Source organism: Stappia sp. ABD4_338, assembly GCF_056312175.1.
In genome coordinates this window covers 1300120-1355792 of sequence record NZ_CM149982.1, presented here as the reverse complement: position 1 = coordinate 1355792, position 55673 = coordinate 1300120, and the positions used below count along the sequence as shown (strand labels likewise).

Genomic DNA, 55673 nt, shown 5'->3' with positions numbered 1-55673 from the left:
CGCCCAACGGTGGACGGCCCGACCCGCTCCATGGCGTCCGCTCTTGAGGATGCCGGGCTCACGCCTGCCGACATCGGCTACGTGAACGCCCACGGCACGGGAACCGTTCTCAACGACATCTCCGAAAGCGAGGCCCTGCGCGCGGTTTTCGCAGACCGTCTCGACACGCTGCCCGTCTCCTCCACCAAGCCGATCCACGGTCATGCGCTCGGCGCGGCCGGAGCGATCGAACTGGTCATCACCGTGAAGGCCCTGCAGGAGCAGATCGCGCCGCCGACCATCAACTGGCTGGCGCCCGATCCCAAATGCGGGCTCGATCCGGTCGCGAACGAGGCACGCCCGCACCCGATCAGGGCGGCGCTGAGCAACTCCTTCGCCTTCGGCGGCATCAATGCCACCCTCGCGATCAAGGCACTCGACTGAGCGGGGGCAACGACGTGAGCGTGACGAAACCCGGAACGGACTGGACACCGCTCGGCGAAACGCGACTGGACACCGGTTTCGCCCGCGTCTCGCAGTTCGCGCGCGCCCTGGGCCAGGAGGAGCGGGACGCCGTGCCGGCGACATTCGCCGCAACGATCCTGTCCGATCCCGCGCTTACCGGCCCCGTGCTGGCCCTGGCACAGGCGCGCGGCGCGGCGGTCGTGCATCAGGCGCAGGAGTTCCGCTATCACCGCGACCTGAAACCGGACATGCGCTACGAGGTCAAACTCGAGTGGCTGCAGGAACCGGGGCGCGAGGACAGGGTGGCCGTGCGCGGCCTTGTCCGTGACGAGACGGGCGACCTGCTTCAGGAGTTTCGGGCCGATATCGTCTTTTTCGAGAACCGCGGCACGCACGACGGCACGGGAGCGCAAGGATGACCGGCCCTTCGTCCTCCGGTGTGCCGGCCGTCGGCACCACCTTCGAGCCCACTCGGCTCACGATCATCGACGCCGAAGCCGTCGCCGCCTATGCGCAGGCGTCCGGCGACAACAATCCGATCCATCTGGACGAGGCGGCCGCGAAAAAGGCCGGCCTGGACGGCCCGATCGCGCACGGAATGCTCATGATGGGCAGGCTCGAGGCGCCGGTTCGCGAATGGCTGCCCGGCTGGCGCATCACGCGGCTTCAGGTGCGTTTCATGCGGCCGCTTGCGGTGGGCGGTAGCCTGTCGATTGCCGGCCGGGTCGCGAAGGCCGACACAAGCAGCACGGCGGCACACCTGATACTGCGCCTCATGCTGCGCGATGGTGACGGAAACCCGCTGGCCGTCGGCGAAGCGGATCTGACCGACCTCCGGGAAACCTGATCTCCGAGAGGCTTTCCAGGCCGCCCCGCCTGACCTCGTCCGAAGGTCGCGCGGCGCGGCGTCACGGATCAGGCGACGGCACCGGACAGGTTGGCATCCGCATTGCGGGCCTCCAGAACCCAGTCGAGAAGTGCGGTCACATCGGCCTCGACCGGCTCCGCGAACTCGCCGCAGAACTCCATCAGCCGGTCGCGATTGAGCCCGTTGACGCCGACGATGACGGGAACGCCGGAGGCGAGAGCCTCGCCGATCACTTCGCGAAAGCCGCGCCCGTCCGCCTCCTGCTTGCCGAACTTGTTGACGATGAGAACGTCCGCGCCCTGCGCCAGCCGCGAGGCGACGTGTCCGACAGCAGATTCAAGTCCTTCGGGATCGAGCCGGCAGCCCCGCGATTCCGGGCCAAGGGACTGCGAGATACGGATCATCGGCCCTTCGGGCAGGACCTTGACGTCCATGTCGCAATGGCGCCCCTCGCCGATCTCGGTGTTGATCTGGACGACACCACAGGTCCTCAGCCCCGCCTCCGCGAGGTGCTCCGAAAGCCTGGCGAGAACGAGGTCCATGTCGCCGCGTCCCGGCGACATCGTATAGGCAATCTTCATCTGCGCTCCCCTGCCCGCGACGCGGAGACGCGGGTGGCATTTCATACGGGCCGGCACACCCGAAGGGCCGACCGAACCCCAAGCATAAGGGCAACGAAGCGCGTCGGGAAGGCCCGCGCCGGTCGCTCCGGCACGGGCCTTGCCGTTTCGTCAGCCGACGGCGGCGGTGATGATGATCTCGACCTTGAAGTCGGGGGTCGCCAGCCGCGATTCGCCGGTGGCGCGCGCGGGCGTGTTCGCCGGATCGACCCAGGCGTCCCACACCGCGTTCATCTCGGCGAAGTCATCCATGGAGGCGAGCCAGATCACCGCCTGCAGGACGCGGGACTTGCTGGAGCCGGCCTCGGCGAGCAGACGGTCGACATTGGCGAGAATGTCGCGGGTCTGGGTGGCCACATCCGCGCCGGGGCTGGCAATCTGCCCTGCGAGATAGACGGTGCCGCCGTGCACGACCGCCTGGGTCATGCGGGGGCCGGGTTCGATGCGCTTGATGTCGCTCATGATCTTCAATTTCCCTTGGTAATGGATGCACGGTCCGGAGACAGGGCCGCGACCACATCCGGTGACAGGTCAGGGTCATGGCCGAGACAGAGTGCGCTTGCAAGCGCGGCGAGCGCGGGAGCCGCCTGGATACCGTAGCCGCCCTGCCCTGCGAGCCAGAAGAATCCGTCCGCTCCGGGCGCAAAACCCACGACCGGATTGCGGTCCGCCACGAAACTGCGCAGCCCCGCCCAGCTGTGCTCGACCCGGGTCACCTCCATCGTCACCGACTGCTCGAAACGATGCAGCCCTTCGGCCAGCACCATGTCGTCGGGCCAAGCGTCATGCGGCTCAACCTCGTCCTCGTCGGCCGGCGAGACCAGGATCTTGCCCGCCTCGGGCTTGGCGTACCACCGCTCGGACGCGCTGACGCACAGCGGCCATCCGGCCGGCTCAAGCCCGGCGGGTGCGGGAAGGATCGCCGCCGTACGGCGCAAGGGGCGCAGGCCGATCGTGGAAACCCCGGCAAGTGCCGCCGTCCGGTCCGCCCAGGCACCGGCCGCGTTGATCACCAGCGGTGCGGCGAACCGGCCCGCCGGCGTCGTCACGTGCCAGAGACCGTCCTTTCGCGTGATCTCCAGCGCCTCGGCGCCGGTGACGAGCTCTCCGCCACGCGCGCGCAACAGCCGCAGAAGCCCCTGAAGCATCCGGTCGACGTCGATGTCCTGTGCATCGGGCTCATAGACGGCGGCCGCGATGCGCTCCTCGCGCAGGATCGGAAACCGCTCGACCGCGTCGCGGGCGGTGATGCGCTCGAGACCGGAACTTCCGGCCAGATACGCCTCCAGATGGCCGATCTCGTCTTCCTCGGCGATGATCATCTCGCCGCGCTGGGTGAGAAGGGTAGTGTCGGAGACATCCGTCGGCTCGGCGAAGAAGCCCGCCGAGGCGGCATTCAGCGCGCGCAGGACATTGCTGCCGTAGTTGCGGATGAAGATCGCGGCCGAGCGCCCGGTGGAATGCTGACCCGGCATGGTCTCGCGCTCCAGCACGACGACGCGCTGCTCCCCGGCAAGGCGCGCACCGACGCTGACGCCCGCCATTCCACCGCCAATCACAAGCACGTCGCACAGTCGGCATTCGTCTGCCAAGGCGCCCTCCAAAGGTTCGTTTGATACGTCCGTCAGCCCGGGTTGTGCCCCAGATCTCATCCGGCTGTCACCCCTGCACGACACGCGAAGGCCCGTTCCACGGAAGGGGCTGAGGCAGGTTGTCGGCAGCGTGAGGTAAAATCACGAAGCGAGGCCCGTGAAGCTTGCACGCCACCTTTCCGACATGATCGGCACCAGCTAACCTACTGTCATGTCAGAGAAGTCTCCCCCGATTCCGCGCCTGAACGTGCCGCTCAACGCCCTCAGGGCCTTTGAGGCAGCAGGTCGCCACGTATCGATCAAGAAGGCCGCCGGGGAACTCGGCGTGACCCCTTCCGCGGTCTCCCACCAGGTTCGCCAGCTCGAGGACAGCCTGGGCGTGGACCTGCTGCGCCGAATCGGCTCGCGCCTCGAACTCACGGAAGCCGGCGGCAAGCTGCTGCCCGGCCTCAGTTCCGGATTTCGCGAAATCGCGAGTTCGGTCGCCGAGACAACGGGAGAACGCAAGAGCGGCCCCCTGCGCCTGTCCATGCTGGCGACCTTCGCCGTGCACTGGCTCTCGCCCCGCCTGGCCGAATACCCGTTCGATCGCGCCGGCTTCGAACTGCTGATCTCCACCAGCCAGACGGCGGTGGACCTGTCGGCCGGCGCGGCGGACGCCGGCATCCGCCACGGAAGCGGCTCCTGGCCGGGGCTGAAGGCCGATCTTCTTTTCGAGGAAAGCGTGACGCTCTTCGCCGCCCCCTCCCTGATCGGCGGCAGGGATCCGCGCGCCGTCGTCGCCCGCGCCAATCTCTTTCTGTCTCAGCACAGGGTGCGCAACTGGGACGAATGGAACGGCTCACTACCCGACGGCCCCGTTTCCCCGGCGAACGTCACGATGGTCGATTCGGCCGGCCTCGGCCTGCGCGCGGCAATCGATGGAGTCGGCATCACGCTCGCCGGACGCGAGATCGCCCGCACCGACGTGAGCGCCGGGCGACTGGCGCCGCTTTTCGAACACGCGACGCCGGGCAGCGGCGGTTACTGGCTCGTCTATCCGGACCCGCTCGCCAGAGACCGTCGCATCCAGAACCTGCGCGACTGGATCCTGCGCGAGGTCGCCTCACGGCCGTGAGGCGTGGTCCTGTCCGTCCTCGCGATCCCAGTAGTCAACCGCATCGTCCTTCCGGTAGCTTGCCGCGAAACGCCGGGAAGCCTTGTCACCGCCCGGCGCGCTGCCGGCAAAGACAGTGACCTTGCCGCTGTCGGGATATTCCATCACGTCCGGCTCGTTCATCGTGCTCACCGCGATGTAGCGCAAGGGCCCCTCCTCTCCGGCCCGAAGCTGGTGCGCCATCTCGGGACCGCCGGAGGGGCACACCACGACATCGCCGGCGGCAACCCTGAAGGTGTCGGACCCGAAGCGCACGGTCCCCGTCCCTTCAAGGATCACGAACATCTCGTCGTTTCCGTGGTGACAGTGAAACGGCCAGGCGCGCTTTCCCGCCGGCACCACGACAAGGCGGGCACCGAGCCGGGTCGCGCCCGCGGGAGCGGCAATCGCCGCCATGGCGCAGGAGAACGCCTCGCCATGCGATTGTTCCTGCAGAGAAAGTCCGGAAAGCCGCACCACCGGCCCCATTCCGTGTCCGTCCGTCACCGCGATTTCTCCTTCTGTCTGTCCATATCGGCGAATGCCCACCGGCAGCTTCCCCCGCGGGCCTGTTTTCCGCCACGGAGGATAGCTCACCATCGCCTGAGAAATGCACAGTGCCGGCGGCTGACAAGCCATGACCGGCATTCTATGGTGCGGCGCGTGTTTCCCCTCCCGAGGCTCCGACCAGCCATGCCGTTTCCCTTCGAGTTTTCCGGGTTCGCCCGCAAGGCGACCCGCGTCGCCGGGCTTTGCCTCTCGCTCCTGTCGGTGCCGGCGGCCCATGCCGCACCGCTTGACGAGACCATCAGGGAAAGCTTCGCCGCCGGCGAACTTCCGGGCCTACACGCGGCGCTGGTCGATCTCGGCGACACGCGACTCGCGGAAGTCTATTTCTCCGGAAAGGACGAGATCTGGGGCGTGCCGGTCGGCGAGAAAGAGTTCGGTCCCGACACGCTTCACGACCTGCGGTCGGTGACCAAGTCGGTGGTCGGGCTGCTTTACGGCATCGCGCTCGAGGAAGGAAAGGTCCCGGACCCGGAAAGCCCGCTCTATGCCGCCTTTCCCGAGTATCCGGACCTTGCCTCCGATCCCGAACGGAAACCCGTTCTGATCGCACATGCCCTGTCCATGCAGATGGGCCTCGAGTGGAACGAGGATCTGCCCTACTCCGATCCTCGCAACAGCGAGATCGCCATGGAGAACGCCGCCGACCGCTACCGCTTCGCGCTCGACCGGCCGGTTGTCGAGGCCCCCGGCGGGCGCTGGATCTACAGCGGCGGCGCGGTGGCGCTTGTTGCCCGGCTCATCGAGAAGGGCACGGGCATGGCGCTTGACGACTACGCCCGCGAGAAGCTGTTCGCACCGCTCGGCATCACCCGGTACGAATGGGTAAAGGGGGCCGACGGCGTGCCCTCGGCCGCCTCCGGCCTGCGCCTGACCCTGCCCGACCTTGCCCGCATCGGCCACATGGTCGCGGGCCTGGGACTCTACGAGGGGCAAAGGATCGTCCCCGAAGCCTGGCTTGCGCGCTCCATGCGCCCGCGCGCGGAAGTCGCCACGGATTTTCGCTACGGCTATCTCTGGTACCTCACGGGCCCGGCCGACTCGCCGGTCGCCGTCGCGGTTGGCAACGGCGGACAGCGGCTGACGGTGCAGCCGAAGGCGGGACTGGTCGTCGCCTCCTTCGCCGGTCGCTACAATGATCCCGAAAGCTGGCGGACGTCGCTCAGGATCCTGCTCGATTTCGCCGTACCCGAGGCGCGACGCCGCCTTTCGAAGTAACCCCGCCAGCCGAGCCTTTCGCAATGCCCGCCAGATCAACCGCCCTGTCCGATCGCCTCGCCGGTCTCGTCGAACTGCACGGGCCGGGCGGTTCGCTCGGCAAGGCGCGCGGGCGCGCCGCGCTGACCCGCGCGATCTACGAGAATTTCGAGGCGCTGCGTCCAATACTCATTGCCGGCGGAAGCGGGAAACCCATCGGCTCTCCCTCAGGCGCGGTTCGCAGGTGGTGTGAGGACGCAGTCGACCACGACGTGCTGCGCCGCAGGGGACGGGGCTACAGGGCCGCGGGAAACGGCGCGCGAACCTATCTTGCCGGTGCCTGGCTGGAAGAACTCATGGCGCTTGCGCTGCTCGCCTGCGGATGCCGCGACGTGCGCTTCGCGCAGCAGGTGCGCTGGCGCGCGCCGGGCCAGGAGGAAGAGCATTTCAATGAGGTCGACGCCATCGCCCTGCATGACGAGCGGCTGGTGATCGTCTCGTGCAAGGCGACCGCAACGGACCTTCTCGAGCGCTCGCACGGCGAGGAGCGCCTCTTTCATGCGATGCTGGAGCTGTCCTACTGGAACGCGCATTTCGCGGCACGCGAGGCCCTGCCCGTCTTCGTCACCACGACGGATTTCTTCGACGAGGAGGCAGGCGTCTTCCGCAGCCCCAAACTGATGGAGCGCGCGCGGGTTCTGGGGCTCACCGTGCTGACGGCGGATTTCTCGCTCTCCGAGCGCCTGTTCGCCCGCTTGCGCCGGGCACTCGGGAACGCCGCGCCGCCCGACTGACGCCGGGCGGCCTCTCCCGTTCCAACCGGGTATTCAGGCGGCCTGCGACAGGCGGGCGCCGCTTTCACTCTCGAAGTAGTGCAGGTCCGCCAGATCGTAGTCGAGATGGATCTCGGTGTTCGGCGTGAGCGGAACGGCGGGATCGAGCCGCGCGGTCAGCTCCTGACCGCCGAAACGGCACACGGCCATCGTGTCGGAACCAAGCGGCTCGAACACCTCCACAATCGGCGCGATCTTGCCGGCGTCCGGCTTGCACCACGCAAGGTGCTCGGGGCGGATGCCGACGTCGAGGCGGGTCCCGTCGGCAGCCGGAACCTCACCGAGCGCCAGTCCGGCATTGCCGACGCGCAGCATCGGCGTGTCGCCCGACCGGTCCAGTTCGCCGGAGAAGACGTTCATCTGCGGGGACCCGATGAACTCGCCCACGAATCGGCAGTTGGGAGCCTTGTAGAGCTCGATGGGGTGACCTTCCTGGATGATGTGGCCGCCCTTGAGCACCACCACCCGGTCGGCGAGCGTCATGGCCTCGGTCTGGTCGTGCGTCACGTAGACGGTCGTCGTGCCGAGCATGGCGTGCAGACGCTTGATCTGGGTGCGCATCTCCACGCGAAGCTTCGCGTCGAGGTTGGACAGCGGCTCGTCGAACAGGAACACCGAGGGGTGACGCACAATGGCGCGGCCCATGGCGACACGCTGGCGCTGGCCGCCCGAGAGCTGGCCCGGCTTGCGGTCCAGATAGGCCTCGATCTGCAGGATGCGGGCGGCCTCCTGCACCTTCGGCGCGATGTCGGCCGCCTTGAGACCGCGCATCTTGAGCCCGAAGCCGATGTTTTCCGCCACGCTCATGTGCGGATACAGCGCGTAGTCCTGGAACACCATGGCCACATCGCGCTCGCGCGGCTCCATGTCGTTCACCACCTTGTCGCCGATCATCATCCGCCCGCCGGAGATCTCCTCCAGCCCCGCGATCATCCGCAGCATGGTGGACTTGCCGCAGCCCGAAGGGCCGACGAATGCCACGAACTCGCCGTCGCGCACGTTGAGGCTGACACCGTGAATTGCCCGTACGGACCCGTAGTCCTTGACGATTCCGTCGAGACGGATCTCCGCCATGGCTTCCTCCCTTGAGCACCCCTTCCGAGAGGGGCTTGCATTATCGATAATCCGGATGTTATCGATAACGATAATGACACGCAACCCCGCCAACGGGGGAGAACCTTCGCAGATGTGACAGGGCTGCCGGGCCATCCGGGACAGCCGACATTGCGAAGCAGGGAGGAAAGGCCAGATGGCCGTGGAGAGCTTTACGAGCCCGTCCGTGCTCGACCTGGTGCCGCGCCAGTCCAGTCGGCGCAGCCATGCCGTCTTCGTGACGCTGCAGAAGGAAATCGTGCTCGGCGCGCTCGAGCCGGGGCAGGCCCTCACCGAGATGGAGCTCGCCCAGCGCTTCCAGTGCTCCCAAAGCACGGTGCGCGAGGCCCTGATGCAGCTTTCCGAGGAAGGCCTGGTCCGGCGCATGCCGCATCGCGGCACGCTGGTCGCTCCCTGCGGCGCGGACGATGCCCGCGCGCTGATCGCCATCCGTCGCGACGTGGAATGCTCCTACCTGGAACGTGTCCTCGCAAACGTCGACGGCGACGTCATCGACCGGCTCGGCGATGAACTCAACGCCATGCGAAACGCTGCGCGCGACACGGACGAATATCGTCTGTCCGTGCATGACCGGGCGTTCCACACCACCCTTTTCGCCACCGCCGACCTGCCCCTCGTGGTGCCGATCCTGACCCGCTGCCTCATCCACAACCACCGCTTCAAGATCCTCAACTCCCAGCCCAACCGGGCGCTTGAGGAAACCGCCGAGCGTCACGTCCCGATCATCGAGGCGCTGAGGGAGCGCGATCTGGAACGCCTGCATGCGGTGCTTGGCCATCACATCTCGACCATCGTCGACTTCGGTCCCGACCTCACCGACGACGCGGCCGCGGCTTCCCCGCAAACGGATACCGACCGATGAGCACGCCCACTCCCAGCCCGTCCATGCGCGCCGTTCTGGAACGCCTTGCCGCCGAGGACCGTGGCCTGCTCGATCCCACGACCCTTGCGCCCCAGGCCGGCCGGCATCTCGCCGACCTGACCAACATGCGCTGGAACGAGGATCTGCCGCCCGTCGCACAGGCCCGCACGCTCATGCACGCGGACCTTCCCGCCAGGCTCGTGGTGCCGGAAAACGACGCCGGCCGCGAGGCGATCCTGCATGTGCACGGCGGCGGCTGGGCGTTTTGCTCCGCCGCCACCCATGAGGGTGCCGCGCGCCGGCTTGCGAACGCCACCGGCGCCCGGGTGCTCACGGTGGAGTACCGGCTCGCCCCCGAGCATCCCTATCCGCAGGGGCTCGAGGACGTGCTCGCCGCCTGGGCCGCCCGCGACCGGTCGCTCACCTGGTCCGTGGCTGGCGACAGCGCGGGCGCGAACCTGGCGCTCGCCGCGATGATCCGCCTGATCGAGGGCGGGGCCGCCCCGCAGGACCTTCCCAGGACCGCGCTGCTTTTCTACGGCGTCTACGGCGCGGACTTCACCACGCCGTCCTACGAACAGCTTGCCGAGGGACCGGGGCTTACACGCGCCAAGATGCAGCGCTACTGGAACTGGTATGCGCCACGGGAGGCGCGCGAGGCGGCGGACGTCGCTCCGCTTGCCGCCAGCGACACGACGCTGACCGCCCTGCCCCCGCTTTATCTCAACGCGGCCGAACTCGACCCGCTGCGCTCCGACACGGAGCTTCTCGCCGCGCGTCTTTCGTCACTCGGCCGCAAGGATGTCTTCGATCTCGTGCCCGGCGTCGTGCACGGGTTCATGCAGATGGGTTCGGCGCTCGAGGAGGCCCGCACGGCCTTCGAGCGCGCCGGCACTGTTTTCAAGCAGGGAACCGCATGAGGAGCGGCCCGACACCAGGGAGGAAAGCATGAAACTCTTCAGGACGATGACGCTTGCCGCAAGCGCGCTGGCGCTGACCGTGGGCATGGCCCAGGCCGACAGCACCGTGCGCTTCTGGTACCACTTCGACAACGCCGACAATCCGATGGACGCGCTTGTCGCGAAGTTCGAGAAGGCCAATCCGGGGATCAAGGTCGAGGCCGAGAACGTTCCCTGGAACAGCTACTACGACAATCTCTACACCGCGATCATCGGCGGAAACGCGCCGGACGCGGCCATGGTCAAGATGTTCGCCCAGCCGCGCCTGGTGGAAATGGGCGCGCTGGAGCCCATCGGCGAACGCATTGACGCCTGGGAGGGCAAGGCCGACCTGCAGGACAACCTGCTCGACCTTACCAAGGCTCCGGACGGCAACGCCTACTACCTGCCGGTCCAGTACGTTGTGCTCTATCTCTACTACCGTCAGGACATGTTCCAGGAGCTCGGCCTCGAAGTGCCGAAGACCTGCGACGAGTTCCGCGACGTGGCGAAGAAGCTCACCCGCGACACCGACGGCGACGGCACGCCGGACGTCTACGGCTTCGGCTTCCGTGGTGCCAAGGGCGGCCATGACCACTGGGCGAGCTTCACCCTGTCGCGCGAGGGCGTGAGCCTTCAGGACGGGCTGACGTCGGACGCCGGCATCGCCGGCAGCCAGTTCGTGGTCGACCTCTTCCAAAAGGACGGCGTCTTCCCGCCGTCGGCGCCCAATGACGGCTTCCAGGAGATCATCGGCGGCTTCAAGGCCGGCAAGACGGCAATGACGATCCACCACATCGGCTCGGCCAACGGCATGGTCGAGGCGCTCGGCGACAAGGTCTCCGCGGCACCCGTTCCCGAGTGCGGCGGCGGTCACTGGACGGCCTTCGGCGACGAGAGCACTGCGGTTCTCTCCTCGGCCGAGGACAAGGACGCCGCGTGGAAGTGGATTTCCTTCCTGTCCACCGCCGGCAACAACACCACCTTCAACGAGGCCACCGGCCAGCTTCCGGTGACGAAGACGGACAGCGAGAAATGGTCGCTTCACCCCAAGCGCTTCGTGAAGGCCACGGTGGACTCGCTCCCCTTCGCCCACATGCTGCCGAACGTCTCCCAGACCTCCGACTTCGTGAACACGGTCTGGCCTGTGAACATGCAGCGTGCCCTGACCGGCGAGATCTCCGCCAAGGAGATGAACGAGAAGATCGCCGAACTCTACGCCGAATAAGCCTCCTCCCGAAGGCTTGAGCGGACGGGGCGCGCGCCTGTCACGAGCGCGCCCCGTCACACCCGATCCATGTATCAAAACGGCCCGACCATGACCGACAGTTCCGCTCCAGACGCTCCGGCGCCCGGACGAAGCCTCGCCCGACGCGTGCTCCCCTACGCGATGCTCTCGCCGGCCGTGCTCGTCACGCTCGCCATCGTCTTCCTGCCCATGCTGCAGACCGCATGGATGAGCCTGCACGAATACGTCCTGTTCCGGCCGAGGAATTTCGATTTCATCGGGCTCGACAACTTCCGCAAGGCGCTCAACGACGAGGTCTTCTGGATCTCGCTGCGCCACACGGTGATCTGGATCGGCATCACGATCCCGGCCCAGCTTCTGCTCGGTCTCGTCACCGCGCTGATCCTCAACCAGGACTTCCCCTGGCGGTCGCTGGCGCGCGCGCTCATCATCATTCCCTGGGCGCTGCCCTCGGTGGTGATCGCGCTGATGTGGGTGTGGATCTATGACAGCAACTACGGTCTTGCGAACGACTTCCTGCTGCGCCTTGGCCTGATCGAGCAGGCCGTGCCGTGGCTCGCAAGCCCGGACACCGCGCTCGGCGCCATCATCCTGACGCTGACCTGGCAGGGCTTCCCCTTCTTCGCGGTCATGATCCTCGCCGGCCTGCAGTCGATCCCCAGGAGCTACTACGAAGCCGCGGCCATCGACGGCGCAAGCGCCTGGCGTCAGTTCTGGCACATCACGCTGCCGGGCATCTCCGGCGTGCTGGTGACGGCCGTCCTGCTGCGCATGATCTGGGTCGCCAATTCCTTCGACGTGATCTTCGTCATGACCGGCGGCGGCCCCGGCTACAGCACCTACACGCTGCCGCTCTACGCCTTCGTCAAGTCGCGCACCAATCTCGACTTCGGCTACGGCTCCGCGCTGGCGGTCCTGTTCACGATGCTGCTGATGGTCTTCGTGATCCTCTACCTCAAGCGGACCGGAAAGGCGGTGAGCCGATGAGCCTGCACAAGCGTCCCGTCTGGCGGCGGATCCTGGTTGTCGACCTGCCCATGGTCGCCATCCTGGCCTTCACGCTCGGTCCCTACCTCTGGATGTTCCTGACCTCCGTGACACAGGAATCCAGGCTCTTCACGCAAGGGCCCTCGATCATCGGGGCCACGGTCGAGAACTACACCCGGCTGTTCGCCACCGTCGGGTTCGGCCGCAACCTGCTGGACAGTCTCATCGTGTCGTCCGGCACCGTGCTCGTCGGCCTGTCGCTGTCGATCACGGCCGCCTATTCGTTCTCGCGGTTCGAGTTCAGGGCCAAGCGGATCCTGATGCTGCAGTTCCTGCTCATCAACATGTTCCCGCTGGTGCTGCTCATCCTGCCGCTCTTCGTGCTGATGCGGGTGCTCGGCCTGCTCGACACCCACCTGGCGCTGATCATCGCCAACTCCACCATCGCGATCCCCTTCTCGATCTGGATGATGGTGAGCTACATGAACGGCATCCCGCGCTCGCTCGACGAGGCGGCGATGACGGACGGCTGCACCCGCTTCGGCGCCCTGTTCAGGGTCGTGCTGCCGCTCTGCGTTCCCGGCATCATCGCCACCGGCATCTACATCTTCATCACCTCCTGGAACGAGTATCTCTACGCCCTCACCCTCGGCGGGCGGAACGTGCGCACGATCACCGTCGCCGTCCAGACGCTGATCGGCGAATACGAAGTCCAGTGGGGCCTTCTCACCGCCGGCGGCATCGTCGGCGCCATGCCCGCCACCGCCCTCTTCCTCCTCGTCCAGAAACGCCTCATCTCCGGCCTGACCCAGGGCGCGGTGAAGGGCTGACCGTCGAAAGGACCTCCCCCTTGAAGAACCCAGTCGGCATCATCTCCATGCAGTTCACCCGTCCCTTCCGGGGCGCCGACCTGCATTACTTCGCCAAGGCCGCCGACCTTGGCTTCGACTTCGTCGAACTGCTCGTCCCCGAACCCGAGGACGACCTGGACCTCGCCGAGGCCCGCCGCGCGGCCGAGGACGCCGGCATCTTCCTGGTGCTCGCGGCCCGCGTGAACCCGTCCCGCTCCATCGCCTCCGAGGACGCGGCCAACCGCCAGGGCGGCCTCGACTACCTCAAGCACTGCGTCGAGGTGGCCGACGGCATCGGGGCGAAGATCATCGGCGGCCCGCTCTATGGCGAGCCCATGGTCTTTGCCGGACGCCCGCCGGTCCCGCGCACGGACGAGGACATCGCCGCGCGCGCCGAACGCACGATCTCCGGCCTCAGGGAAGTGGCCCCCGTCGCCCGGTCCGCCGGCAAGGTCTTCGCGCTCGAGGCGCTCAACCGCTTCGAGACCGACATCCTCTCCACCACCCGCCAGTCGGTCGAAGTGGTGGATGCCGTTGCCGACGCCGGTCTCGGCGTCATGCTCGACACCTTCCACATGAACATGGAGGACCGCTCGATCCCGGACGCGATCCGTCTCGCCGGCGAGCGCATCGTCCACTTCCAGGCCAACGAGAACCATCGCGGGCACCCCGGCACCGGCCATCTCGACTGGCCGGCCATCATGCGCGCCCTCGCCCAGGTCGGATACACGGGTCCGGTCTCGCTTGAGCCGTTCCGTCGCAACGATGACCGCGTCGCGCTGCCGATCGCACACTGGCGCACCCCGCGCGAGGACGAAAGCGAGAAGCTCATGGCCGGACTTGGCGTCATCCGCAATGCCCTCGCTCTGGCGGAGGTCGACCAATGATCAACATCGGATGGATCGGCTGCGGTCGTCACGCCAGCCAGATGCTCCTGCCCCAGCTCGGGCGCAACGGCTTCCGCATCGCGGCCCTGTGCGACCGGGACAGCGCGGCGCTGTCCCAGGCAGCGGCGAACTACGGCGTCACCGCACTCTATGACGACTTCCGCGAGCTCATCGCCCACCCGGGCCTCGATGCCATCGGCATGGCCGTCGGACCGGACCTGCACCGCATGGCCTCCATCGCGGCGCTGGAAAAGGGGCTCCCGGTCCTCATGGAAAAGCCGCCGGCGGCGGATGCGGCCGGCGCGCGCGAGGTGGCCGCCGCATCGAGGAAGGCCGGCAAGCCCGTCATCGTCGGCTTCATGAAGCGCTACTCGACCGGCAACCGGATCGCCCGCAACGTGCTCGACGGCGGCGACTTCGGATCCGTTCTGGGCGTCACCGGCAGCTACATGACCGCGCCGACCTACTTCCAGGGCGAGCCGGACTACACGGGCTTCTACCTGCACCACTGCGTCCACTACATGGACCTGATCCCCTGGTTCGCCGGCGAGGACTTCGGCGACATGCTGGTGCGCTCGGCAAGCCCGGCGCCGGGCAAGCTCCTGATCCACGTCAACTTCACCACGAAGGGTGGCGTGATCGGCAATGTGGTCATGGGCACGGTCCAGTCGCGCGGCACGCCGATGGAGGAGATCCGCATCATGGGCGATCACGCCCGCCTCGAGGTGGACAACATCATCAACGTCCGCCTGTTCCGCGACCCGCCCTTCAAGGCGGACGATCCGGCGGCAACGCTCGACCCCGCCTGCGACACGCTGTCGTGGACGCCGAATTTCACCGCCGCCGCCAACGAGGACCACAAGGGCTACGCGGCCCTTCTCGCCGACGCGGCCGCAGCGATCCGCGGCGAGGCGAACGGTGCCCCGGACATCGAGGCCGGCGTTCTCGCCATGGAACGGCTCGAGCGCATGATCGCCCAGATCAAGGCCTGAGCCACCGCTGCACACCCAAGACCGCAAGGGCCGGCGCCGGGAAACCGGAGCCGGCCCTTGCACGTCCGCCCGCCCCGTTGCTCGCCGATTGCGTTCCCTCGGCAGGTCACGCTATCGTCACGGCGCACCTGCCGAGGGAGGACGGCATGAGCGACATTGAGCATGTCGACGAGATCGGCCGCGTCCTGCGCGGCCAGCCCACGGGGCGCGACGATCTCGTGACGACGAGCTGGCGACGATGCGTCGAGACCTATGGCATGGATCCGACGCGCCCCGAGCCCGCCCACATCGTCACGGACACGCAGTTGCGCGCCCATCAGGAACAGGCCGAGCGGCTGATCGCGACCGCGCGGTCGGGCTTGCGCGCGCTGTTTCGCCAGGTGGCGGGCCAGAACTACGTGCTGCTTCTGGCGGACGCGGACGGGATCTGCGTCGACTTCTTCGGCGATCCCCGCTTCGAGGACGACCTGCGCCAGGCGGGGCTCTATCTTGGCTCCGACTGGTCGGAGGATCTCGCCGGCACCTGCGGCGTGGGCTCCTGCCTCGTCACAGGCAAGGCGGTGACGATCCACCAGGACGACCACTTCGGTCTCGCCCACACGCCGTTGTCCTGCACCGCCGCGCCGATCTACGACACCTGTGGCAAGCTGTCCGCGGTGCTCGACATCTCTCTGCTGCGCTCCCCCAGCCCCAAGTCCAGCCAGAACCTGGCCATGAACCTCGTCAAGGCGTCCGCGCGGCGGGTGGAGATGGCGAACCTCATGGCCATGACCCGGCGCGACTGGGTGCTGAGACTGTCCACCTCGCCGGAGTTTCTCGAGGTCGACCCGGAAGCCGCCATCGCGCTGGACGCCTCCGGGCGCATCATCGGCATGACGCAGGGCGCGCTGGAGTGCCTCGCTCCCTCGGGCGCCGACACGCTGATCGGAATGCCCATGGAAGCCCTGACCGAGCACGACATCGACGACCTGCCCGACTACATGCGCGGCCGCCCGTCCGAGGAGCGGGTGTTGCGGCTGAAGGACGGACGCGGCCTCTTCGCCCATGCGATCGCACCGCAGGTCGCCCGCCTGCCGAGGAAGACTTCCGCCACCGGCGGCACGGCGGCCACCGCGCGCACGGGCCTGCCCGCGCCGCTGGAAAGCCTCTCCGGCCCCGACCCTGCGCTGGCCCGCCTGCTGGAGCGTGCCGCGCGCCTGGCGCCGACCTCCGTGCCGCTCATGCTGTGTGGCGAGACGGGCACCGGCAAGGCGCGCCTCGCCCGCGCGATCCACGTCTGCGGCAACGATGCCGGAACAGGCGGAAGCGCGGCGGCGCCGTCGCGCCAGGCCCTCGCCTTTCATGGCGTGCATTGCGCCGGACTTGACGCGACCGCCGTCGCCCGGCTCTCGGACCTGCCGGCGGGCACTTTGTTCCTGCGCGGGATCGAGGATCTGGAGCCGGCGGCGCAGTCGGCGCTTGTCGGCCTTCTGGACGCGCGTTCCGACCTGCGCCCGATCACCACGACCTCCTGCGCGACAACCGGGAGCGAGGAGACGTCGCCCGCGCCCGCAAGCCTGCGTCCGGACCTGCATTTCCGCCTCGCCGGAGCGGTGCTCGCGCTGCCGCCGCTGCGATTGCGCCGCGACCTCGACTGGCTGGTCGAGCGCCTGCTGCGCCGCCGCCCGGAGGAATTCCGCCTGTCACCGGCGGCAAGGGCGGAGCTGTGCGGCCGCGACTGGCCGGGCAACATCCGCGAGCTCGCCCACGCGCTCGACGTCGCCATGGCAACCGCCACGGATCTCGTCATAGACCTCAACGACCTGCCGCCGCCGACCTGCCGCCGGCCGCCGCCATCCGGCTTCATGCTCCCCGCACCACGCTCCGCCGCGCGGTCGGGCGCGGCCGGCACGTCGGACGACGAGCTGGAGGCCCTGCTCGAGGCCTGCCACTGGAACATGTCGCAGGTGGCCCGAAGGCTCGGCGTCAACCGGTCGACCATCCTGCGCAGAGTGCGCAAGGCGGGCCTGACACCGCCCGACTGATCCTCGTCCGCATTTCGCCTGTTGCGCGGCCTGTTGCATCCCGCCCGCCGCCCGCGTTGCGTCCTGTTGCGCCCGCAACGCGGGCGGCGCAAAAACGCCGTGCTGCGCCGCACTCCGGATGCGCGGCCATGGTCCGGGCCGTACTTCGCCTGCCATCCTTCCCTTGCAAGCACAACGCAAAGGGAGGATTGCGATGCTCGACACTGCCCCCATGAAGAAGGCGGAAACGCTGCTCACGAAATTCGGCAAGGCGCTCGAGGCCGGCGATATCGCCGCCGCCTGCGACATGTTCCAGGACGACTGCTACTGGCGCGACCTTGCCCCCTTCACCTGGAACCTGAAGACGGTGGAGGGCAAGGACCAGGTGGCGGACATGCTGACCAGCCAGCTCCCCTCCGTCGCACCGTCGAACTTCCGGCTCGCCGAGAACGAGATCCCCAGCGAGGAGGACGGCGTCCTGACCGCATGGATCACCTTCGAGACGGCGGTCGCGCGCGGCTATGGCATGGTGCGGTTCAGGGACGGCAAGATCTGGACGCTGCTCACGGTCATGTCCGAACTGAAGGGCCACGAGGAGCCCAAGGGCTTCAACCGGCCGCTCGGCGCCAAGCACGGCGCGGGCAAGAACCGCCCGTCGTGGAAGGAGGAGCGCGAGCGCGAGGAACGCGAGCTCGGCTACACCACCCAGCCCTATTGCGTCATCGTCGGCGGCGGCCAGGGTGGCATCGCGCTCGGCGCCCGCTTGCGCCAGCTCGGCGTGCCCACCATCATCGTCGAGCGCAACGAGCGCCCCGGCGACAGCTGGCGCAAGCGCTACAAGTCCCTCTGCCTGCACGACCCGGTCTGGTACGACCACCTGCCCTACATCAAGTTCCCGGAGAACTGGCCCGTCTTCAGCCCCAAGGACAAGATCGGCGACTGGCTGGAGATGTACACGAAGGTCATGGAGCTGAACTACTGGACGAAGACCACGGCGAAATCGGCCAGCTACGACGCGAAGACCGGCGAGTGGACACTGGTGGTCGACCGCGACGGCGAGGAGGTGGTTCTCAGGCCGAAGCAGCTCGTCATGGCCACCGGCATGTCGGGCAAGGCGAACATTCCCGATTTCCCCGGCATGGACCGCTTCAAGGGCGAGCAGCAGCATTCCTCGCGCCATCCGGGCCCGGAGGCCTACGCGGGCAAGAAAGTGGTGGTGATCGGCTCCAACAATTCCGCCCACGACATCTGCGCCGCCCTTTGGGAGCACGACGCGGACGTGACCATGGTCCAGCGGTCGTCCACCCACATCGTGCGCTCGGAAACGCTGATGGACGTGGGCCTCGGCGCCCTGTACTCGGAAGAAGCGGTCAGGAACGGTGTCACCACGGAGAAGGCCGACCTGATCTTCGCCTCGCTCCCCTACCGGATCATGCACGAGTTCCAGATTCCCGCCTACGAGGAGATGAAGCGGCGTGACGCCGACTTCTACGACGCGCTCGAGAAGGCGGGCTTCTGGCTCGACTGGGGCGATGACGGCAGCGGGCTCTTCATGAAGTACCTGCGTCGTGGCTCGGGCTACTACATCGACATCGGCGCCAGCCAGCTCATCATCGACGGCAAGATCAAGCTCAAGCGCGGCCAGGTGGCCGAGATCGTCGAGGACGGCGTCCTGCTCGAGGACGGAACGAAACTCGAGGCGGATCTCATCGTCTATGCCACCGGGTATGGGTCGATGAACGGCTGGGTCGCGGACCTGATGGGCCAGGAGATGGCCGACCGGGTCGGCAAGGTCTGGGGACTGGGATCGGACACGACCAAGGACCCCGGTCCCTGGGAAGGCGAACAGCGCAACATGTGGAAGCCGACGCAGCAGGAAGGGCTGTGGTTCCACGGCGGCAACCTGCACCAGTCGCGCCACTACTCCCAGTATCTGGCTCTCCAGCTCAAGGCCCGGATGGAAGGCATCGACACTCCCGTCTACGGTCTGCAGGAGGTACATCACCTGAAGTGACATCTCCCCGGCGCGCCGGGGCCTCTCCGGCGCGCCACACCTCCCTCCCCCCTCTTTCAAGGACAGAACCGATGAAGGCAGCACGCTGGCATGGCGCGAAGGATATCCGTGTCGAAACGATCGAGGAGCCCCGGACCGGCCCCGGCGACGTGAAGATCAAGGTCGCCTGGACGGGCATCTGCGGCAGTGACCTGCACGAGTATCTCGCCGGCCCGATCTTCGTGCCCGTCGGCACGGATCACCCGCTCAGCCATGACAAGGCCCCGATCACCATGGGCCACGAGTATTGCGGTGAAATCACCGAGGTCGGCGATGGCGTCGACAACCTTGCCGTGGGCGACCGCGTCGCGGTGGAGCCCATCTTCGCCTGCGGCCATTGTGCCGCCTGCCGTGAGGGGCGCTACAACCTGTGCGACAGCCTCGGCTTCGTCGGACTGTCCGGCGGCCATGGCGGGTTCGCCGCCTATTCGGTGGTGCCGGCGCAAATGTGCCACAAGATGCCCGACGAGCTGAGCCTGGAGCAGGGTGCGCTGGTCGAGCCCGCCGCCGTGGCGCTTCACGCCGTGCGCGTCAGCCAGATCAAGGCCGGCGACAAGGCCGCCGTCTTTGGCGCGGGACCGATCGGACTTCTCGTCGTGGAGGCCCTGCGCGCCGCCGGAGCGTCGCAGATCCACGTGGTGGAGCCCTCCGACCAGCGCCGCGCACGCGCGAAGGACCTCGGTGCGACGTCGACCATCGACCCGATGCACGAGGATCCGGTCGAGGCGATCCGCAAGGCGAGCGGAACCGGCGTCGATGTCTCCTTCGAGGTGACGGGCGTGCCCTCCGTCCTGCAGCAGACGATCGATGCCACCCGCCACGAGGGACAGTCCCTCATCGTCTCGATCTGGGAGTCCGAGGCCGCCTTCCAGCCCAACACGGTGGTGCTCAAGGAGCGCTCGATGAAGGGCACCATCGCCTACCGCAACATCTACCCGGCGGTGATGGAGCTGATGCGTCAGGGGCACTTCAGCGCGGACAGGCTGGTGACCAAGCGGATCGACATCGACGACATCGTGAGCGAGGGCTTCGAGGCTCTGGCGCGCGAGAAATCCCAGATCAAGATCCTGGTCAAGGCGCCGGACTGATCCCCACAGCCATCCCGCTCCTCGCCAGGGGCGGGATGGAAGCCGCGGCCTGCCCTTCCCCTCGGGCAGGCCGCGGGCGGATGGCCCTCATTCCTCGCGGAACGTGCGCGCGATCTGGTCGGACAGCGGCTTGAGCAGATAGGACAGCGCCGTGCGCTCGCCCGTGCTGATGAAGGCTTCCGCCGGCATTCCGGGAACGAGTTCCAGCGCGCCGAGGCGTGCAAGCTCCTCCGGCGGCACGGAAATACGCACCAGATAATAGGAAAGGCCGCTGCGCTCCTCATGCGTGAGATCGGCCGCGATCCGCGTCACCTCGCCGCCGACCTCCGGCGTGGTGCGCTGGTTGAACGCGGAAAGTCGCAGAACCGCGCCCTGCCCGATGCGAAGTTGGTCGATGTCCTGGGGCAGGATCTTCGCCTCGACCGCGAGCCGGTCGTGATCGGGGACGATCAGCATCGTCACGTCGGCGGGCGAGATCACCGCGCCCGGGGCATGAACCGCGAGCTGGTGCACGAGCCCGGACTGCGGCGCGATCATGTCGATGCGCCGCAACTCGTCCTCCGCCGCGACCCGCCGCTCGACGAACTCGCCGATCTGGGCGGAAATCTCCCGCAGCTCCGAGCCGACCTCGGTCTTCAGGTCGCTGTCCACCTGCAGGATCTGCAGCCGCGCCTCGGCGATCCGTCCCGCCGCCTGCGCCTGGCCGGAGATCGCCTCGCCGCGCTCGCCGCCAAGTGCCGCCGCCTCGCGCTCCAGCGCATTCATGCGCTGCAGGGTCACCAGCCCGCGCTCCTTGAGCTTGCGCAAGCCCTCGAGTTCCTGCTCCAGAACCGACAGCCCCCGGTCGTGAGCCGTTTCCTGCGCCTTCAGGCCCTCGATCTCCTTCTCGAACTGGCTGATACGCTGGGCAAGCTGGTCCTTGCGCCCCTCCCGCGACTGCCGGCGAAAGGCGAAGAGCCGCTCCTCGCTGGACAGCGTCGAGGCAAGCTCGGCGTCCGTTTTTGATCGTCGCACGAGTGCTTCGGGAAAGGCGATGCGCCCGAGGTCGTCCCGCTCCGCCTCAAGACGCGCCTTGCGGGCGCGCAACTCGTCGAGCCGCTTGAGCACGATGGCAAGCCGTGCGCGCGTCTGCGTCGCATCGAGCCGGATGAGCGTTTCCCCCGCCGCGACCCTCTGTCCGTCGCGCACCAGAAGCTCGCCCACGACACCGCCGGTCGGGTGCTGCACCTTCTTGACGTTGGAATCGACCACGAAGGTTCCGCTCGCAACGACCGCTCCGGTCAGGTTCGTCGCGGCCGCCCAGCCGCCGACACCGACCACCAGCGCCACGCAGACGAACAGGCCCGTCAGGAGATGACGCGTGATCGACCGCGACAGGCCGGCGACATCATTGTCCATCGTCGCTCTCCTTTTCCTCGCCCGCATCCTCTCCGGCGGACGCATTGAGGGCTTCGTCCTTGTCGTCCGCGGCCTTGCTGCCGGGCAGCACCCGCAAGGGAACCATCTGCCGCCCGGTGGTCCGGAAGCCGCCGGAGGCCGCCGTGGCCGGCTTGCCGCCCGGTCCAGGGCCGCCGGGACGGGCGACCTTCGCCAGAACCTCGTCGCGCGGCCCGAAGGCCCGCGCGCGCCCGCCGTCCATCATCAGCACAAGATCGACCGCCTGCAGGGCTCCGGGGCGGTGGACGATCACGACAGCGATGCCACCGCGCGCCCGCACGCCCTCGATGGCCGCAAGCACCGCCGCCTCGCCTTCCGCGTCCAGATTGGCGTTGGGCTCGTCCAGAACCACAAGGAAGGGATCGCCGAAGAGCGCCCGCGCCAGGCCGATCCGCTGGCGCTGCCCGGCGGAAAGGGACGCCCCCGCCTCCCCGACCCGGGTCTCGTAGCCGGCCTCGAGCCTGAGAATCATCTCGTGCGCGCCGGCCGCCTTCGCCGCCGCGACGATGGCGGCGGGAACGGCGTCGGGAACGAAGCGGGCGATGTTTTCCGCGATCGTCCCGTCGAAGAGGTCGATGCCCTGGGGCAGGTAGCCGATGTGGCTGCCGAGCGCCTCCGCGTCCCAGTGTGAGAGGCTGGCACCATCGATGCGCACCTTGCCGCCGGCAACGTCCCATGCGCCGACGAGCGCGCGCGCCAGGCTCGACTTGCCGCTGCCGCTGGGCCCGACGATGCCGAGACCGCTGCCCGCGCCGACCGTGAAGTTCACGCCACTGATGGTCGGCTTGCGCGCGCCAGGCGGCACTACGGTGACACCTTCCGCCTTCAACTCGCGCACCGGCGCGGGAAGCGGCATGATGTCGGCGTCGGAGGGCATCTGCTGCAGAAGGGCCTTGAGCCGCCCCCAGCTCTGCGTCGCCATCAGGAACGGCCGCCAACTCCCGATCGCCAGATCAACCGGGGCGAGCGCACGCCCCATCATGATGGAACTGGCGATCATCACGCCCGCGCTCACCTCCTGGCGGATGACGAGCCACGCGCCCACGCCCAGGATCGCCGACTGAAGCATCATGCGGAAGGATTTGGACACGCCTCCGAGCCCGCCGGCGACGTCGCCCGCGCGCCGGTTCGCGGCCAGATAATCGTTGTTGGCCTGCTGCCAGCGCGCCGCCAGCCGACCGGCCATGCCCATGGCCCAGACGGATTCCGCGTTGCGCCGCGAGGCCTCCATCAGCGCATTGCGCGACATGCCACTGGTCATGACCTCGCGGATCGGCGCGCGCGACATCGCGTTGGTCGCAATGGTGAAGGCAACCAGAACCAGCGCCCCGACGAGTGCGGTCACGCCGATCCAGACATGAAACAGGAAACAGATGCCCAGATACACCGGCATCCAGGGAAGATCGAAGAAGGCCGTCGGCCCCTGCCCCGACAGGAAACCACGCAGATTGTCCAGGTCGCGCAGCGGCTGCAGCCCGTCGCCGGGAACACGGTGGCGCAACGGCAGGCGGATGATCGCCTCATGCACCCGGTTCGACAATTGCCGATCCGCCCGCTCACCGAGCCTGAGCAGCACGCGAGAGCGCAGGACATCGAGCAGCGACTGGAAGGCGTAGAGCCCCGCCGCCAGCACGGCGAGACCGATCAGCGTCGGGATGCTTCGGCTCGCGAGCACCCGGTCATAGACCTGAAGCATGAACAACGGCGCCGTGAGAGCCAGCAGGTTTACAACCCCGCTTATCAGCGCTATTGACAATGCACTTCGTCTGAGAGAAGCGACCACCGCCGCAGCCAAGGGCTGCGACGGGGTCCGCTGTGGGGCTACCAACACTACAGCGTTTCTCAGGCGAAGATGAAGTCGGACGCGTCGATCGTGCCGCTGAAGGCCGACAGTTCGATCGTGCTCGTCGTCGATCCGTCATTGTAGCTGATGACGTCGTTGACGTTGTCGACTGACCCGCCATTGGCGAGGAAGTCGGCATAGTCGCTGAAGCCCAGCCCACGCATGTCGATCTGGTCGGTGCCATCGGCGAAGCCGACGATCTCGTCGTCGCCCCAGTCGCTGCTGCCGAAGACGAACGTGTCCGTTCCACCGAACCCGTAGAACACCTCGTCGGCGGCCGAGCTGGTCTGCTCCGTGCCCTGCTCGCCCAGGTAGGTGTAGAAAGTATCCAGAGTACCGAAGTTCGACATGTAGTAGATGGCGTAGTTGAACGAACCGCCGGTCGTTGCCCCCGAAAGGTCGAAGGTCACCGAGGCATCGAGCGAATAGCCGGAGCCGCTGCCGGTGAGATTGTCACCGAAGACGAGGCTGTCGACGTCGCCGCTGAAGCCGCCCGGAGGGCCGTAGTCAAAGTCGCCGTTGAGCAGAACGGCGGACTCGGACGTGCCGACATTGCCTGCGCCCCACTGGCTGTAGTCGTTCGTGGCGCCTGGACCGGCAAAGAAGCCGTGGCTGTTGTACTCATAGTCTGCCGACCAGCTGTTGAGGTAGCTGAGCAGGTCGGTCACGCCGTTGAGGTCGATCTTCACAGTCATGGTTGTTTCCTTGAGGTTGGCTCCGCGGCGCCGGCGGGTACCGGCGGAGTGTCTTCACATGTCCGCCGTTCGGCGAACCCGGGGACGCGGCGCCGGGTATCGGCACCGCGAATCTCTTCAGAATTTCACGTTGAAGGCCGCGGTGATGGTCCGCCCCGGCGCCGGATATGCCCTCGTTCCGAGCGCCGGCACATAGGCCACGTCGGTCAGATTGTTCACCCCGAAGCGAAGCTTCGCGTGGTCGTTGAACTTCAGCGATCCGTAGAGGTCGAACAGCGTGTAATCCGTCGTCTGATAGGACGCGGTCAGGACACCGACATTCGGGCTCGTACCGCCGACGTGATTCATGCGTCCGCCGAGCGTCAGGCGCTTGTCGAGCAGACGAACGCCTCCGTCGAGCGTCACCTTGAACTCCGGCGGCACGAAGAGCACCGAAGGCTCCACCGGCTTCGTCGCGCCCTCATAGGTATAGGTGTTGCCGAAATCGGTGTGGAGCCAGGTGAAGGCACCGCCCAGATAGTAGAGCCCGGCGTCATAGCTGGCCTCGATCTCGACACCGCTCATCCGCGTCGTGCCGTCCACGTTCACATAGGAGGTATACTCCTTGTCGAACTCCGGCCGACGCACCGTGCCCGTGGAGATGTAGTCCTGGATCTCGCGGTAGAACGCCACGGCCTTCAGGCGAAAACCGTCCTGCTCGGAAAACACCCCGTCCCGCGAGATATTGGCCCCGATCTCATAGGTATTGCCGCGCTCGGGCTTCAGGTCCGGATTCGGCGCATTGTTGATCGGAGGCGCGGGCGGCGGATGCCCGCCGGCGATCAGCGCCTCCATCACCGAGGGCGCACGATAGGTCTGGGAGAAACGGGCGAAGGCCTGCAGCCAGTCGAAGGGCTGCACCGCGACCATCGCATTGGGCAGCAGCGCGCCATCCGTGCGGTCCACCGAGACATCAGAACCGGAATAGACGGTGATGGTCTTATAGCCAAAAATGCGACATGTGAAATCCGTGTCGCCGGGCTCGCACGGCACCTGGGTGCGGGTCCCACCATCATAGATCGTCGTCGAGCCCCACAGCCTGGAGTAGTCGTAACGCAGGCCACCCGATACCGTCAGCCAGTCGTCATGCTCCAGCGTGACATTGGCGAAGCCGCTGACCATGGTGCGACGCCCATTCGGATTGGTGCCGCTGAACCCGATGGAAAGGTCCGCTCCATCCGTGCCGGGATAAGCGGAGGCGAGATAGTCGCTGTCGGCCTTCGTCGTGCCGTCGTCGTGGAACATCTCCACGCCGTAGTTCAGGGACAACGCCCCGAAGGCCACGTCGAACCGGCTGGTGTTTTCGAGAGAACCACCCACCGTCGCCATCTTGTAGTCGACCGGGAAGAGCACGTCCGGGTCGAGCACGAAGCCGCGGGTCTCGTCATTGGCCAGGTGGTTGTACCAGACGTTCGCCTCCAGATCGATGAGATCGCTGTCCGGGTTCCAGGCCAGATTGGCGACGATGGTGTTGTTGGTGATCTCCTCGGTGTCCTCGTCGATCCGGCCCGACTGGTAGCCGCCCTGGCTCGACTTGGTGGCGTTTCGCATCCAGCTCAGCGTGATTCTGAGATTGTCGCTGAGGTCCGCCTCTCCCTTGATGAAGGTCGTCAGGACCTCCTGACCGGTGAAGACGACCACGTCGTCCACATAGGTAAGGCCCTCATTGAGCTTGAGAGTGCCGTTCTTGCCGATCTCGTAGGCGCCGATCTTCTTGTGGCTGATGCCGCCGACCACCGAAAAACGGTCGGACACGCGCGCCGCCGCCGTCACAGAACCGTCGAACTCGAAGGCGTTCGTGCCCGTTCCGGCGCTCGCCTCCACGCCCCAGGTCCGCCCCGCCTCGATGATGTCGCCCGCCTCGATGGTGCGGAAGTTCACCGTGCCGCCCAGCGCGCCCGCCCCGCCGACGCCCGTGGTCGCGGCCTTTTCCACGTCGATCTCGCGGATGAAGGTGGTGTCCACATAGGCCCGCTGGCTGGCGCCATGGCCCGAGCGCTGGAAGTTCTGCCTTGCGCCGTCGACCATGGTGACGACGCGGTTCTGGTCCTGCAGGCCGCGAACATTGACGACAATGCCGGGATTCTGCGCCTCCGAGCGGTTGACGTAGACACCGGCCACCGAGTCCAGAAGATCGCGGGTGTTGCGCACCGGCACCTGCTCGATCTGCTCGCGCGAGACGACGCTCACGCTCGCCGGATCCGAGTAGACCCAGTCCGGCGTGCCCTGAAATCCGGCTCCCGTGTCCTGACCCGAGATCACGATGCGGTCGAGGGCGATCGTGTCGCCGCTCGAGACATCGGCCGTCTCCGCCGTTGCCGCCGGATCGTAGACGATGACCGTGCGCGGCCCGCTGGAACGCCACACGAGGCCGGACCCCGACAGCAGCCGCCCCAGCGCGGCCCGCGTGCTCAACCGGCCCGACAGTGCCGGGGCCGAAATTCCCCGCACCGTGGCCGCATTGGCCGAAACCTGGAGACCGGCCTGCTGGCCGAACACCGTCAGCGCGCTCGACAGCGGCTGCGCCGGGATGCTGAACCGCGCCGTTTCCCCGTTCATCGCCGCCGCCGCGTCTTGCGCCAGTGCCGGCGCTCCCGCGACGATTCCCGATATCGATATTCCCGCGAGCAACGCGCCAGCCAGCCGGCGCCGTGCCCCCTTCCCCTTCAAGCCACCCTGCATTGCGGTCCTTCACTCTCGTTCGTGCGACAGGGCATCTCCGACCGGATGGCGGAAATGCCCCTCTCACAGAAGGAGACGAAGCGGGCACGTTTTTTTTCAGAGAAAAATACTCATGTTTTATGATTCAATAAAATCAATGCATTAGATAGATGACAGAATCAGGAGCCATGGACCGGCCTGTCGCAGGACGGCTCCGTGGGCATCCGCCACGGCCCGAAGCGCCCGCACCGGATCCTCGGTCGAATAGACCCCCGAAACACGCTGACGGGCCAGATCCGGCCCGACGACGAGCACGATCCCGGGGTAGTAGCGGCCGATCTCCTCGGCGATGCCGGCGACGCTTTCCTCGTTCGCGCTCAGCAGCCCCTTGCGCCAGCTCGCGACAAATTCCGGCGAGGTCCTGCCCCGCTCCACCGCGCCGCCGCCGCCGAACCGGCTCCAGTCTCCGGGGCTCAGTTCGATCGGCGTGCCCTGCGCGCCGCCCTCCGGCGCGACCCGCACCAGACCGGACGCGACGGCGACGCCGGTCTCGCCTCCCGCCATGCCGACCTCGAAGCTCGTGCCCAGAACCGTCGTTTCGGAACCGTCGGCCTCGACCACGAAGGGACGTGTCTCGTCGCGCGTCACGTCGAAGAATGCCGCGCCGGAGAGAAGCCGCACGCGTCGGCGGCCGGGTTCGAAGGCCACGTCGAGCGCGCTGTCGGCACCAAGCGTCACCGCGGTTCCGTCCTCCAGGCGAACGGTTCTCAGCTCCGCCGTGCCCGTCATGTGGTCGGCGGCGAGCCAGACCAGGAATCCGGGCAGGACAAAAATCGCCACGCAGGCGGCAAGGGCGAGCGCGAAGCCGCCGGCGACCACGCGCCCGGTCCGGCCGCGCCGCGCGGCCACCTCCGCCGCCGGAACGGTGTCTTCCACCGGTTCGTCGCAGCTCTCCATGTCGGGGGATGCGGTTGCGGGCAACTCGCCCAGCAGGTCCCACAGATCGAGCGCCTGCGCATAGGCGCGCGCGTTGGCGGGTGCCTCCGCGCACCACACGCCGATGCGGCGCTGCAGTTGCGTGTCGTCCGGGTCGTCCTTCAGGGCGATGAGCCAGGTCATCGCCGCCCTTGCGCGCGCGTCCATGTCGTCTTGCGGTTTGATGGCCGCATCTCCCTCTTGTCCCGGTGCGGCCGCCCAACCGCGCCGTAGTTCCGGTACGTCCTAGGAAATGGACGTTCCGGCCATCGTGTTTTTCACAAAAAAGCTGCTCATGAGCGCATCGCGAGTCGCCGCCGGCAGTGATCCAGCGCCTGGAACACCAGCGAATGGGCCAGGGTGACGGAGATGTCGAGACGCTCCGCGATCTCCCGCAGTTTCAGCCCCTCGAAGCGGTGCATCTCGAGGGCGCGGCGCGTGCGCTCGGGCAATTCGGAAAGCGCCTCGGCGAGAATGCGCAACTGCTCGCGATGCGCCAGTTCGTCCTCGAGCGACGGCCGGTCCTCGATCGCGTCCTCGACACCGGTGTCGGTGTCGAAGAGGCGTACTTCGCCGGCATGGCGGCGCAGCCAGTCGAGCGCGAGATTCCGGACGATGCGACGCAGGTAGCCGGCCGGCTCCGCGACCTCGCGGGAGGCGGTCGCCTTGCCGAGCCGGATGAAGGCCTCCTGGACGATATCCTCGCCCCGCGCCCTGTCGCCGACGATGGACGCGGCATAGTCGACAAGCTGGCGCCTGTGCAGCCGATACGTCTCGAGGTTTCCTCGGGCGAACCCCAACAGCCGTGTCTCCGCAAGCTTGCCCGTGAACCCGGGCGGGGCCTGGCGTCACCCCAGGCCTTCAGGGGGAGATGGCTTTCGGCTACTCGCAATGGTTTAGGTACTGGAAACCACGGGGCCGCGCAACGCCATGGCGGACGGAATGGCGATGCTCCACCGCTCATGGCAACAGCGCGATGCACCCGCTCACGCGTCCCGCCTCGAGGTCCGTGTGAGCCCTTGCGGCGTCCGCGAGACCGAGGGTTTTCCCCACGCTGGAGACGACGCCCCTGCCGAATGCGTCGATGACCGCCTCACCCGCCCGCACATAGCGCTCGCGGTCAGCCGCATAGGCCATGACGCTCGGCTTCGACAGGGCGACCATTCCCAGGTCGCCGATCCTGATCGGGGGGACCGCCCCCGCGACCCAGCCGATGCTCGCGACAAGGCCGAACGGACGCGCGCACCCGAGCGACCTTGCGAGCATGTCGCCGCCGATCCCGTCGATCACGAAATCGACACCGCGCCCTTCGGTCAGTTCGGCAACCGCGCCTGGAATGTCCGCATCGCGGCCGACGATGACATGGGCGGCCCCGTTGGCCCTGGCCACGGCCGCCTTTTCCTGTGTGCCCGCCGTTCCGATCACCGTCGCGCCGAGATCCACGGCCGCGCGGGTCAGCATCGAGCCAAGCCCGCCGGCGGCGGCATGGACCAGCAGCACCGAGCCGGCCCGCACCGGGTAGCTGGCGCTCAACAGCATATGCGTGGTCAGTCCGCGCAGCATCGATGTTGCCGCCACGTCGAAGGGGATCTCGTCCGGCAACCGAACCGCCCGCCAGGCGGGCAGCAGCCGTGTCGAGGCATAGGCGCCCGGCGCCCCCGCATAGACCACCCGGTCCCCGACACGGATCCCGCCGACATCGGCTCCCGTCGCCTCGACGATCCCCGCCCCCTCGACACCGGGAACGTGCGGTGCGGGCAAGGGATAAAGCCCGCTGCGGTGATAGACGTCGATGAAATTGACGCCGATGGCGTGCTGGCGGACGCGGATTTCGCCACGGCCGGGCGCTTGCGGCGCGGCCTCCAGCACCTCGAACACCTCGGGACCACCGGCCCCCTTCAAACGTACCTGAATATCCATGAGTGCCGTCTCCTTCTTGGGCGGCGATCATGCGGCGGCCGTGGATGGTGAGAAATTCCCTTTATTTTCCCATTCAATGGGAAAATACTCACATATGGATTGGGACGACCTGCGCCATTTCTCCGCCTTTGCGACCCATGGCAGCCTGAGCCGCGCGGCCCAGGGGCTCGGCGTCGAGCACGCGACGGTCTCCCGCCGGATCGCCGCGCTGGAAGCGCATCTCGGGGTCAGGCTGGTGGATCGGCGCGGGCGACGGCTGATGCTGACGCCGGACGGCGAGCGGATCGCCGCGATGGCGGAGGGCATGGGGCGCGATGTGGCGGCGATCGAACGCACCGCCGCCGGCGCGCGTGCCGAACTCGGCGGCACGATCACCGTCAGCGCCCCGCCCGCGTTCGCGGCCGCCCGGCTCGTCGCGCCGCTTGCGGCCTTGCGGCAACGCCATCCCGGTCTCGGGATCCGGCTCGTCGGAGAATCCCGCAGTGCGGCCCTCGACAAGCGCGAGGCCGACATCGCCATCCGTCTCAGCCGGCCGGAACAGGGCGAATTCACGATCACCCGCCTTGGCACGATGGCCTTCCGCCTCTATGCGAGCCCCGCCTATCTGGCCGGAACGCCGGACGCGAAGTGGACCTTCATCGGCTATGACGGGCCCATGGCCTCCGCCCCCCAGCAGGTGAAGCTGCGCGAGATCGCGGCCGGCAGGCCGGTCGCCTTCACCGCCAGCACCACCGAGATTCAACTGGCGGCGGTCAGGGCGGGCACGGGCATCGCGATGCTCCCCGAATTCGTGGCGGAGGACGACACATCCCTGGTTTGCGTGAACGCGAAAGACCCAGCGTTCCGCCGCGAGATCTGGCTGGCCGTCCATTCGGACATGAAAGCCGCGCCGGGGATACGCCTTGCCATCGAGGCGCTGAAGGCAGGCCTCACCCGATAGGCGAGCAGCACAACGCCGTCACGACGACACCAGGGCGGATGCGGATTTTCGAGGAATGGCGGAGAGGAAGGGATTCGAACCCTCGATACCGTCTCCGGTATACTCCCTTAGCAGGGGAGCGCCTTCGACCACTCGGCCACCTCTCCGTGGCGCCTTGGATAGGGTGAAAAACCCGGTGGGTCAAGGCGGTTTGGGCCTTTTGCGGCTTCCCGTCACAGAAAATCATTCATGCAGTTTCGTTCAGAACGGAACGTGAACATGTTGCGAACATGCGCGTCCGATCGCACAAAACCCAAACAATTCTGTTCACGTAACGTTCGCCCATGAGCGCCACCCGCGCCACGACGGAACAGCACCCCATGCCCTCTCGCTATCCCAACGGCACGGGGGTCTATGCCCACTGCCTCAATCCGAGATGCCCCACCACTGGATCGATCACGTCGGACGGCGCGGCATGAAAACTTTTCCACTTGCGCTTTCGGATTCTCTGCACTTGTATTTCCCTCTCAGGTTGCAAGGGATGGGGCTCATGGCAAACTCAAAACGAACCGAGCGTATTGTTCCGCTAGATCGCGTTTTCCTGAATCTAGAGAACCCAAGACACGAGCCGGTGGATACTCAGGAGCAAGCAATCGCATGGCTTTGCGCGAATGAAGAGGTTCCACAGCTCGCCCGCGACATTGCGCAACACGGATTGAGCCCGCTCTATCGGTTCGGCGTAACAAAAGACAATGACGCGAAGGGGGCCGATGCGACATACATCGTCGCAGAAGGAAACCGTCGACTATGCGCTCTCAAGCTCCTGACCGACCCAGATCTTGCACCACCAGAAAAAAAGGCCTTTTTCGAAAAGCAGGCTGCGACTTGGACTCCGATTGCTGAGGTTCCCTGTGTAATCTTCGAAGATATGGATGACCTCGATCTTTGGCTGAAAAGGCACCATCACGGCCCCTCCTCAGGCGTTGGCCTTAAGCCTTGGAGCGCCGATCAGAAGTCGCGTCACAGCGGTACCGGGTCCCGCAACCGGGTTGCACTAGGTTTTTTGGATTGGGCCGAAAAAGAACAATTGATCTCATCCGTCGATCGCCAAAGGCGCTTAACCACCGTTCAGCGGTATTTGGGCAACCCGGTGATGCGCGAGACGATGGGCATCGACGCTAGCGATCCAGATAACATCAATCGCAACCGAACAGAAGACGATGTCACTCTTCTTGCCAAGCGCTTCATTGCTGACATGCTTGACAGCCCACCAAGGGTGACGTCTCGCCAGAACAAAGAAACAATAGAGAACTACGCACGTGAACTCAGTTCTCTACAGGGTCAATCACATCAGAGAGTTGAAGCTGAGCCGCTATTGCAAGAAGAAGAGCCTAAAAAAGTACGTCGACGTGGTCGTCCAGGCAAAGTACGTCGGCCGCAAAAGATACCTTGGAACTCGGATATTGCGGACGGCCTGAAGGCCCTTCGCAATTGGAAGCTGGACAACTTGTACAGATCTCTATGCAGCATTCCTCTTCAGGAAAACACCCCACTTCTCGCTGTCGGGGTCTGGTCATTCTTCGAGACACTGACGGCGAAGATTGGCAAAGAACCAAAAACTGATTTCTTATCATTCCTGAGCAACGTACGACTTGATAGCTACGGGCTTGGTCCGAGAGAAAACATAAAAACACTAAGGGATGCAGTCGAACGTATTCTGCACTACGGAAATACAACCAAGCACCACGACACGTCTGCATCGTTCAACGGTGACCAGCTAGCCAATGACATGGAAGCGCTCGGAGTTTTGATTGTCCAAATGATTGAGGATGCTAAATCTCAACGCTAATGCGATTTGCGCTGGCCGAAAAAAAACACCTTTGGTATCATCGATTTGAATTAAAAGGCGAAAAGGTGGTTCGATCATGGCACGTGCAACCTCACCACTCCGATACCCAGGCGGAAAGACGTGCCTCTATCCGCTCATATCAGAGATATTGAGGAAAAACCGCTTGGAGAGACAGCATTACGCCGAGCCATATGCGGGTGGCGGAGGGCTAGCGCTTGCTCTGCTATATGGCGGACACGTCAGTGATATTCATCTCAATGATGTGGATGCGTCGATCTGGGCTTTTTGGCACGCCGTCCTAGAACATTCAGACGACTTCACGTATCGCATTCGCAAGACACCACTCAGCATCGAAGAATGGCGGGCTCAACGCGCAATTCATTTGGCGATGGATGAGAACGACCCTGTTTCTCTCGGCTTTGCAACGTTCTACCTAAATCGCACCAATCGATCAGGGATCATCAAGGCTGCCGGCGTCATAGGAGGCTTGGATCAGAGCGGACCCTACAAGTTAGACTGCCGATTTAATCGCGAAGACCTTGAGCGTCGGGTTAGACGGATATCGAAGTATAGGAGTAGAATACACCTTTCTAGGCGTGATGCCCTTGCATTCATTAGGGAAAAATCCGCCAAGCTATCAAGCAGGACTTTTTTCTGCGTTGACCCTCCATATTACGCAAAGGGACAGAAACTTTACACGAGCTTTTATGACCCTCAAGACCATGCAGTATTGGCGCGGGAAATTCTCTCTCTTGAGAGTCCGTGGGTGGTAACATATGACAACGCCCCCGCGATTACCCGCCTATATCGTGACCGGAGGCAGTATGAGTTCGATATCAACTACTCTGTTGAAACCAAACGAAGAGGAACCGAGCTCCTGATCGCGTCGAAGGGACTCCGCTTACCATCCTCAGTTCGAGACCGACAGGTCAATCGCCCTCAGTACCGAGCGGCATAAGATTGGCTCCGGAGACCTAAAGTTCCTCAAAAATTTAGCGGACTTCTACTATTTATTCTCGCGCGATCTGAGAGAGATAATCTATTCGTAACGTGTATCGTCTGTTGAATTTATGTCGCATTCTGAATGTATTACTTTATAGTATATGTAATCATTCCCACTTGAGCTTGCCGCACAAACTCACTGCCGTCTCCCCTCACCCGGCGCGATCCCTCGCGCCGGGCTCTTTCATGTCGGCTCTCAGGCGTTCACCCCGCCCCGGTTCCCCCTCCCCCCACCCCGCGTGAGCGCCTGGTCGATGCGCCGGTTTAGCTCCACCTGCCCTTGCCGAATCTCCACCCGCCATCACGCGCCGGCGACCGCGAGATCAACCCATACTTGTCATTTGACCGAATTGACTTCATGAGTTGAATACCCTCCCCTTGCCCCTACGGAAACAAAACCGGCAGGCGGTCCGCAGGGAGGGAAGAGCATGTGCACGATCGGCGTGGTGTTCGAGCCCGGGGCGATCCACACCTTCAAGCAGTGCGACCTCATCCCGACGACGAGCTTCAACGAGCCCGCCGTCCGGATGGGCACCAACGGGGTGCAGAGCTATATCGCGCTGACGCGCGGCAGCGGACAGGGGCGGATCTGGGCAGGGGTCAACAGTTCCGGCGTCGCCTTCGTGGCCGCCGACGCCTACACCACCTCGGCCAACTACTACGTCACCGACGCCCAGACGGACGCGCTTTTCGAGGCCTACGAGAAGAGCATCGCCGCCTGCACCACGGCGAGCGACGCGGCCGACCATCTCTCTGCCTTCTACACCTCCATGGGTGGCGCGGGCGCCTTTCCCGCGCCCGACATCGCCATGTTCACCGGCTTCGCGGACACGGCGCAGAGCGTGCCCGTCTCGATTTTCCTGGAATACATGCCCGGCCCCAACGCCCATGAGCCGGTGCGCCGCATCGTGCGCACGGACGGACACTTCGCCTCCACCAACGCCTTCCGCATCCAGCCCGAGGCGATCGCCTACGCCGCCAACCACTCCACCTACCTGCGCCTGCAGCGCGCGGAAACGATCCTTCAGCAGGACCCGACCCGCAACGGCATCCTCACCGTGCTGGGCGACCAGTATTACGGCCCGACGGAGCTTTCCATCTGCCGGGAGACGGCATGGCCCGGCGAGGAGTTCCGCACGCAGGCGACGGCGCTGTTTTCCGTCCCCGCCGGAGGGGCACCCGCGCTCGACTACCAGATCAACGGCAATCCCCGCACCAATCCGCTCAAACCCTTCAAGACCTGAGCAGGGAAGGATCCAGCCATGAACACCGCAGGCACCGGCACGCTCCCCAAACTCGCCGTCACACGCACGGACAATCCGGCCGAGCCGCTTCCCGACGGCACGTTCCGCTTCGTGGACCAGGGCAACTATCTCATCACCGGGCTGCCCGGGCTCGGCTCGCGCCTCACGCTGTATTCCGACAGCGCCACCTCCTGCATCATCGTCGCGATCCTGGGCACGCACGCGGACGGCGACACATTCGTCGCCCTCGCCCATCTGGACAGCGCGCCCTGCATCGAGAGTTTCTTCCAGGTGCTTGTCGAGCGCGGCTGCACAAACCTGCAGATCGCCGCGCAGGGCGCCAATCCGCCCGACAACGACACCGCCAGAACCAATGCGGCGGCACTCAGGGGCGTCATCGAAAAACTCGGCTCACGGGTGCTTTCCTCCACCCTCTTCCTGCTCGAGGGCGATCCGCGCCAGGACAATCGCGGCGATTTCGGCATCACCGTCTCGCCGAACTGGGAGACGACCGCCACCAACCAGCCCTATGCGCTGACCCTGCCGGACCGCGATCCGACCTGCGGCGGCCAGTCGGTCTACTGCATCATGCGCCGGCAGGAGCATCCTCCGGTGGAGATCCGCAACGCCGCCCTGCCCTTCACCCATGACGAGCTGGTGGCGCTGTCGTCCATCGCGATCTCGTTCCGCAAGGACGCGAACGACCCGACGACCGCCTTCACGAACATCGTCAACATGGAGAGCGAGGCAATCCGCCAGGCGTGGTCCACGACCCCGCAGTACGAGGCGCCGTGGTTTTCCGACGAACTCAAGCAGGGGGTGTGTTTCGCCATCGCCATGGCGCCCGTGGTCACGCTCAGCGCGACATGGCTCGTGCCCGTCGGCGAACGGCCCTTCGCGCGCATGGCCGCGGCGCTTGCCCGGGCGCGCTGACGCGCGGACGGGTGATGCAGGGAGAGAGAAAGAAAAGATGCGGCCACGGCGCGGGATGCCCGCGGCTCGGGCGATCACGCGTCGGGGCGGTTCCGGCGTGCCCGGGCGGGTTTGCCCGGGAGAAAGGGCGATGCATGCGGCATCGCGGCTACGGTCGCGCCATCCGGGCGCGCGGCAGTCGGGCCCCTGCCCCTGGCGGACGAGCGCGAGACGCCTGTGTCCGGCCTCAATGCAGCGTCAGCCACTCACGAGCCGCACGCTGGGCTTCGGCGATCTCCGAGGCGCTCAGTTCCTCGGCGATCTCGCGGCGGTAGCGCACCGCGTCGCCACAGCCCTTGGAGGCGGCGATGTTGAACCACTTGTGCGCGGCCACCAGGTCCGCCGTGCCACCGCGTCCGCTGGCGCAGTCCAGCCCCATCTGCAGCAGGATGTCCGCCGTCACCGTCTGGCCGCCCATCGCGGCAAGATCGGGAGCTCCAAGATCCAAACGAGCCATGTCACACTCCTTGTCTCATCATTGGCCTCCGGCCTTCTGCCGGAGTTCTTGAGTTGCGAAGGTCCGGGATGTCTTCCGGGTCAATCTTCACCTTCGAGTGTGCCCCCGCCCCTTCAACGACGTCTTAAAAAGCAGGCTTAACAGGGCGAAAACGACTTGAATACGAAGTGTAAACTTCATCATCCGTTCACCTCGAATCTCCGAAAAGACGTGGAAATTCATGGGCCTTTTCCTCAAAGGCCGGAAATGCGCGAAAGAAAGCGTTCACCCTGACGAAAAGAGGCGCGGAAAAGCGGCCGCCGTTTGCCTCGCGGCCTGCCGTCGCGGCCACCGGGAGACGGCACCTCCCGCGCGGCGAAAATCCTCTGGCAAGGCCCGGAGCGTTCCGCTACCCTCCGTTTACGTAAAGGGAATGCACAAGACATTCCCGCGTGATCGGGAGGAGGTCCTCATGACAATCGGCGGCACCCGCTTTCTGCAAGTGGTCCGGGGCGCTTCGGCGGCTCTGGCGTTTACGTTTATCGCCGGGATGGCGGCGCCCCAGGCGCTGGCGGCGGATGCGACCGGGGAATGGGTTCGCCCGAGCGGCAGCTCCAAGATCCGCATCGCGCCCTGCGGCGGCGCCCTGTGTGGAAAGCTGGTCTGGCTGCGCGAGCCGCGCAAGGACACGAAGAACCCCGATCCCGCGAAGCGCTCGCGCTCGCTGGTCGGCACGCGCACGGTCCTGGGCATGAAGCCAAACGGCGCCAAATCGTGGAAGGGCAAGGTCTACAACGCCGAGGACGGCAAGACCTACACCGGCGTCATGACGCTGGTGAACGACAACGCGCTCAAGCTGGAAGGCTGCGTTCTCGGCGGGCTCATCTGCAAGGGCGAGACCTGGAAGCGCGCCCGCTGAGCACCGGCGCGCTCGCCGCCCGCGGTCACAGCATCCGCTTGAAACCAAGATGCGAGGGCTCATATCCGAGCCGCTCGTAGAAGGCGTGGGCGCGCGTGCGCTGCGCGTTGGAGGCAAGCTGCATCAGCACGCAACCCCTCTCCCGTGCCCGCTCCTCTGCGAACGCCATCATGCGCGCGCCGAGGCCCCGGCTGCGCATGGACGGATCCACGTGCACGCTTTCCACCTGCGCACGCGGCCGGCCCGAGAAGGAGAGCCCGTCCAGGACGGTGAGTTCGAACATGCCGACGATCTCGCCCGGCCCCATGCCCGGCAGCCGCGCCACATGCAGCACCGTGCGCCCGCCCTCGCGCATCCGCGCGAAGGCATCCATATAGGGCGCGAGATCCCCGGCCTCCTGCCCGACCCTGGCCCCGACCGCATTGGCGCTCATCAGACCAACGCAGGCCGCAACATCCGCCTCGACCGCCGGCTCGATCACGAGACCGTCGCCATGCGGGGACGAAGGGAGGGCGGAAGCGGAAGACGTTTCGTCCTGCGACACGGAAGACACCTCGCGACTTGTTCTGTGCGGAAAGGCGTGCCCGCGCCTCAACGAGGACCGGCGGGTGCGATCACGCCCTGGATGGCATAGCCGCCATAGACCCTGCGCGTGGTCGCGGCAAGCCCGCGCGCGGCCGCCGCCGCCGCCAGCGCCTCGTCGAACCCTGCCCGGGGCTCCACGTGAAAGGCGGCAAGCCAGGCGCGAAACGGCGCGCGCAGGATGCCCGGATAGCGCTCCATCTGCCCGAAATCGACCACGGAAAGCCGCCCTTCCGGGCCCAGCGCCGCGACACCGGCGGCAATTGCCTCGCGCCAGGGCGGGATCATGGAGAGCGCGTAGGACAGAAACACGCGCTCCACCGCCGGCTGGCCGAACAGCGCCTGGAGGTCGAAGTCGCTGGCGTCGGCGCGCGCAAGGCGGATGCGGTCGGCAAGTCCCGCCCGTGCGACGCTGCGTTCCGCCTCGCCCAGCATCTGCGAGGAAATGTCGATGCCGAGAAAGCGGGCCTCCGGATGCCGCCGCGCCGCCAGGATCAGGTTGCGCGCGGTCCCGCATCCAAGCTCCAGAACCGTGCCGCCGGCCGGCGGATCGAGCTCGCGGACAAGCCGGTCGCGGCCAAGCAGATAGTATTTCCGGGTCGCGTCGTAGATCGGTCGCTGCCAGCGGTAGATGGCGTCCATCAGGTCGCCGGTATCGGACCCTTCCGCCGATCCGTGCTCCCCCGCCCCGCTCATGAGGCGGGACGCTCGTAGATGTGGAAGCCGCCATAGATCGACGAGCGGTCCCTGTGGCCGAGCGCGCGCGAGCGTTCCGCGTCATAGGTCCACCTGGCCAGCGTCTCGGGCGCGACCCGCCCCGGCAGAAGGCTCGGCTCGGCGGCGGTGCGGAAAACGACCCGTGCGCCGGGGCGCGCCGTCCGGGTGATCTCGCGCCACAGGGCGTTGAGCACCTCGTCGTTCATCCAGTCCTGCGCATCCAGCAGCACATAGCGGTCGACGGTGTTTTCCGGCAGGCTCGCCAGATGGTCGGTGAAGGAGCGATTGAGCACGTTCACCCGCTCGGCGCGCGTGCGCACCGTGTCGAAATGCTCCGCGCGAAGGTAGGGCGGCAGCGGCCCGGCCTCGTCGCTGGCGTAGCCGCGCCCGAACGCCTGCCAGGCGAAATAGTTCTCCGACAGCGGGAAGCCGCAGGCGAGCCGCTCCAGCCGCTCGCGCAGCACCGTGGCCATGGATCCGCCCCCGGCAAGCACCTCGTATTGCGCCGGCGGGATGCCGAGCCCGTAGAGCGACACGCGCTTGGAGGTGGCCCAGCGCACCATGCGCTTGTCGAAGAGCGGCGCCAGCGCCTTGTCGAAGTAGCTCCGCTGCTCCTCCATGGAGCGCGCGCGCAGCATGTCCCGGGGATCGATGCCGTAGACACGGGCGACGAGATGCCCGGCGCCTATGAAATAGCCGAGCAGCCCGTGGTGATAGAGATCGCGGGCGAACAGCGTGATGCGCTTGCGTCCCGTGATGTCGCGCTTCTCCCAGTAGGTGCGGCTTTCCTCGTCGAGCTGGTCGCGCAGAAAGCGGTTGTAGGCGGCGACATTGGCCTTTTCGTCGGCCTTGCCGAAGAAGCGGTAGAAGGCGGCGTGATCGGGCAGGCTGCGCGCCGCCGTCAGCTTCAGCCGGGTGAGCGCCACATGGGCACGGTTGAGGTCGACGGCGGTGATCTCGCGCGGATTGGCCGTCAGGTAGGAGAGGATGTTGCAGCCGCCGGAGGCGATGGCGACGATCCGGTGGTGCGGCTCGATCTCGAGCGCTTCCATGTCGATCTCGGGATCTTCCCAGATCTGCGGGTAGACAAGTCCCTTGAAGGCCCAGGTGAAGAGCCGCTCGAGCACGCCCTCCCCGGACAGAGCCTTGTTCTGGTGCACGGCTTCGCCAATCAGCGCGCCGCGTCCCCGGGCCTTGCTCGCAGAAAGCATCTCGTCACTCCCGACTCGTTGGGATCTGGTCTGCTGAGCCGGGTAAGACTTTCGCGTAACGGCATGATGACAACGCTTCGCGAAGGAGGCCGGACGCGCGGAAATACGCCGCGCGTCCGGCGAAAGCGAAGGGCTCCCTTACAGTGCGGGAAGCGGGGGAAGCGGCGTCTCGAGCCACTTCCTCGACAGCCCGTCCAGCTTGCCGTTCAGCTTCTTGTGCAACACGAAGACGTTGACCCACTGCAGCAGGTCGATGTTGCCGGTCTTCACGCCGATGAAGGAGGGTGAGTTGGCGATGATGAACTTGTTTTCCAGCTTGAAGTCCGGGTTCTCCTTGGAGATCCCGAGCGCGATCATGTTGCCGGTGACGATGACGTCGGCCTGGCCCGAGACATAGGCGGCGATGGTCGCGGCATTGTCGCCAAAGCGGATGAGTTCGGCGTCCTCCGGCGCGTCGGCCGTGATGGCGAGGTCCTCAAGCGTGCCGCTGGTGACGGCGACCTTCTTGCCCGCCAGGTCGGCGATGGAGGAGACCTCCACGCCCGGCTTGCCGAAGGCGCCGGAGAAGAAGGGCGCGTAGGCGCTGGAGAACCAGATCGACTTCGCCCGCTCCGGATTGGCGCCCAGCGTCGCCACGACGAGATCCACCCGGTCGGTCTCGAGGAAGGGAATGCGCTGCTTGGAGGTTACCGGGACCAGCTCCAGCTCGACCCCCAAGTCCTCGGCGATCATGTTCGCCACGTCGATGTCGTATCCCTCGTATTCGCCCTCGGCCCCCAGCGATCCGAAGGGCGGGAAGTTCTCGGGCGTGCCGATCCGGATCTTGCCGGCGGCGAGGATGTCCTTCAGTTCGGCCGCGGCCGGCGACGCCAGCATCATCGTGGCGGCAACCGCCACTCCGGCCAGTCCGGCGAGTTTCTTCAGCATTGCGGGCACTCCCTTGCGTTCGGTTGGAAAGGATCAGGCGGCGGCCGAGGCCCCGCCCTTCGTCTTCGGAGAGCCGAGACGCTTTTCCAGGCGTCTCGACCAGACCGACAGGGGAAAGCAGAGGGCGAAATAGATCATCGCCATCAGCGGATAGATGAGGAACGGCTGGGTGCCCGGCACCGGAGCGTTCGCCCAGCGCCGTCCGATCGCCATGAGATCGTGGAAGCCGATGATGTAGGCGAGCGAGGTGCCCTTGATGATCTGCACCATGAAACCGACCGTCGGCGCGATGGCGAGACGGAACGCCTGCGGCAGCACGATCAGGAGCATGATCTGGCCAAGGTGCAGGCCGAGCGCCTTGCCCCCTTCCACCTGGCCCTGCGGCACCGCCATGATCGCGCCGCGCCAGACCTCGGAGAGATAGGCGCTGGCATAGAGCGTGAGCGCCACGGTCGCCGCGTGCCAGGGGTCGACGGTCACGGCGAAAAGCCGTGGAATGCCGAGGCCGAACAGGAACAGGAGCATGAGGAGCGGCACGGACTGGAACAGCCATATGTAGGCCGCGCAGACGCTGCGCGCGACGCGCGGCGGCGAAACCCGTCCCGCCGTCACCATCAGGCCGAGCGCCCCGCCCCCCACGAAGGCGATCAGCGACAGGTAGACGGTGAACTGCGCCGCCTCGAGTAGCTGGAAGACGACGATGCCGAAAGGCTTGCCGAGAAGGTCGACGAACAGGTCTTTCATCGCGTGGCCTTCCACTTGAACAGGCGGTCGTGGGCGAGGGCCAGCAGCGTCTTGAACATCAGCGACATGGCGACATAGATCACCGTCAGCGTGAAGAAGACCTCGAACGAGCGGAAACTGCGGCTGTCGATGTAGAGCCCGGCCCATGTCAGGTCGGGCACGCCGATTTCCGAGATCACACCCGTCGTCAGGAACAGGAAGATGAACTGGCTGTTGAGCGAGGGGAACATGGACGCCACGGCCTGCGGGAACAGGATCCGGGTGAAACCGAGCCACTTCGGAAGGCCCAGCGCGGCGGCGGCCTCCTCCTGTCCGGCGGAGATGGCAGCGAGCCCCGCCCGCAGGATCTCGGCGAAATAGGCGGAGAAGTTCAGCGTCAGCGCCAGGAGCGCATGGGCCCAGAACGGCCATTGGTAGCCAAGCAGCAGCGGCAGGCCGAAGGCGACGAAGAACATCTGCACGATGAGGGGCGTGTTGCGGATGAACTCCACGTAGACGGCGGCAAGCGGAGCGAGGACCGGCACCCGGTAGTAGCGCGTCGCCGCGATGACCCCGGCGAGGAGGAAGCCCGCGATCCCGCCCGTGATCGTGAGCGCGCCACTGACGGCGGCCCCCTCGAGCAGCAGGAGCAGATACTCCGTGCTGCGATAGATCTCGAAGAACCGCAAGTCCACTGCGCACGCCCCCCGGATGCGGCGACCCCGCCGTGCGGTCGGCACGCGGCGTCACGTCATGTCGGGAGAGGCGATGCAGGGGCCATGCCAGTTGTGACAGGGAAACATTTTCGCGCCCGAAGGCGCGCGTGCGCGCCATCCCCTTGCGGAAAAAGACGGGATTCGCGCCAGCCTGCCCGATCGTTGGGCAGGCAAGAGGTTTCGGCGACCCGGGTCTGGAGAGCAGTGTCAGGCGGCGGCGCTGCGCGGCCGGTCGTCGTCCGTTTCGCCGGAGCGGTAGACGCCAAGCGCGCATGTCGCGGCGGCGATCACCGGCTCATCCTTCAGCTCCTGCGGGGTGAGCAGAAGCCCGTTGCGCCGCGCGCGCGCGCCGGCAGCCGGGGCCGCCGTCCACCACACGACGAGGGGCGCGAGCACCAGCGGCAACGTGACGGGCAGCAGCCACGCCATCAGCCCGAAGGCGTAATAGTAGGCGAAGACCAGCGTCGCCACGCCGAAGACCGTCATCCACCAGCTTGAGCGCAGGCTCGTCATCCAGTCGAGCGATCCGTCCTCCCGGTCGCTCGACGGCCAGCCGAAATCGGCCCCCGAGAGCACCTGAAACACGGAGCGGCTCTGGAACATCATGTGGATCGGCGCCATCAGCGACGCGAGCAGAAGCTCATAAAGTGCCGAAAGCGACGCGCGCGCGGCGCCCCCATAGTCCGCCGCGCCACGGGTGAGGATCGAGCGCAGGAGCAGCAGCGCCTTGGGCAGGATCAGCAGTCCCACGACGCCGAAGAGCAGCGCCAGTCCCTTTTCCGTTTCGGGATGCGGGAAGCGGGGGAACAGGGATCCGGAGATGAAATAGACCGGCGTGGGCGCGAACAGAGGCGCAACGACACTCGCCGTCAGGAACAGCAGCCACACGGGCGATGCCAGATAGGCCATGATTCCCTGCAGCAGGTTGATGCGGCTCCAGAACGGCAGGCCGGGCGCCATGACGACGCGCGCGTGCTGCAGGTTGCCCTGGCACCAGCGACGGTCCCGCTTGGCATATTCCACCAGATTGGCCGGCGCCTCCTCGTAGGAGCCGTCGAGGTCGGCGTCGAGGCGCACCCGCCAGCCGCCGCGCGCCAGCATCGCCGCCTCCACCGTGTCATGGGACAGGATCTGTCCACCGAAGGGCGGCTTGCCCTTGAGCGCCGGCAGGCCGCAGGTCGCGGCGAATGCGCGCGTGCGAATGAGCGCGTTGTGGCCCCAGAACGGCCCCTGCCGTCCCTGCAGCGCCGCGACGCCGCGCGAGAAGACCGGCGAATAGAAATTCGCCGAAAACTGGATCATGCGGCCGAAGAGCGTCTTGCGCCCGATGATACGCGGCACGGTCTGCAGCAGCCCGAGATCGGGCACGGCCTCCATGCGCCGCACCATCTCCACGATGGTCTCGGCACTCATCAGGCTGTCGGCGTCGAGCACCAGCATGTACTCGTACGCACCGCCGCTGGTGCGGATGAAATCGGCGATGTTGCCGGCCTTGCGTCCCGTGTTCGGCGACCGGTGGCGGTAGAACAGCCGTCCACCCGCGCCAAGCTCGCTCACGGCCTGGCGATGGAGCCGCTTTTCCGCGGCCGCCGCCTCCTCGCGGGTCGAATCCGACAGCACGTGAAAGTCGAAGCAATCCAGCACGCCCGCGTCGTCGAGCGCGCGGTACATGGCGTGAAGGCGGGCGAACACCGCATCCGCCGCCTCGTTGTAGACCGGGATCACGATCGCCGTGCGCCCGTCGGGATGCCCGTCGCGCGCCGGAACGCTTTCATTGGGAAAGATCAGCCCGAGAATGCCGATGCACGCGCCCCACGACAGCCACAGCGCGCAGAACGAAACGAGCGACACACGCACCACGTCGACCCAGTCGAAACCGTCCGCGACCGCCACCGAACCGAACATGGACGCGGCGGCCACGGTGAGGCCGAGGGTCAGAAGAATGGCCCCGGTCCGGCGCAGGCCGACGGAGACGCTCTCTTTGAGGGAGGACTTCGAAACACCCGGTTCCATCCGGCGGCACTCCGGTGATCTGGGACGCCCCCGTCAGGGCATGGGGCAGGGTCGGCGTACCGCCCTCACCTCTCGCCAATGCGGCGACGGCGGGCGAGAAGGCGCAGGCCGGCCAGCCTGGGCAGGAGGGAGGGGCGTGCGCGCTCCAGCGTCTGCACCGGCATGGTCATCGGCGCGCGCGGCGCCGGCAGGCACAGGTTCTCCGCGAGCCGGCGGCGAAGCGCGGCGTCGATCCGCCCCGCGTTCATCCGCTCGACCAGGGCCTTGTCCCCCGCCCCGTCACCCGTGACGTTCGGATGCCCGGCCACCTCGGCGACCGCGCTCTCCAGCGTCGCGTCGTCGAGATCGTACCGGCCGAGGTCCCGGCGCAGGTCGTCGAAAAAGGTCCGGAGCATCGCGGCCGGCTCGGCCTGCGCGATTTCGTGTCCCTGACGGGCGTCTGAGATCATCGTGCGTGTCCCCATTGGTACGTCCAGGTCTCGGACAAGGTCTTGCCGTCGCGAACGAGGGCGGCGGAGAGCTCGACGGGCTTGCTGGCGTCGCTCCGCCTCACATCAACGATCAACCGCCACAAATCGTTCCCCGGCATCTTGGAAAGAATCTTGTGCACCACTTCCCCGTTGCCGACGTTGAGCGCGACGTCCATCGCGGCCTCCTCGCCGAGCCCCTGAAGAGGACCGCCGGTGAAGTCGACCAGGAACTTGCGAACGTCGTCGTCGCTTTCCACCGCCGCGACGCCGCCCTTGCCGGTACGGGTGCGCAGCACATGCGCCAGCGGCACGTCGCCTTCCACGTCCAGCGCCCAGGTCATGCGATAGCGAAGACGGTGCTCGGAGCCCGCCGTCAGGCCGTTTTCCGGCATCCAGAAGGCGACGACATTGTCGTTGGCCTCCGAGTCGGACGGGATCTCGGCCAGGAATACGGACCCCGGCCCCCAGTCGCCCACCGGCTCCACCCACACGGAGGGACGGCGCTCGTAGCGCGCTTCCGTGTCGAGGTAGTGATCCGGCACCCGGTCGCGCTGCAACAGTCCGAAGCCGCGCGGGTTGGTCTCGCCAAAGACGGAAAGCTGAAGCTGGGAGGGGTTGGACAACGGCCGCCACACGCGTTCGCCGCTGGCGCGCAGGATGGCGAGACCGTCGTTGTCATGCACCTCGGGGCGGAAATCGTCGAAGCCCGTGCGGTCGTTCTCGCCGAACAGATACATCGAGGTGAGCGGCGCGAGCCCCAGCCGCGAGACGTCGCCACGCAGGAAGATCGCGGCCTCAACGTCGATGAGCGTCTCGACACCGGGCAGAATGGTGAAGGCGTAGGCGCCCGTGACGCGCGGGCTTTCAAGCTCCGCATAGAAGCGGATCTGGCGCGCGTCCCGCTCAGGCCGCTCGATGTAGAACCGCGTGAAGCGCGGGAACTCCTCCGCCGAGCCGGCGGCGGTGTCGACCGCGAGCCCGCGCGCCGACAGGCCGTAGACGTTGCCCCGTCCCAGCGCGCGGAAATAGCTCGATCCGAGGAAGGTGATCAGCTCGTCGCGATAGTCGTTGCGGTTGAGCGGGTAATGCAGGCGGAAGCCGGAGGCGCCGGGAAAGGCGAGCGCCTCGAAGATCGTGGGATCGAGCGGCGCGCGGTATTCGAAGTCATCGGCTGAAAAGCCCATGGGCCTGGCCTGCCCGTCGACGATCTCGAGAATCTGCACCGTGTGGTCGAAGACCCAGCCGGGATAGAACGCCTGGAGCTCGAAGTTGCGGTTCTCCTCCTTCCACACGGCATGATCGGGACGATAGCGGATGGAGCGGTGGGCGTCGTAGTCGAGCCCGGCCACGACCTCGGGAAGGTCAGCCACATTGTCCACATAGGGCGTTTCGGCCTTCGCCTTCATCCGGGCGACAAGCGCCTCCCAGTCGAAGGGAATACCGGCCGGCGCGGACGGCGCTTCCGCCGCTTCCTGGGCGTCGGCGGGCGCCTGGGCCTGCTGGGCGAAGGCGGGAAAGGCTGCACTCCCCAGAAGCAGGGAGAGAAAACCGGCGCTGGAAGTCAGAAAGCTGCGTTTGTCGATCATCGGCATGTTGGCTGCTGGCACCTCGGAAACGGTTTTCGGCATCGAGGACGAGACACCGCGAAGACGCTTGCAGTGAGGCGGACCGCCTCGCTGCTCGCTTCGCAAGATCCTGCAGCGGTACAAGCGCGGGCCGGCATTCCGACCCCTGTGCTGGCGCAGCATGAAGGCACCCGCCCACACGCGCGTCAGCCCTTGCGCGAATTCACGCATGCAGGGCTATCTCACCAAGATGTTTGAGAAAATCCGGGGCAATCACGGCAATTGGATGGCAGGCGAAATGCGCTCCCGCCATCCTGATACATATTGCACTGCAAAATTTCGGGAGACAAGCGGATCTTGCGGTCGTGGTTTCCGCAAGACTCCCGTCCGCCCGCCCGGGGCCCTTCGCCCTCTGCGCGGGACCGGGCGGCGGACCGGGGGAATGCCCCTGGCGCCGTCCTACTCGATGCCGATCTTGGCCTTGAGCAGGTCGTTGACGGCCTGCGGGTTGGCCTTGCCGCCGGTGGCCTTCATCACCTGGCCGACGAACCAGCCGACGAGGCCCGGCTTGGCGCGCGCCTGCTCGACCTTGTCCGGGTTGGCGGCAATGATCTTGTCGACTTCCGCCTCGATGGCGCCGAGGTCGGTCACCTGCTTCATGCCGCGCGTCTCGACGATCTCTGCCGGATCGCCGCCCTCGGTCCACAGGATCTCGAACAGGTCCTTGGCGATCTTGCCCGAGATCGTGCCGTCCTTCAACAGGTCCACCAGGCCACCGAGCTGATCGGCGGAAACCGGGCTTTCAGAGAGGTCGAAGCCTTCCTTGTTCAACCGGCCGAACAGCTCGTTGATGACCCAGTTGGCGGAGAGCTTTGCATCGCGCCCCCTGGCCACCTTCTCGAAGAAGTCGGCCGAGGCGCGCTCGACGACCAGAATGTCCGCATCATAGGGCGTGAGGCCGAAGTCGCTGACGAAACGCGCTTTCTTCTCGTCCGGCAGTTCGGGCAGATGCTCGGCGAGCGCGTCCACATAGGCCTGGTCGAACTCGAGCGGCAAAAGGTCCGGATCCGGGAAATAGCGGTAGTCATGCGCCTCTTCCTTGGAGCGCATGGAGCGTGTTTCGCCCTTGACCGGATCGAACAGGCGCGTCTCCTGGTCGATGCTGCCGCCGTCTTCCAGAATGCCGATCTGGCGGCGTGCCTCATATTCGATGGCCTGGCCGACGAAGCGGATCGAGTTGACGTTCTTGATCTCGCAGCGGGTGCCGAAGGCCCCTCCCGGCGCGCGCACCGAGACGTTGACGTCGGCGCGCATGGAGCCCTGGTCCATGTTGCCGTCGCAGGTGCCCAGGTAGCGCAGGATGGTGCGCAGCTTGGTGAGATAGGCCTTGGCCTCGTCGGACGAACGCAGGTCCGGCTTGGAGACGATCTCCATCAGCGCCACGCCCGACCGGTTGAGGTCGACGAAGGACATGGTGGGATGCTGGTCGTGAAGCGACTTGCCCGCGTCCTGTTCCAGGTGCAGGCGCTCGACGCCAACGGTCACCTGCCGCCCCTCGGCCATGTCGAGGATGATCTCGCCCTCGCCGACGATCGGCTGCTTGAACTGGGAGATCTGATAGCCCTGCGGCAGGTCGGGGTAGAAATAGTTCTTCCGGTCGAAGACGGACTTGAGGTTGATCTGCGCCTTCAGGCCGAGGCCGGTGCGGATCGCCTGCTTGACGCATTCCTCGTTGATGACCGGCAGCATGCCCGGCATGGCCGCGTCGACGAGGCTGACGTTGTCGTTCGGGTCCTTGCCGAACTCGGTCGAGGCGCCGGAAAACAGCTTGGAGTTCGACGTGACCTGGGCATGGACCTCCATGCCGATCACGATTTCCCAATCGCCCGTCGCGCCCTTGATGAAGGATTTCGGATCGGGGGTGCGGGTGTCGACGATGCTCATGCCGTTTCAGTCCTGCCTGTCGCCCGCTCTTGCGAACCCTCGCGCACGCGCGCGAAAATCCGGCATCGGGCCTGTCTTGAACGCGTGACTGAGTGGGTAGTGGGTCTTGGCCCTCCCCGCAAGGGGGGAGTGCGGGGATCGGGGCGAGAGCGACGGCTTTGCGCCCTCATCGCACGCCGTCACGCCTTGTCGGGTCCGCGCGACTTTCCCCGCCGCCACCGAAAAACGTCCCGGAACCGAAAACAGCCCTAGAACTTGAAGGAAACACCTGCGATCGGGCCCTTGACGGTGACGTCGAAGTCGAAGGCGCCGTTCTTGTAGTCGACCCCGAGCGCACGATAGCCGGCAACCGCCGAGACGTGTTGGGAGAACTCGTAGCCGACGCCTCCCATGACGTCCCAGCCGAAATTCGACGAGCCGCCGCCGGCTATGGCCGTGCCGGTGAGATAGATCCGGTCGGTGACGTTAAAACGCCCCTTGAGGCCGCCCATGGCATCGATCCATGTCTCCGAATCCTTGAAGGACCGGCCGGCAAGGGCGCCGCCATTGTAGCTGAGCGTGTTTTCGACCGACCAGACGCGACCGCCAAGGACCGCATCCAGCCGCATGTTGTCACGCTCCAGGATCGCGTAACCGGCAAGCGCGGTCGCGGACATCGTGGACGAATCGAGCGCGACACTCGACGCCAGCACACCGCGCGGCGTGGTCTCGTCCGTGCCCAGCTTCAGGTAGAAGAAGTCCGTGGTGAGGCTGAAGGGGCCGTTGCGCACTTCCGCCGCGATCATGGCCGAGAACTGGAGATCGTTCAGGATATCGGAAAAGCCCATGTCGACATCGACGGGCGGGGCTCCGAAGGACGCGACCTTGCCCGACATGCCTGCGGCCCAGAAATAGGGCGCGACCTCGAAACTCCACGGGGACGGCAGGGCGTCCGCCTCCAGGGGGACAACGGCAACGGACGACGAGGGATCCGCCGCAAACGCGGGCACCGCCTGGAGACCGGCGGCAAAGCCGAGCCCGGCCAACAGGATGCGCGGCGTCACCATCTTCTTCAGCCGCCCGGACAGCGTTTCCATTTGCAGGTCCTCATGTTTCGCAGACATTCGATGGATCGCCGAAACGCATCGTGATGGCGCCTCCTCTGGATCGGAACGTCCCGGGCTCGTGCCGCCCGTCCGTTTGCCCGACCCGACTCCGGGATTCCAGCGTCCAGTAGACTTAGGAAAGAAGACGCTCCACCTGCTTTGCATTTCACGCCAACACGACCGGCTGGCGGAAACGCCTGAACTCCAGGGGAGAACACCCCATCCAGCGGCGGAAGGCCCTCGTGAAGCTCGCATGATCCTCGTAACCGAGCAGCAGTGCAATCTCCATGATGGGGAGGCTGGTTTCACGCAGGAGGCTCACCGCCCGCTCGTTTCGGGCGATGGTCACGATCTCGCGGTAGGAATAGCCCTTTTCCAGAAGCTGCCGTTGCAGGCTCCGCACGCTGAGGCCGGCCATCCGCGCCGCGCCCTCGATGTCCGTCCGTCCGTCGAGCAGACGGAGCGCGGCGATCGCCGACATGGCGCGTGCCGGCTCCGGCGCGCGGGAAAGGGCATTGTCCGCAGTCACCTCCCTCAGCGTGATGATCCTGGAGGTTTCCGCCGCGTTCCCCGCCTTACGGATGTCGAGATCGCCGGGTTTGAACGCGATCCCTGTCCCCTTGCAGCCGAAGCGGACGGGGACCTGCAGCCTGTCTTCCATCAGATGGGCGTCGCTGTCGCGCTGGTAGGGAACCTCGACCCACTCCGGCAGCCAGCCCGGCCCGAGAAACAGCCTGGCGATGATGATCATCGGGCCGATCAGGTGATCGATGTGCTGTACGGCCGACTGTCCGGGCTGCCGTTTGACGTGGCGCCAGAGCGTGGCCTTCTCGCCTTCGACAAGCTCCAGCCTGCCATCGGAGGCATGGGCCCAGAAGGTCAGGTTGTAGCGCCGGATCGCCTTGCCCAGCGTGTCGGCCGTGGCGCCATAGCGCCCCCACAGGCCGTAGCCCCACGCCTTCTGCATCTCGAATCCGATCTCGAGACCGAAGGTCCGGTCGCCGAGTTCGTGTCCGCATCGCTCGAAAAGGCTGATCATGGCCGGAAGGGGAACCGGGGTGTGCGGCGCCCCGATGACGTCAACGGGAAGCCCCGCCTTCTCGAAAACCCGCCAGAGCGCCCGTTCGCCGGCTCGCTGCTCAAAGACCGAGGGGAGCGGACCGAACCCGCTCGCCCTGACCAGGAGTATCGACCCGCTATCGCTCATCGGCCCCGCCGTGCTGGAAGTGTATTGGAGAACACGGAGCGGATCCTGCTGGCCCCCACCCTTCCGCGCAAGTGAAAACGGGCTCGCGGAAAGAGCGTCCTTCTCCCGCGCCAGTGGTTCCGGAGGGACCGACAGAACGCAAAAACCTTCCGGAAGCAGGGCCTCGCTTGCCCCGGCCTCCGGAAGGTCGTGTCATGTCAGGACTTTCGTCATGTCCGCCTTTTTGCGGATGCACCGCCTTACTTCTCGGGAACCGGTGCGTCCGGGAAGTCATGCCAGCGCTTGATCTTCCAGCCCTCCGGCCCCTTCACCAGCCAGCCTTCATAGTTGAGGCTCGACACGGCGGTGAAGGTCTTGCCGTCCTTGGCGTTGGTCAGAAGCCCGGCGACGCTGACGTGCGCGGTGTCGGCCGTCTGTTCCAGGAACAGGATGTTCGACATCAGGTGCCGGCGCTGGTTGCCGGAGGAGCTGAACTGCTTCATCCGCTCCCGCCAGAACGTGCGGAAGCCCTCTCCGGTGAAGGACACGGCCCCCGCCCCCGGCACGCCGGCGACGAACACGACATCGTCCGTGAACAGCTTGAACCAGGCATCGGCCTCGTAGTTGTCGTAGGCGAAGGAATAGGCGTAGAGCAGATTGGCGATCGCCAGCCGGTCGGCGGCGTCGAAGTCGACGCTCCCCGGATTGCCCTTCGGCGCATAGGTCCGAAGCGCCTTGGCGTCCTTGGCGATGCTGGCGCCTTCCGGCAACCCGGTCTCGGCCAGCGCCGGCAGCGGGGCCGCGGCAAGCAGGGAACCGATCATGGCAAGGGGGATGAGCTGCTTCATGTCTCTCTCACTTGGAACGAACTGGGGAAAGTGTCCGGATGAACGGAAACGGATCCGGCGCGAGGCGTCCGGATCCGCTCCTGTGCATTCCCTCGGGCCGGCTCCTACTTTGCCGTGTCGGCGGAAGGCTTGCCAACCTTGGTGATCGCCGGCGGCGCCCATTTGCCGATCAGGACCGGGGGCTTGGGAGCGTAGAGCCGCATGGTCACGTTGAACGGACCATCCGGGGCCGGCAGCCAGTTGGCTTCCTTGTCCTTGCCGGGGCTCTCATGCTGGAAGTAGAGGTCGAGCGAACCGTCCTCGTTCTTCTGCATCGGCATCCAGCTTGAAAGGGCAAAGCGGTTCAGGCTGTTGGCGACCTGGTAGCCGTCGTTGTCGTAGATCGTGACGGACCAGAAGGCATTGACCGGCGGAATGTCGTCCGCATCGAAATGCAGGACATAGTTGTTGGCTCCGTCGAGCGGGTTGCCATCGCCGTCCGTCATGGCAATCGGGTAGACGGCGTCCTCCGGCAGGTTCGCACCGAGACCGATCTGGGTCATGATCGCCCGCTTGAGATAATAGGCGCCGTAGACACCCACCATCTCGACGTCCATCGACCACTGGTTCTCGACATTCGAGATGCGCGGGCTCTTCCAGGCCATCAGCTTCTGCGCCGTGCCGGGCGCGGCCTTGAGCGCGGACTGCACGATCGGGCTCGCCGCGTCGAAGTCGAAGCTCTCGCCCACCTCGAACCCGAGACGGGACATGCGCGCCAGAATCGGCTGGTCGATGTTGTGCGGCGGCTCGACCTTCATCAGCTCCAGGCCGTAGGTGAAGTAGTCCTTGCCGGCCATCGAATCGACCTGCTTCTTCGGCGGGGTCTTCGTGTCGACGGTCGGATCCGGCGCGTAAGGCGGCCGGGAAACCTCCTGTCCCCATTTGGACAGCGGCGTCACCTTGTAGCCGGCCTGGATCTTGTGAACGGCCTCATAGTCGGCGGGGCCGTCCGTCTTGGTCCGCCCGATGATCCAGACATGGTTCGTCGGAGCCTCGAGGAGCTGGGTCTCCTCGGGGAGGCCGAGCTTTCCGGCGAAGTCCTTGCCGAGCTCCGAGCCGTCCTCCGGCTCCCAGCCGGGACCGGTGACCAGGAAGGTCGCGGCCTGCGTTCCCGTGGTCCGCGAGCCCGGCGACGCGAAGACATTCGTCCACATGTCGAGCATCGGCAGGAGGTAGTAGCGTCCGTCGGTGTCGGGCGCGGAGACGATCATCGGCTCCTTCTGGAGATCGAGGAACGTCGAGGAATAGAGCGTGTCGAAATTGGGTCGCACGACCGACTTTTCATCCGCCGTGGGATAGGCCGGAATGTTGGCGAACCAGTTCTCGTAACCGCCCATGGACCCCGGACCGGCCTTGACGGTGACCAGTTGCCTGCGCGTCAGGTCCATGGTGATGAGCGGATACAGATAGAGATAGGCTTCGACCGCGATCTCGTTCGCTTCCGCCTGAGTGAGGTCCTTCGCCTGTGCGAAGCCGCCTCCGGCCATGGTGACGGACGTCGCGAACATGACGCCTGCAAGTGCCGCCTTTATCTTCAATTTTCATCTCCAGGTCTGAGCATTGCCCGATATCCCGGATTATCGACGGCAGCGGTGTGGTGAAGGATGAGCCCGAAAACACCCTGGCGTCGGCGCGCCAGGGCGCTCACATGCCGTAACGGGAAAGATCGGCCGGCCGGTTGCGGGCCTCTTTCCGGTTGCCAGCCTCAATCAGGCGGACACTCCTCGCGTATCCGAAGCTGCCATCGGGAACCGGGGAGTGCGAGTGTGGGCGCAATCGACGCGGACATGCTTTGCATTTTCCGCCAGCGGAAACGGCAACACCGCAGATCGCGGCAGTTGTCCCGCCCTTCAGCCGCCCGACGACCTCGGCAGGTCCAGCACGTGCCGCAGGATCAGCGCCACCGCCTCGAACAGCTCGGGCGGCACGTCCTCGTCGAACGGCACGCTCGCCATCAGGTCGGCAAGGGCGGCGTCATCCTCCACCGACACGCCGTTCGCAACCGCATCCGCCAGCAGCCGTGCCGCGAGCTCGCCGCGTGCACGCGCCGTGTCGCGCGGTGCCCCCGCCTGGTCGTAGGCAAGGGCGGCCGACTGTGCCGTTGGCGCCACGCCCGGACCGGAGGGCGCGGCAGGTCCGTCCTGCCCGCTCATGACACACGGTCCACAAGCTGGCCGGAGCTTGCCGCCTCATGCCCAGGGTCGGGCGGATCGGCGGCCATGGCGGCGACGCGCAGGTCCGCGACCTCGAGGCCGAGCGCGGAAAGGCCGGTGCGGATCTCGCCCAGTTCGCGCGCCAGGCGCAGGCGCGTCTCGTCACGCTCGACGGACAGATGGGCGAAGAACCTCCGCCCGTCGAGACCCGCAAGCCCCTCCACCGCACCGCCGTCCGGACTGTCCAGGCCGAACCGCAGGCGAAAGGCGGGATGGGCGCCCTCCCCCTCGTGGCCGGGCGTGTCGTCGCGTCCGATCCGCAGTTCCAGCACCATCACGCCCGGCGACACCGCCAGCGGCAGGAGGATCACCTGATCCGCTCCCCGTGCGCCCTCGCCGGGCGGATCGCCGACAAGCCCGCGCGAGGCGAGCCCCGCGAAACGGGCACGAGCCAGCGCCGCGAGCGTCTTGGCCAGAAGCAGCGCGGCGACCTCTTTCCCGTCACGGGCGGCAAGGGCGGCTGTCAGCGCCGGGCTCGCCTTTTCGGCCCCCTCCCCGCCCAGGTGGCGGGCAAGGCCTGGAAGCGGCGGCGGTGTCGCCTGTCGCGGTTGCGCCTCGCGCCCGCCGGCCGCCCCTTCGAGGCTTGCCGCGAGATCGGCCAGCACGGAGCCGAGCCGCCCGCCCGAAACATTGCGGACCGCCTCCCGCAGGGTCTTTCCCTCCAGAGATCCGGCCGAAAGCTGCATCCCGAACAGCGTCGAGATTGCCTGCGCCAGCCCGGGCGGCAGCGCCCGCTGACCGCCCCCCAGCGACAGCACGAGCGCCGACAGCCCGGCATAGAGCGGGGCGAGTCCGTCCTGATCGGCGGCAAGGCGGGTTGCGAGATCGGCCATGCGCGCGGCGGCGGGGCTGGTCGCCGCCTGTGGCGGCACGGAGGTGTCCGCGCGCACCGAGAAACTTTGTTCGCCGGGTTTGCCCTCGACGGAAAGGAGCGCGCGGCTTCCCACGGGCAGCATTTCCTGCCCCTCCACGTCGAGCTGGAAGCCGCCTCCGCCGCCCGAGACGAGCCGCATCACGCCCTCGCCCATGTGGCGGGCGACGCGCACGGCGATGAGGTCGCCGACGGCCAGCGGCGGCAGGCGGGTCACCGGCGTGACCGGAACGACGCCCGTGGGCGTCGAGATGCGGGACACTGACACGGCCTGGCGCCTCTCCCTGGACAGGCGGTGCGCGCCGGGCGCGGCACGCCGAATTTCGCCGCCGGTTTGACCTTGGTCAATTCCCCGGTCCGCCGACAGGCGCAGTGTGACACCGCCTTGCGCGCACGCGCAAGGCGCATCGGCCACGGGCCGAACCGGGGCGCGAGCCCTCACGATATCACGGACGGGAGACGAAAATGGGACTGCTGAAGCGGATGGACGAGCGCGCGCGGCTGATGGGCGAGATGATGCGCACCGTCGGCGCGACGGAGGGAATGCCCGAGTCGCTGAGCCTTGAGGCCAGCCTGCGTCGCGCGGCCGGAAACTGCCTGAGCTGCACGCGTCCGCAGGAGTGCTCGCAGTGGCTCGAGGACAACGCCGAGGGGGCCGAGCGCGCGCCCGGCTACTGCCCCAATGCCGACCTCTTCGCCGACTGGCGCCGTCGCGCCTCGCGGCGGGTGCCGTTCCAGATCTGAGGCAGGCGCGCGTCCCCCGTATCCGGCGCCGACGTCAGTGCGGGATGGACGAGGAGAAGACGTTGACGACGATGACGCCGGCGATGATGAGGCCAAGGCCGATCAGCGCCGGCACGTCGAGCGACTGCCGAAACAGCACGTATCCCACGCCCGAGATCAGCACGATCCCGAGACCGCTCCACATCGCATAGGCGATGCCGACGGGGATCGTCTTCAACACCACGGACAGGAAATAGAACGCGCCCAGGTAGCACGCGGCCATGATCAGCGTGGGCAGTGGGCGCGTGAACTGCTGCGACTGCTGCAGCGCGGTGGTTCCCACCACCTCCAACGACACGGCGACGGCAAGCGCCGCATAGGCGACAACGGACGAGGCCATCTTCACTTCTCCGGGAGACGGGAGCCGCGCGAACGCGGCGGTGTGGCTACTTGCGACCTTTGGCGCGATTGCGCAGACCGTGCACCAGCGTGGCGGCCAGCGCTCCGCCCAGGAAGCGGAAGGGCAGCACGGCCAGCGGTCCGCCCTCATAGCCACCCACCGGCGCGATGCCGCTGAAGTTCATCGAAACGTCGAGCAACAGGCTGAGCGCCGCGGCGGCGATGCCCGCGATCACGAGCTTGGCGCGTGC

Annotated in this window: 54 protein-coding genes and 1 tRNA gene (2 of these 55 only partly in view); 23 read left to right on the top strand and 32 right to left on the bottom strand. The window is 66.4% G+C overall.

Annotation, left to right across the window (positions count from 1 at the left end; genetic code table 11):
* The 3 genes in view from ACYX4S_RS06270 to ACYX4S_RS06260 are tightly spaced (at most 14 nt apart) and all read left to right on the top strand, a layout consistent with a single transcriptional unit that may run on beyond the window.
* Window positions 1-423, top strand: partial view of a beta-ketoacyl-[acyl-carrier-protein] synthase family protein gene (locus tag ACYX4S_RS06270; RefSeq protein WP_476362270.1) — the final stretch only. 798 nt of this gene lie to the left of the window's left edge; 423 of the gene's 1221 nt are visible here — the last part of the coding sequence; its start codon lies beyond the left edge, outside the window; the stop codon is at window positions 421-423.
* A 14-nt stretch (window positions 424-437) separates the two neighbouring features.
* Entirely contained in the window at window positions 438-863 is a 426-nt protein-coding gene (locus ACYX4S_RS06265) for a hypothetical protein (RefSeq protein ID WP_476362269.1), read from the top strand.
* Window positions 860-1291 carry a MaoC family dehydratase gene (locus tag ACYX4S_RS06260; protein WP_476362268.1) on the top strand — a complete coding sequence of 144 codons (432 nt, stop codon included), beginning with the start codon at window positions 860-862 and terminating at the stop codon, window positions 1289-1291. Before ACYX4S_RS06265 ends, ACYX4S_RS06260 begins: the two co-directional genes overlap by 4 nt.
* A 68-nt stretch (window positions 1292-1359) precedes the next feature.
* Here the strand turns inward: ACYX4S_RS06260 and ACYX4S_RS06255 are convergent, their stop codons facing one another.
* The 3 genes from ACYX4S_RS06255 to ACYX4S_RS06245 form a co-directional block, all read right to left on the bottom strand.
* A complete protein-coding gene (locus tag ACYX4S_RS06255) occupies window positions 1360-1893 on the bottom strand; it encodes a DUF2478 domain-containing protein (protein ID WP_476362267.1) in 534 nt (177 codons plus the stop codon).
* A gap of 150 nt (window positions 1894-2043) precedes the next feature.
* Window positions 2044-2394, bottom strand: coding sequence for a RidA family protein (locus ACYX4S_RS06250; RefSeq protein WP_293718476.1), 351 nt, complete (start codon window positions 2392-2394; stop codon window positions 2044-2046).
* A gap of 5 nt (window positions 2395-2399) precedes the next feature.
* Complete coding sequence (locus ACYX4S_RS06245) at window positions 2400-3524, bottom strand: NAD(P)/FAD-dependent oxidoreductase (protein ID WP_476362266.1); 1125 nt, start codon at window positions 3522-3524, stop codon at window positions 2400-2402.
* A 211-nt stretch (window positions 3525-3735) separates the two neighbouring features.
* Between ACYX4S_RS06245 and ACYX4S_RS06240 the strand changes: the two genes are divergently transcribed.
* A complete protein-coding gene (locus ACYX4S_RS06240) occupies window positions 3736-4641 on the top strand; it encodes a LysR substrate-binding domain-containing protein (RefSeq protein WP_476362265.1) in 906 nt (301 codons plus the stop codon).
* Here ACYX4S_RS06240 and ACYX4S_RS06235 read toward each other — a convergent pair.
* Window positions 4630-5166, bottom strand: a complete 537-nt coding sequence (locus ACYX4S_RS06235; protein WP_476362264.1) for a cupin domain-containing protein — start codon at window positions 5164-5166, stop codon at window positions 4630-4632. The genes ACYX4S_RS06240 and ACYX4S_RS06235 overlap by 12 nt on opposite strands.
* A 186-nt stretch (window positions 5167-5352) precedes the next feature.
* Between ACYX4S_RS06235 and ACYX4S_RS06230 the strand changes: the two genes are divergently transcribed.
* Together ACYX4S_RS06230 and ACYX4S_RS06225 are read left to right on the top strand one after the other, a co-directional pair.
* Window positions 5353-6444 (top strand): serine hydrolase domain-containing protein, encoded by a 1092-nt coding sequence (locus ACYX4S_RS06230; protein WP_476362263.1) that lies wholly within the window; start codon window positions 5353-5355, stop codon window positions 6442-6444.
* A 23-nt stretch (window positions 6445-6467) separates the two neighbouring features.
* The gene (locus ACYX4S_RS06225; protein WP_476362262.1) at window positions 6468-7217 is read left to right on the top strand and encodes a Card1-like endonuclease domain-containing protein; all 750 of its coding nucleotides are present in this window, start codon (window positions 6468-6470) and stop codon (window positions 7215-7217) included.
* Window positions 7218-7250: 33 nt separating this feature from the next.
* Here the strand turns inward: ACYX4S_RS06225 and ACYX4S_RS06220 are convergent, their stop codons facing one another.
* On the bottom strand, window positions 7251-8330 hold the full coding sequence (locus ACYX4S_RS06220; protein ID WP_476362261.1) for an ABC transporter ATP-binding protein: 1080 nt from the start codon (window positions 8328-8330) through the stop codon (window positions 7251-7253).
* A 175-nt stretch (window positions 8331-8505) separates the two neighbouring features.
* Between ACYX4S_RS06220 and ACYX4S_RS06215 the strand changes: the two genes are divergently transcribed.
* The 10 genes from ACYX4S_RS06215 to ACYX4S_RS06170 all read left to right on the top strand — a co-directional run bounded on the left by ACYX4S_RS06215 (window position 8506) and on the right by ACYX4S_RS06170 (window position 20279).
* Window positions 8506-9231, top strand: a complete 726-nt coding sequence (locus ACYX4S_RS06215) for a GntR family transcriptional regulator (protein WP_422069057.1) — start codon at window positions 8506-8508, stop codon at window positions 9229-9231.
* The gene (locus ACYX4S_RS06210) at window positions 9228-10151 is read left to right on the top strand and encodes an alpha/beta hydrolase (RefSeq protein WP_476362260.1); all 924 of its coding nucleotides are present in this window, start codon (window positions 9228-9230) and stop codon (window positions 10149-10151) included. Before ACYX4S_RS06215 ends, ACYX4S_RS06210 begins: the two co-directional genes overlap by 4 nt.
* A gap of 28 nt (window positions 10152-10179) precedes the next feature.
* Window positions 10180-11397: an ABC transporter substrate-binding protein gene (locus tag ACYX4S_RS06205; RefSeq protein WP_476362259.1), complete on the top strand. Its 1218-nt coding sequence runs from the start codon at window positions 10180-10182 to the stop codon at window positions 11395-11397.
* Window positions 11398-11487: 90 nt separating this feature from the next.
* Window positions 11488-12405 carry a carbohydrate ABC transporter permease gene (locus tag ACYX4S_RS06200; RefSeq protein ID WP_476362258.1) on the top strand — a complete coding sequence of 306 codons (918 nt, stop codon included), beginning with the start codon at window positions 11488-11490 and terminating at the stop codon, window positions 12403-12405.
* Window positions 12402-13235 carry a carbohydrate ABC transporter permease gene (locus tag ACYX4S_RS06195; protein ID WP_293718455.1) on the top strand — a complete coding sequence of 278 codons (834 nt, stop codon included), beginning with the start codon at window positions 12402-12404 and terminating at the stop codon, window positions 13233-13235. The genes ACYX4S_RS06200 and ACYX4S_RS06195 overlap by 4 nt, the downstream gene beginning before the upstream one ends.
* A 20-nt stretch (window positions 13236-13255) precedes the next feature.
* Window positions 13256-14143, top strand: a complete 888-nt coding sequence (locus tag ACYX4S_RS06190; RefSeq protein ID WP_476362257.1) for a sugar phosphate isomerase/epimerase family protein — start codon at window positions 13256-13258, stop codon at window positions 14141-14143.
* Window positions 14140-15135, top strand: a complete 996-nt coding sequence (locus tag ACYX4S_RS06185) for a Gfo/Idh/MocA family protein (protein WP_476362256.1) — start codon at window positions 14140-14142, stop codon at window positions 15133-15135. Before ACYX4S_RS06190 ends, ACYX4S_RS06185 begins: the two co-directional genes overlap by 4 nt.
* Before the next feature lie 146 nt (window positions 15136-15281).
* Window positions 15282-17159, top strand: a complete 1878-nt coding sequence (locus ACYX4S_RS06180) for a sigma-54-dependent Fis family transcriptional regulator (RefSeq protein WP_476362255.1) — start codon at window positions 15282-15284, stop codon at window positions 17157-17159.
* 193 nt (window positions 17160-17352) lie between these two features.
* Window positions 17353-19152 carry an NAD(P)-binding domain-containing protein gene (locus ACYX4S_RS06175; protein WP_476362254.1) on the top strand — a complete coding sequence of 600 codons (1800 nt, stop codon included), beginning with the start codon at window positions 17353-17355 and terminating at the stop codon, window positions 19150-19152.
* A gap of 71 nt (window positions 19153-19223) precedes the next feature.
* Window positions 19224-20279, top strand: a complete 1056-nt coding sequence (locus ACYX4S_RS06170; protein ID WP_422069062.1) for a 2,3-butanediol dehydrogenase — start codon at window positions 19224-19226, stop codon at window positions 20277-20279.
* 87 nt (window positions 20280-20366) lie between these two features.
* Here the strand turns inward: ACYX4S_RS06170 and ACYX4S_RS06165 are convergent, their stop codons facing one another.
* From ACYX4S_RS06165 to ACYX4S_RS06135, 7 genes are all read right to left on the bottom strand, one after another.
* The gene (locus ACYX4S_RS06165; RefSeq protein WP_476362253.1) at window positions 20367-21677 is read right to left on the bottom strand and encodes an HlyD family type I secretion periplasmic adaptor subunit; all 1311 of its coding nucleotides are present in this window, start codon (window positions 21675-21677) and stop codon (window positions 20367-20369) included.
* Window positions 21667-23544 carry a type I secretion system permease/ATPase gene (locus ACYX4S_RS06160; protein WP_476362827.1) on the bottom strand — a complete coding sequence of 626 codons (1878 nt, stop codon included), beginning with the start codon at window positions 23542-23544 and terminating at the stop codon, window positions 21667-21669. Before ACYX4S_RS06160 ends, ACYX4S_RS06165 begins: the two co-directional genes overlap by 11 nt.
* Before the next feature lie 14 nt (window positions 23545-23558).
* A complete protein-coding gene (locus tag ACYX4S_RS06155) occupies window positions 23559-24254 on the bottom strand; it encodes a hypothetical protein (RefSeq protein ID WP_476362252.1) in 696 nt (231 codons plus the stop codon).
* Window positions 24255-24371: 117 nt separating this feature from the next.
* Window positions 24372-26975: a TonB-dependent receptor gene (locus tag ACYX4S_RS06150; RefSeq protein WP_476362251.1), complete on the bottom strand. Its 2604-nt coding sequence runs from the start codon at window positions 26973-26975 to the stop codon at window positions 24372-24374.
* A gap of 141 nt (window positions 26976-27116) precedes the next feature.
* A complete protein-coding gene (locus tag ACYX4S_RS06145) occupies window positions 27117-28097 on the bottom strand; it encodes a FecR family protein (protein WP_476362250.1) in 981 nt (326 codons plus the stop codon).
* A 125-nt stretch (window positions 28098-28222) separates the two neighbouring features.
* Complete coding sequence (locus ACYX4S_RS06140) at window positions 28223-28729, bottom strand: sigma-70 family RNA polymerase sigma factor (RefSeq protein ID WP_476362249.1); 507 nt, start codon at window positions 28727-28729, stop codon at window positions 28223-28225.
* A 160-nt stretch (window positions 28730-28889) separates the two neighbouring features.
* Complete coding sequence (locus ACYX4S_RS06135; protein ID WP_476362248.1) at window positions 28890-29849, bottom strand: quinone oxidoreductase family protein; 960 nt, start codon at window positions 29847-29849, stop codon at window positions 28890-28892.
* Between the two features lie 94 nt (window positions 29850-29943).
* On the opposite strand from ACYX4S_RS06135, the gene ACYX4S_RS06130 reads away from it, so the two are divergent.
* A complete protein-coding gene (locus tag ACYX4S_RS06130) occupies window positions 29944-30789 on the top strand; it encodes a LysR family transcriptional regulator (RefSeq protein ID WP_476362247.1) in 846 nt (281 codons plus the stop codon).
* Window positions 30790-30845: 56 nt separating this feature from the next.
* On the opposite strand, the gene ACYX4S_RS06125 is transcribed toward ACYX4S_RS06130, so the two are convergent.
* Window positions 30846-30935, bottom strand: a tRNA-Ser gene (locus ACYX4S_RS06125).
* A 308-nt stretch (window positions 30936-31243) separates the two neighbouring features.
* Here ACYX4S_RS06125 and ACYX4S_RS06120 point away from each other — a divergent pair.
* From ACYX4S_RS06120 to ACYX4S_RS06105, 4 genes are all read left to right on the top strand, one after another.
* Window positions 31244-32617, top strand: a complete 1374-nt coding sequence (locus tag ACYX4S_RS06120; RefSeq protein ID WP_476362246.1) for a hypothetical protein — start codon at window positions 31244-31246, stop codon at window positions 32615-32617.
* 76 nt (window positions 32618-32693) lie between these two features.
* The gene (locus ACYX4S_RS06115) at window positions 32694-33575 is read left to right on the top strand and encodes a DNA adenine methylase (protein WP_476362245.1); all 882 of its coding nucleotides are present in this window, start codon (window positions 32694-32696) and stop codon (window positions 33573-33575) included.
* 472 nt (window positions 33576-34047) lie between these two features.
* Window positions 34048-34863, top strand: a complete 816-nt coding sequence (locus ACYX4S_RS06110) for a hypothetical protein (protein ID WP_476362244.1) — start codon at window positions 34048-34050, stop codon at window positions 34861-34863.
* 18 nt (window positions 34864-34881) lie between these two features.
* Entirely contained in the window at window positions 34882-35796 is a 915-nt protein-coding gene (locus ACYX4S_RS06105) for a hypothetical protein (RefSeq protein WP_476362243.1), read from the top strand.
* Between the two features lie 226 nt (window positions 35797-36022).
* On the opposite strand, the gene ACYX4S_RS06100 is transcribed toward ACYX4S_RS06105, so the two are convergent.
* Window positions 36023-36292 (bottom strand): hypothetical protein, encoded by a 270-nt coding sequence (locus ACYX4S_RS06100; RefSeq protein ID WP_422069072.1) that lies wholly within the window; start codon window positions 36290-36292, stop codon window positions 36023-36025.
* 451 nt (window positions 36293-36743) lie between these two features.
* On the opposite strand from ACYX4S_RS06100, the gene ACYX4S_RS06095 reads away from it, so the two are divergent.
* The gene (locus ACYX4S_RS06095; protein ID WP_476362242.1) at window positions 36744-37190 is read left to right on the top strand and encodes a DUF2147 domain-containing protein; all 447 of its coding nucleotides are present in this window, start codon (window positions 36744-36746) and stop codon (window positions 37188-37190) included.
* Between the two features lie 25 nt (window positions 37191-37215).
* Here the strand turns inward: ACYX4S_RS06095 and ACYX4S_RS06090 are convergent, their stop codons facing one another.
* The 16 genes from ACYX4S_RS06090 to fliK all read right to left on the bottom strand — a co-directional run bounded on the left by ACYX4S_RS06090 (window position 37216) and on the right by fliK (window position 54568).
* Window positions 37216-37734 carry a GNAT family N-acetyltransferase gene (locus ACYX4S_RS06090; RefSeq protein WP_476362241.1) on the bottom strand — a complete coding sequence of 173 codons (519 nt, stop codon included), beginning with the start codon at window positions 37732-37734 and terminating at the stop codon, window positions 37216-37218.
* Between the two features lie 47 nt (window positions 37735-37781).
* Window positions 37782-38468 carry a class I SAM-dependent methyltransferase gene (locus ACYX4S_RS06085; RefSeq protein ID WP_476362240.1) on the bottom strand — a complete coding sequence of 229 codons (687 nt, stop codon included), beginning with the start codon at window positions 38466-38468 and terminating at the stop codon, window positions 37782-37784.
* On the bottom strand, window positions 38465-39700 hold the full coding sequence (locus ACYX4S_RS06080; protein WP_422069076.1) for a BtaA family protein: 1236 nt from the start codon (window positions 39698-39700) through the stop codon (window positions 38465-38467). The genes ACYX4S_RS06085 and ACYX4S_RS06080 overlap by 4 nt, the downstream gene beginning before the upstream one ends.
* 138 nt (window positions 39701-39838) lie before the next feature.
* A complete protein-coding gene (locus ACYX4S_RS06075; protein ID WP_293718412.1) occupies window positions 39839-40627 on the bottom strand; it encodes a transporter substrate-binding domain-containing protein in 789 nt (262 codons plus the stop codon).
* A gap of 33 nt (window positions 40628-40660) precedes the next feature.
* Window positions 40661-41371, bottom strand: a complete 711-nt coding sequence (locus tag ACYX4S_RS06070; protein ID WP_476362239.1) for an amino acid ABC transporter permease — start codon at window positions 41369-41371, stop codon at window positions 40661-40663.
* Window positions 41368-42045 carry an amino acid ABC transporter permease gene (locus ACYX4S_RS06065; RefSeq protein WP_293718408.1) on the bottom strand — a complete coding sequence of 226 codons (678 nt, stop codon included), beginning with the start codon at window positions 42043-42045 and terminating at the stop codon, window positions 41368-41370. The genes ACYX4S_RS06070 and ACYX4S_RS06065 overlap by 4 nt, the downstream gene beginning before the upstream one ends.
* A 228-nt stretch (window positions 42046-42273) precedes the next feature.
* Complete coding sequence (gene mdoH / locus ACYX4S_RS06060; protein ID WP_476362238.1) at window positions 42274-44079, bottom strand: glucans biosynthesis glucosyltransferase MdoH; 1806 nt, start codon at window positions 44077-44079, stop codon at window positions 42274-42276.
* A gap of 65 nt (window positions 44080-44144) precedes the next feature.
* Window positions 44145-44528, bottom strand: coding sequence for a hypothetical protein (locus ACYX4S_RS06055; RefSeq protein ID WP_476362237.1), 384 nt, complete (start codon window positions 44526-44528; stop codon window positions 44145-44147).
* A complete protein-coding gene (locus tag ACYX4S_RS06050; protein ID WP_476362236.1) occupies window positions 44525-46177 on the bottom strand; it encodes an OpgD/OpgG family glucan biosynthesis protein in 1653 nt (550 codons plus the stop codon). The genes ACYX4S_RS06055 and ACYX4S_RS06050 overlap by 4 nt, the downstream gene beginning before the upstream one ends.
* Window positions 46178-46573: 396 nt before the next feature.
* The gene (gatB, locus tag ACYX4S_RS06045; protein ID WP_476362235.1) at window positions 46574-48058 is read right to left on the bottom strand and encodes an Asp-tRNA(Asn)/Glu-tRNA(Gln) amidotransferase subunit GatB; all 1485 of its coding nucleotides are present in this window, start codon (window positions 48056-48058) and stop codon (window positions 46574-46576) included.
* Between the two features lie 248 nt (window positions 48059-48306).
* Complete coding sequence (locus tag ACYX4S_RS06040) at window positions 48307-49161, bottom strand: porin family protein (RefSeq protein WP_293718400.1); 855 nt, start codon at window positions 49159-49161, stop codon at window positions 48307-48309.
* A gap of 148 nt (window positions 49162-49309) precedes the next feature.
* Entirely contained in the window at window positions 49310-50350 is a 1041-nt protein-coding gene (locus ACYX4S_RS06035; RefSeq protein WP_293718398.1) for an AraC family transcriptional regulator, read from the bottom strand.
* 239 nt (window positions 50351-50589) lie between these two features.
* Window positions 50590-51177, bottom strand: a complete 588-nt coding sequence (locus ACYX4S_RS06030; RefSeq protein WP_293718396.1) for a nuclear transport factor 2 family protein — start codon at window positions 51175-51177, stop codon at window positions 50590-50592.
* Between the two features lie 104 nt (window positions 51178-51281).
* A complete protein-coding gene (locus tag ACYX4S_RS06025; RefSeq protein WP_422070234.1) occupies window positions 51282-52724 on the bottom strand; it encodes a DUF1254 domain-containing protein in 1443 nt (480 codons plus the stop codon).
* A gap of 342 nt (window positions 52725-53066) precedes the next feature.
* Entirely contained in the window at window positions 53067-53369 is a 303-nt protein-coding gene (locus ACYX4S_RS06020) for an EscU/YscU/HrcU family type III secretion system export apparatus switch protein (protein WP_422069085.1), read from the bottom strand.
* The gene (fliK, locus tag ACYX4S_RS06015) at window positions 53366-54568 is read right to left on the bottom strand and encodes a flagellar hook-length control protein FliK (protein WP_476362234.1); all 1203 of its coding nucleotides are present in this window, start codon (window positions 54566-54568) and stop codon (window positions 53366-53368) included. Before fliK ends, ACYX4S_RS06020 begins: the two co-directional genes overlap by 4 nt.
* A gap of 197 nt (window positions 54569-54765) precedes the next feature.
* On the opposite strand from fliK, the gene ACYX4S_RS06010 reads away from it, so the two are divergent.
* Window positions 54766-55044, top strand: a complete 279-nt coding sequence (locus ACYX4S_RS06010) for a DUF6455 family protein (protein WP_293718392.1) — start codon at window positions 54766-54768, stop codon at window positions 55042-55044.
* 34 nt (window positions 55045-55078) lie between these two features.
* Here ACYX4S_RS06010 and ACYX4S_RS06005 read toward each other — a convergent pair whose 3' ends face one another.
* Together ACYX4S_RS06005 and ACYX4S_RS06000 are read right to left on the bottom strand one after the other, a co-directional pair.
* Window positions 55079-55423 (bottom strand): DMT family transporter, encoded by a 345-nt coding sequence (locus ACYX4S_RS06005; RefSeq protein ID WP_422069088.1) that lies wholly within the window; start codon window positions 55421-55423, stop codon window positions 55079-55081.
* Between the two features lie 46 nt (window positions 55424-55469).
* A protein-coding gene (locus tag ACYX4S_RS06000) for a phosphatidylglycerophosphatase (protein WP_422069089.1) crosses the window boundary here: on the bottom strand, window positions 55470-55673 show its 3' portion. It continues 99 nt past the right edge of the window; 204 of the gene's 303 nt are visible here — the last part of the coding sequence; its start codon lies beyond the right edge, outside the window; its stop codon occupies window positions 55470-55472.

What these genes read in the sequence shown, in the direction of transcription:
- ACYX4S_RS06105 (WP_476362243.1), top strand. Translation starts at nt 34,882, where the DNA reads ATGAACACCGCAGGCACCGGCACGCTCCCCAAACTCGCCGTCACACGC.
- ACYX4S_RS06155 (WP_476362252.1), bottom strand. Translation starts at nt 24,254, where the DNA reads ATGACTGTGAAGATCGACCTCAACGGCGTGACCGACCTGCTCAGCTAC.
- ACYX4S_RS06145 (WP_476362250.1), bottom strand. Translation starts at nt 28,097, where the DNA reads ATGGACGCGCGCGCAAGGGCGGCGATGACCTGGCTCATCGCCCTGAAG.
- ACYX4S_RS06050 (WP_476362236.1), bottom strand. Translation starts at nt 46,177, where the DNA reads ATGCCGAAAACCGTTTCCGAGGTGCCAGCAGCCAACATGCCGATGATC.
- ACYX4S_RS06135 (WP_476362248.1), bottom strand. Translation starts at nt 29,849, where the DNA reads ATGGATATTCAGGTACGTTTGAAGGGGGCCGGTGGTCCCGAGGTGTTC.
- ACYX4S_RS06070 (WP_476362239.1), bottom strand. Translation starts at nt 41,371, where the DNA reads ATGAAAGACCTGTTCGTCGACCTTCTCGGCAAGCCTTTCGGCATCGTC.
- ACYX4S_RS06225 (WP_476362262.1), top strand. Translation starts at nt 6,468, where the DNA reads ATGCCCGCCAGATCAACCGCCCTGTCCGATCGCCTCGCCGGTCTCGTC.
- ACYX4S_RS06255 (WP_476362267.1), bottom strand. Translation starts at nt 1,893, where the DNA reads ATGAAGATTGCCTATACGATGTCGCCGGGACGCGGCGACATGGACCTC.
- mdoH (WP_476362238.1), bottom strand. Translation starts at nt 44,079, where the DNA reads ATGGAACCGGGTGTTTCGAAGTCCTCCCTCAAAGAGAGCGTCTCCGTC.
- ACYX4S_RS06230 (WP_476362263.1), top strand. Translation starts at nt 5,353, where the DNA reads ATGCCGTTTCCCTTCGAGTTTTCCGGGTTCGCCCGCAAGGCGACCCGC.
- ACYX4S_RS06240 (WP_476362265.1), top strand. Translation starts at nt 3,736, where the DNA reads ATGTCAGAGAAGTCTCCCCCGATTCCGCGCCTGAACGTGCCGCTCAAC.
- ACYX4S_RS06200 (WP_476362258.1), top strand. Translation starts at nt 11,488, where the DNA reads ATGACCGACAGTTCCGCTCCAGACGCTCCGGCGCCCGGACGAAGCCTC.
- ACYX4S_RS06095 (WP_476362242.1), top strand. Translation starts at nt 36,744, where the DNA reads ATGACAATCGGCGGCACCCGCTTTCTGCAAGTGGTCCGGGGCGCTTCG.
- ACYX4S_RS06010 (WP_293718392.1), top strand. Translation starts at nt 54,766, where the DNA reads ATGGGACTGCTGAAGCGGATGGACGAGCGCGCGCGGCTGATGGGCGAG.
- ACYX4S_RS06185 (WP_476362256.1), top strand. Translation starts at nt 14,140, where the DNA reads ATGATCAACATCGGATGGATCGGCTGCGGTCGTCACGCCAGCCAGATG.
- ACYX4S_RS06085 (WP_476362240.1), bottom strand. Translation starts at nt 38,468, where the DNA reads ATGAGCGGGGCGGGGGAGCACGGATCGGCGGAAGGGTCCGATACCGGC.
- ACYX4S_RS06150 (WP_476362251.1), bottom strand. Translation starts at nt 26,975, where the DNA reads ATGCAGGGTGGCTTGAAGGGGAAGGGGGCACGGCGCCGGCTGGCTGGC.
- ACYX4S_RS06170 (WP_422069062.1), top strand. Translation starts at nt 19,224, where the DNA reads ATGAAGGCAGCACGCTGGCATGGCGCGAAGGATATCCGTGTCGAAACG.
- ACYX4S_RS06195 (WP_293718455.1), top strand. Translation starts at nt 12,402, where the DNA reads ATGAGCCTGCACAAGCGTCCCGTCTGGCGGCGGATCCTGGTTGTCGAC.
- ACYX4S_RS06100 (WP_422069072.1), bottom strand. Translation starts at nt 36,292, where the DNA reads ATGGCTCGTTTGGATCTTGGAGCTCCCGATCTTGCCGCGATGGGCGGC.
- ACYX4S_RS06005 (WP_422069088.1), bottom strand. Translation starts at nt 55,423, where the DNA reads ATGGCCTCGTCCGTTGTCGCCTATGCGGCGCTTGCCGTCGCCGTGTCG.
- gatB (WP_476362235.1), bottom strand. Translation starts at nt 48,058, where the DNA reads ATGAGCATCGTCGACACCCGCACCCCCGATCCGAAATCCTTCATCAAG.
- ACYX4S_RS06165 (WP_476362253.1), bottom strand. Translation starts at nt 21,677, where the DNA reads ATGGACAATGATGTCGCCGGCCTGTCGCGGTCGATCACGCGTCATCTC.
- ACYX4S_RS06250 (WP_293718476.1), bottom strand. Translation starts at nt 2,394, where the DNA reads ATGAGCGACATCAAGCGCATCGAACCCGGCCCCCGCATGACCCAGGCG.
- ACYX4S_RS06220 (WP_476362261.1), bottom strand. Translation starts at nt 8,330, where the DNA reads ATGGCGGAGATCCGTCTCGACGGAATCGTCAAGGACTACGGGTCCGTA.
- ACYX4S_RS06040 (WP_293718400.1), bottom strand. Translation starts at nt 49,161, where the DNA reads ATGTCTGCGAAACATGAGGACCTGCAAATGGAAACGCTGTCCGGGCGG.
- ACYX4S_RS06075 (WP_293718412.1), bottom strand. Translation starts at nt 40,627, where the DNA reads ATGCTGAAGAAACTCGCCGGACTGGCCGGAGTGGCGGTTGCCGCCACG.
- ACYX4S_RS06110 (WP_476362244.1), top strand. Translation starts at nt 34,048, where the DNA reads ATGTGCACGATCGGCGTGGTGTTCGAGCCCGGGGCGATCCACACCTTC.
- ACYX4S_RS06210 (WP_476362260.1), top strand. Translation starts at nt 9,228, where the DNA reads ATGAGCACGCCCACTCCCAGCCCGTCCATGCGCGCCGTTCTGGAACGC.
- ACYX4S_RS06130 (WP_476362247.1), top strand. Translation starts at nt 29,944, where the DNA reads ATGGATTGGGACGACCTGCGCCATTTCTCCGCCTTTGCGACCCATGGC.
- ACYX4S_RS06180 (WP_476362255.1), top strand. Translation starts at nt 15,282, where the DNA reads ATGAGCGACATTGAGCATGTCGACGAGATCGGCCGCGTCCTGCGCGGC.
- ACYX4S_RS06215 (WP_422069057.1), top strand. Translation starts at nt 8,506, where the DNA reads ATGGCCGTGGAGAGCTTTACGAGCCCGTCCGTGCTCGACCTGGTGCCG.
- ACYX4S_RS06260 (WP_476362268.1), top strand. Translation starts at nt 860, where the DNA reads ATGACCGGCCCTTCGTCCTCCGGTGTGCCGGCCGTCGGCACCACCTTC.
- ACYX4S_RS06115 (WP_476362245.1), top strand. Translation starts at nt 32,694, where the DNA reads ATGGCACGTGCAACCTCACCACTCCGATACCCAGGCGGAAAGACGTGC.
- ACYX4S_RS06020 (WP_422069085.1), bottom strand. Translation starts at nt 53,369, where the DNA reads ATGAGCGGGCAGGACGGACCTGCCGCGCCCTCCGGTCCGGGCGTGGCG.
- ACYX4S_RS06055 (WP_476362237.1), bottom strand. Translation starts at nt 44,528, where the DNA reads ATGATCTCAGACGCCCGTCAGGGACACGAAATCGCGCAGGCCGAGCCG.
- ACYX4S_RS06120 (WP_476362246.1), top strand. Translation starts at nt 31,244, where the DNA reads ATGAAAACTTTTCCACTTGCGCTTTCGGATTCTCTGCACTTGTATTTC.
- ACYX4S_RS06035 (WP_293718398.1), bottom strand. Translation starts at nt 50,350, where the DNA reads ATGAGCGATAGCGGGTCGATACTCCTGGTCAGGGCGAGCGGGTTCGGT.
- ACYX4S_RS06030 (WP_293718396.1), bottom strand. Translation starts at nt 51,177, where the DNA reads ATGAAGCAGCTCATCCCCCTTGCCATGATCGGTTCCCTGCTTGCCGCG.
- ACYX4S_RS06080 (WP_422069076.1), bottom strand. Translation starts at nt 39,700, where the DNA reads ATGCTTTCTGCGAGCAAGGCCCGGGGACGCGGCGCGCTGATTGGCGAA.
- ACYX4S_RS06025 (WP_422070234.1), bottom strand. Translation starts at nt 52,724, where the DNA reads ATGTTCGCGACGTCCGTCACCATGGCCGGAGGCGGCTTCGCACAGGCG.
- ACYX4S_RS06205 (WP_476362259.1), top strand. Translation starts at nt 10,180, where the DNA reads ATGAAACTCTTCAGGACGATGACGCTTGCCGCAAGCGCGCTGGCGCTG.
- ACYX4S_RS06175 (WP_476362254.1), top strand. Translation starts at nt 17,353, where the DNA reads ATGCTCGACACTGCCCCCATGAAGAAGGCGGAAACGCTGCTCACGAAA.